A 57,671-nucleotide genomic window follows, 5' to 3' on the forward strand; every position below is an offset into this window, starting at 1 on the left:
GACTTCTCCCGCAAAGCTGTTCAACTGGTCGACCATGATGTTGATCGTGTCCTTGAGCTGCAGCACCTCGCCCTTCACATCGACCGTGATCTTGCGCGAAAGGTCGCCTCTGGCCACGGCCGTGGTGACTTCAGCGATGTTGCGCACCTGGTTGGTCAGGTTGCTGCCCATGGCGTTGACGCTGTCGGTCAAGTCCTTCCACACGCCCGCCGCGCCCGGCACCACCGCTTGGCCGCCCAGCTTGCCGTCGGTGCCGACTTCGCGCGCAACCCGCGTGACCTCGCCGGCGAAGCTGTTGAGCTGGTCGACCATGATGTTGATCGTGTTCTTCAGCTGCAGGATCTCGCCCTTCACGTCGACCGTGATCTTGCGCGACAAGTCGCCCCTAGCCACCGCCGTGGTGACATCGGCGATGTTGCGCACCTGTCCGGTTAGGTTGCTCGCCATCAGATTGACATTGTCGGTCAGGTCCTTCCACACGCCCGATACGCCCTTGACCTGCGCCTGCCCGCCAAGCTTGCCCTCGGTGCCGACTTCGCGCGCCACCCGCGTGACTTCTCCCGCAAAGCTGTTCAACTGGTCGACCATGATGTTGATCGTGTCCTTCAGCTGCAGGATTTCCCCCTTCACATCGACCGTGATCTTGCGCGACAAGTCGCCCTTGGCGACCGCCGTGGTGACTTCGGCGATGTTGCGTACCTGCCCCGTGAGATTGATCGCCATCAGGTTGACGTTGTCGGTCAGGTCCTTCCATACCCCGGAGGTGCCGGTCACCTGCGCCTGTCCGCCCAGCTTGCCCTCGGTGCCGACTTCGCGCGCCACGCGCGTCACCTCGCTGGAAAAACTGTTCAGCTGGTCGAGCATGGTGTTGATGGTCTTGGCGTTCTTGAGGAATTCGCCTTTCAACGGCCGGCCTTCGACTTCCAGTTCCATGTCCTGGTCGAGCGCGCCGCGCGCCACCGCGCCGATCACCCGGCCGGAGTCGCGGATCGGCTGCACCAGGTTGTCGATCAGGGTGTTAATGGAGCGGACTTCCACGCCCCATGCGCCGCCTGCCTTTTCCGAGGAGATGCGCTGGCCGAGCTGGCCTTCCATGCCGACGACCTTGGAAACCTGTTCGATGTCCTTGGCGAGCTGTTCATTGGTGGCCACGATCTCGTTGAACGCGTCGGCGATCTTGCCGTCCATGCCCTCCCAGTGCAGCGGCAGGCGCACGCTGAAGTCGCCGTCGCGCACGGCGTTCAGCGCCTTGAGCAGCGCGCCGCGGTCCAGCGCCTCGGAGTCGAGATCATGTTCAAGAATGGCGCGGTCATGCGCGCGCCTCGCGTAGTTGCGCCGTTCATGCGTTACGGATTCCTGCGCCACGTCGTCCTCCTTCTGAATGAGTGATGGACTAGTCAGTGAAGATTGAATCGTCCGCGCTTGAGCATTTCCAGCGCTTCCTCGCTCGGCACCGGCTTGCTGAAATAATGGCCTTGCATCTCGTCGCAGCCATGCTCGATGAGAAATGCCATCTGGTCGGCCGTCTCCACGCCTTCCGCGATCACCGTCAGGTTCAGGCTGTGGGCGAGCGTGATGATGGCCGACACGATGGCAGCGTCGTCCGGGTCGGTCGCGATGTCGCGCACAAAGGCGGCATCGACCTTGAGTTTGTCGAGCGGGAAGCGCTTCAGATAGGCGAGCGATGAATAGCCGGTGCCGAAGTCGTCGACCGAAATCGACACCCCCAGGTCGCGAATCTGGTGCAGCGCCTGGATCGTCTTGGCCGGATCGGCCATCACCGCCGACTCGGTCAGCTCCGCTTCCAGCAGGCCTGGCGGGATGCCCGTTCTTTGCAACGCCGTTTGAATGTCGCGCATCAGGCTCGCCTGGTGAAACTGGCGCGCCGATACATTGACTGCGATCGGGCAGCACGTGGCGCCAGCCTCGATCCACTGTTTGATCTGTCTTGCCGCTTCATGCAGCGCCCACTTGCCGATCGGCTCGATGCGCCCGGTCTCCTCGGCGATCGGAATGAAGGTGCCGGGCGACATCCACTCTCCGTCCGGCTGCGGCCAGCGGATCAGCGCTTCGAAGCCACGCAGTTCCCCGTCGACCGCACTGATCTTGGGCTGGTAATACAGGACAAACTCGCCTTCCTGGATCGCGCGCTGCAGGGCGCTTCCGACGGCCAGCCGCTGGTCGGCGGCTTCATTCATCCTGGCCGCGAAAAAGGAATAGCGGCCGCGTCCTTCCTGCTTGGCGTGGTACATGGCGGTATCGGCATTGCGCAACAGTTCTTCCATGTTCTGCCCATCGTCGGGAAAGATCGCAATGCCGATGCTGGGCGACACCCGCAGCTCCCTGCCGCCGATCAGGCAGGGTTCGGCCACCGTGCGCACGATCTTGTTCGCCACCAGCGCCGCGTCCTGCACGTCATGCAGACCGGCCAGCAGCACCACGAACTCGTCGCCCGACAGGCGCGCCACGGTATCGCCTTCGCGCACGCAGCGGCCGAGGCGCTCCGCGACTTCCTGCAGCAGGCGGTCGCCGGACGCATGGCCGAGCGTGTCGTTGATGTCCTTGAAGCGGTCGAGATCAATGAACAGCACCGCGACCGGCGCATGCTGGCGGCCCAGGTTCGCCGTAGCCTGGCGCATGCGGTCTTCCAGCAGCAGGCGGTTGGGCAAGCCGGTGAGCGTATCGTGGAACGACTGGTGCAGGATGTACGCTTCCATTTCCTTGCGGTCGGTGATATCGCGCGACACCATCACCACCTGCGCCACCTTGCCGGCCGCATCGGGGATCACGCTGGCCTCCGATTCCAGGTGGCGCTCGCCGCGCTCGGGTACGAGCACCCGGTAGTGCAGGCGTGCATTCGTGCCGTCCCTGACCAATTGACGGAAGGCGTCGCGCAGCGGCTCCCGGTCGTCGGCATGCACGATGTCGAAATAGCTGCCTTCCCGTATCGCCTTGCCGAACGCCGCATGGTAGGACGGGCTGGCATACACCCAGGCGCCGGCGGCGTCGAGCAGCGACACAAAGTCGCCCGCATGCTGCGCGATCAGCCGCTCGATTTCGCGGCCCTGGGCGCCTTCTTCCACCGGCGCTGCCCCGTTGGCGACAGGCATTAGCTTCCGGCCGCCCGGGAAATACTCTCCGGCCTGCTTGCACGCGACAATCTCGGCACGCAGCGTTTCGTTCAGGCGCATCACTTGTTCCAGCTGCTGCTGCAGCTGGCGGTTCGTGGTTTCCAGGTCGGCATCGCTGCGTTCGCGCCGCTGGTTGGTTCTGGCAAGGTCGATGAACACTTGCACTTTGGACTTCAGCACCTCGGGCGCGACCGGCATGAACAGGTAATCGACCGCGCCCAGTTCATAGCCGGTAGCACGGTCGAGATCGGTGGCGCGGTGCGAGGTCAGGAAGATGATGGGGGTATATTTCGTGCGCGGGCGCTGCCGGATCAGGCGCGCCGTCTCGAAGCCGTCGAGGCCGGTCATCTTCACGTCGAGGATGATGACCGCGAACTCCTTCTTCAGCAGCAACATCAACGCCTCTTCGCCGGAAGCCGCCGTCTCGATCGCGGCATCGAGGTCGGTCAGGATGGTATGCAACGCAAAACGCGATCCCGGGTCGTCGTTGACAAGCAAGACTCGGATCTCATCAGTTTGAACCATGAATTGGTCTAGTCTAGAGGTGATTTGATCCACAGCCGGCCGCAGACGAATGACCAGGACGTGGAGGGTATAATACGGCATGTTCGGCACGACGCCGCCCCATGCACCGCGTCGCTCCCTGTCAAACCGATACCGCTCCCGCTTGGATGGGTAAAGGCAGGCGATGTTCCCAAAATGACACAACACACGTCCGCGGCTGCGCATTTCCGCCAGAAAAAACAAACCAGCCCCCTCCAGGTGCCCGCCTTTACGTACCCACCTTTCTTCCTGGCACCGACACTTCCTCGGCACCATAGGCTATGGTGCGATTGCGTGTATGTTTCGCTTGCATGAGCGCAATGTCAGCCGCGTGCAGGACTGCCTCCCAAGTGTCGCCATGCTCGGGGAAACAGGCGACGCCGAGCGAAATCGTGATTTGGCCGAGCGCCTGCCCATCCATCGTCACCCGCAGGTGGCGCGCGCTGTCGCGCAGCTTTTCCGCCAGATCCGCCGCATTGTGCAACGACGTCGCCGGAAGGATGATCGTGAATTCTTCGCCGCCGTAGCGGCATGCCAGGTCGCCGCCGCGCATTTGCCGCTGCAGCATCTTGCCGACTTCGCGCAGCAGGGTGTCGCCCGCGGCATGGCCGAAGGTATCGTTGAAGCGCTTGAAATGATCGATGTCGATCATGACGATCGCCACCGGCGACTTGGTGCGCCGCGCATTGCGCATCTCGCGGCTGAGCGACTCTTCCATGAAGCGTCGGTTGAACAGGCCGGTCAGACCGTCGCGCATGGCCTGCGCATGCAGCGTGTCGCGCAGGCGCAGGTTAGCCAGCGTCAGCGCCGTATGTTCGGCGGCCGCCTGCACCATCGGCTGCTCCCGCGAGCGGTTGCCGATCTTGTCGTTTTCGAGATGCAGCAAGCCGAGCATCTCCCCCTGCACCATCAATGGCACGCACACGTAATTGCCGGGCGGCGGATCCTGCACGTGGTGGCAGCGCGGCTGGTCGCCGCCGGCTTCGACCCGGTACATCTTCCCGCGCCGCACCGCCCAGCAATCCTGCGGCAGGAATTCGTTCATCGCGGCCGGATCGCCCCAGCGGGTCTTGGCTTCCAGGTGATCGCCGCTCGGATGCATCAGGTAAAGCATGCCCGGCTGGTCGGGAAACAGGCGCAGCGCGAACTGGCGCACGATCGCCAGCACCTCGTCCTGCGTCATGCACGCCTGCAGCGCGTCGTTCATTTCCTTCAGTTCGCGCAGCTCGTCGCCATGGCGCTGCAATTCGGCGACCCGGCTCTGGATGGACTGCGCCATGCTGTCGATGGCCGACGCCAGCAGGCCGACTTCGTCGCGGGTGCGCGCCACGCCGCTGCGCGCGCCGAAGTCGCCGTTGCGGATGCGGTCGCTGACACGGATCAGCGACTGCATTTTCCTGACCACGAGGCGATGGCTGCCGACCCATGCGATCCACAGCACCAGCAGCGACACCAACCCGAGATTGAGCATATTGGACCGAAACGCATTGCTCGCATCGGCATACGCCAGTGCGGCAGGAATGCCGATGGCCAGATACACGGTTTGTTTCGTCGTCCGGTGAATCTTCGCGAAGGCGAACAGGCGCGGCACGTCATCGGCGCCCTGCAGGTCGATCACGCCTTCCTCCTCGAGGCTGCCGCGCACGGTGCGCACGATCGGCGAATCGGCGATGCGCCTGGTGCCGCGCCAGCCCTGCGGGTCGGGATAGCGCGCCAGGACCAGGCCCGTGTCGTCGAACACGACGATGATCGAGTCGTGCGACAGCTGGACCGCCGGCGGCAGGGTCTCGAACTGCGACAGGCTGAGGGACGCGAACAGCACGGCGTCGACCCGCATCGCGTCCCCGGTGATCGGAACACCGAGGAACACCTGCGGCAGCAGGCTCGCCTCGTCGATTTGGTAGGGGCCGGCGCCGATATCATGCCGGGCCATGGTGTCGCTGAAAAAAGGCTGGCTCGCCACGTTGCTCTTGGCCCTGGAAGGGCCGGTCAGGCAGATCACGTCGCCGTTGGGACTGGCTAGACCGATCTCGGCGAATCTGGGAAACGTCGGCGCAAGCTCGCTGCGCAGCAGGTCGCAACGATGCGGCCCCGTTTTACGCAGGGACGACAGCTGGGCCATCGCCTTCAGTACGCCCTTCGCCTCCTCGATGGTCTGCGTATGACTGGCCTTCATCACGCGCACCAGCCGCAGCGCGGCCTCACGGACATTGCCCTTCTGCGCGACCGTCTGCTGATAGGAATTGAACACATACAACGCGAATGCCGGCGCCATGGCAAGCAGGATCAGCACGACGAGGCGCATCTTTAAATTGCCTCGAAAAAAGATTTCCACGGCGTCTAGCTCCCCTGTTGGCAAAAAATTATTGCCCGTCGGAGTTCGACCCGCTTGCAATTTCAAGCGTTCCGAAAAGATTGCTTTTTAATGAAATTATTTCCTCGTTGTATTGCGAGGCGACGCGGCGGGAATGCGTGCAAAAGGCGGGGGATAAAAGCGGGAAAACGGATGCGGCGGCGTTGAATACGCAGCCGCACCCGCGAGACGGATCGACGAATCAGGCGCCGAGGACCGATTTGATTTGCTGCAGTGAAGCCGGATCTTCGATCGTGGTCAGGTCGCCCGGATCGCGCCCTTCGCACAATGCCTGGATCGAGCGGCGCAACAGCTTGCCGGAACGCGTCTTCGGCAACAGCGACACGAAATGCACGCGCGCCGGGCGTGCCACCGCGCCGAGCTGCTTGTCGACCACGGCCATCACTTCCGCTTCCAGCGCCTTGCGGCCTTCCGGGGTGGATGCCGGCTCCGGGTTCTTCAGGATCGCGAACGCGACCGCCACCTGGCCCTTGAGCTTGTCTTCCACGCCGACCACGGCGACTTCCGATACGTTCGGATGGCTGGAGATGCTTTCCTCGATTTCGCGCGTGCCGAGTCTGTGGCCTGCCACATTGATCACGTCATCGGTGCGGCCGAGGATGAAGTAATAGCCGTCGGCGTCGCGGATGCCCCAGTCGAAGGTCGAATAGGCCGGCTCCTTGAAATTGGCCCAGTAGGTCTTGACGAAGCGCTCGTCGTCGCCATATACGGTTTGCATGCAGCCTGGGGGCAGCGGGCCGTCGATCACCACCACACCCTTTTCGTTCGGCTCGCATTCCGCGCCGGTCGATTCGTTCAGGACTTTCACCTTGTAGCCGAACATCGGCACGCCCGGGCTGCCGAGGCGCGTCGGCTTGTCTTCCACGCCCTTGGCGATCGACAGGATCGGCCAGCCGGTTTCGGTCTGCCAGTAATTGTCGATGATCGGCACGCCCAGCTCCGACGCAATCCATTGCGACGTCGGCTCGTCCAGCGGTTCGCCCGCGAGATACAGTGCCTTCAGTGACGACAGGTCGTACTTCTTCATGAATTCCGGCGGCTGCTTCTTGAGCACGCGCACCGCGGTCGGCGCCGAGAACATGCGCGTGACCTTGTATTTTTCGACAATGCTCCACCAGATACCGGCGTCGGGACGAATCGGCAGTCCTTCGTACATGATGGTCGCCATGCCGGCGATCAGCGGGCCGTACACGATGTACGAGTGCCCTACAACCCAGCCGATATCGGAGGTCGAGAAATAGGTTTCACCCGGATTGCCGCAGTAGATGTACTTCATCGACGCCGCCAGCGCGACGGCGTAGCCGCCGACATCGCGTTGCACGCCCTTGGGCTTGCCAGTCGTGCCCGACGTGTAGAGGATGTAGGACGGCTCGTTCGACTCCAGCCAAGTCACCGGCACGTTCGCCTGCATGTGCTGCTCGCGCATCGATGCATAGTCGACGTCCCGCGTCGGCACCATCGGCATGTCCACCAGCCCCCGGTTCACCATCAGCACGTGCGCCGGCTTGTGCTGCGCCAAGTTGATCGCCTCGTCCAGCAGCGGCTTGTAGGGCACGCTCTTGCCGCCGCGCGAGCCGGCGTCCGCCGACACGATCAGTGTCGGTTTCGCGTCATCGATGCGCGTGGCCAGGCTGTTCGAAGCGAAGCCGCCGAACACCACCGAGTGGATCGCGCCGATGCGCGCGCAGGCCAGCATCGCGAACGCCGCTTCCGCAATCATCGGCATGTAGATCAGCACGCGGTCGCCACGGCCTACGCCCAGCGCCTGCATGATCGCTGCCATGCGCATCACTTCGGTCTGCAGTTCCGCAAACGAATACACCTTCTCGCTGTTGGTCTCGGTCGAGATCGCGATCAGCGCGGGCTTGTCGCCCTGCTTGGCGGCCCAGCGGTCGACTGCGTTGTGGCACAGGTTGGTCTTGCCGCCAACGAACCATTTGGTGAATGGCGGCTTGGAATAATCGAGGACCTGGGAATACGGCTGTTGCCAGTCGATGGCCTTGGCCTCGTTGCCCCAGAAGGTCTGGGGATCGTTGACGGATTGCTGGTAAAAGTCTGCGTATTTCATGGCGTCTCCGACGTATGGATTATCTGTTCTGGGTGCACCGCGATGCGCACCGCTCTTGTCTATAGTGTCAAGTTTGGATAGAGCGACTTACAAACGACTTACTGGGTTTAAAAAAAAAGCGCATCGAGAAATATCGGTGCGCTTTTTCTTATTCATCATCAATTCATTGCTCTTAGAAAGCATCGCCAGGCACGCGTACCCAGCCTTCCATCAGCACCCGCGCGCTGCGGCTCATGATGGCCTTGGTCACGCTCCATTCGCCATTGACGCGGGTAGCTTCCGCGCCCACGCGCAAGGTGCCCGACGGATGGCCAAAGCGCACGGCATTACGTTCGCCGCCGCCTGCCGCCAGGTTGACCAGCGTGCCGGGAATCGCCGCGGCAGTACCGATGGCAACGGCAGCCGTGCCCATCATGGCGTGATGCAGCTTGCCCATCGAGAGCGCACGCACCAACAGGTCGATGTCCCCTGCCTTGACCTGCTTGCCGCTGGAGGAAACGTAGTCGGTTGGCTCAGCGACGAATGCCACCTTCGGCGTGTGCTGGCGCTTGGCGGCTTCATCGACGTTCTTGATGAGTCCCATGCGCAGCGCACCGTAGGCGCGGATCGTTTCGAACATCGCCAGCGCCTTGGCGTCGCCGTTGATATCGTCCTGCAGCTCGGTGCCCTTGTAGCCGATGGCGTCCGCATTCACGAAGATGGTCGGGATGCCGGCGTTGATCATCGTGGCTTTCAGCGTGCCGATGCCCGGCACGTCGAGATCATCGACCAGATTCCCGGTCGGGAACATCGCGCCGCCCGCGCCTTCTTCCTCGGCCGCCGGGTCCATGAATTCCAGCTGCACTTCGGCGGCGGGAAACGTGACGCCGTCGAGTTCGAAGTCGCCGGTTTCCTGCACCTGCCCGTTCGTCATCGGCACGTGGGCGATGATGGTCTTGCCGATGTTGGCTTGCCAGATGCGCACGGTCGCCGTCCCGTTTTGCGGGAGCCGGCCAGCATCGACCAGTCCGCTGCTGATGGCGAAAGAGCCAACGGCGGCGGACAGATTGCCGCAGTTTCCGCTCCAGTCGACGAACGGCTTGTCGATCGAGACCTGGCCAAACAGGTAATCGACGTCGTGATCAGCACGGCTGGACTTGGACAGGATGACCGTCTTGCTGGTGCTGGAAGTCGCGCCGCCCATGCCGTCGATCTGCTTGCCGTAAGGGTCGGGGCTGCCGATCACGCGCAAGAGCAGCTTGTCGCGCACTGCGCCCGGCACCTGTGCGGCCTCAGGCAAATCCTGCAGGCGGAAGAATACGCCTTTGCTGGTGCCGCCACGGATGTAGGTGGCGGGAATTTTGATTTGGGGTACGTGGGCCATGAGAATGGTTTCCTAGTAAAGCTTGGCAGCGCATCGCTGCGCCGCTGTTCAAACGGTTCCTGCAACGGGTTCAGAAGGCGCGTCGCCCCCATCGCCTGAAATAGCGGGGGACAACCGGGAGCGGGATGGGTGCAATGCGTGTTACAACACCCATCCCCTCGCTAACCCCTCCCCTTGTGGGGGAGACGAAAAAGAGCCTTGCGTTTAAGCTGCCTTCGCCGACGACGACGCGAGGAAGTCCTGCGCAAAGCGCTGCAGCACGCCGCCCGCTTCATAGATCGACACTTCTTCCGCGGTATCGAGACGGCAGGTCACCGGCACTTCCACGCGCTCGCCGTTCCTGCGGTTGATCACAAGAGTCAGGTCGCAACGCGGCTTGCGCTCGCCGACGACGTCGAAGGACTCGGTGCCGTCGATCTGCAGCGTCATGCGGTTAGTGCCCGGCTTGAATTCAAGCGGCAGCACGCCCATGCCGATCAGGTTGGTGCGGTGGATGCGCTCGAAGCCTTCGGCCACGATTGCTTCCACGCCTGCAAGACGCACGCCCTTGGCCGCCCAGTCGCGCGACGAACCCTGGCCGTAGTCGGCACCGGCGATGATGCACAGCGGCTGCTTGCGATCCATGTAGGTTTCGATCGCTTCCCACATGCGCATGACCTTGCCTTCGGGTTCCACGCGCGCCAGCGAGCCCGGCTTCACCTTGCCGTCGGCGTCGCGCACCATCTCGTTCTTCAAGGTCGGGTTGGCGAACGTCGCGCGTTGTGCGGTCAGGTGGTCGCCGCGGTGGGTCGCGTAGGAGTTGAAGTCTTCCTCTGGCAAGCCCATCTTCGCCAGGTATTCGCCGGCAGCGGAATTGGGCAGGATCGCATTGGACGGCGACAGGTGGTCGGTCGTGATGTTATCCGGCAGCACCGCCAGCGGACGCATGCCCGTCAAGGTGCGTTCGCCGGCCAGCGCGCCTTCCCAGTACGGCGGACGACGGATGTAGGTGGACATCGGGCGCCAGTTGTACAGGGGGCTGACCGATTCCGTGGACGCGACCCGCTGGTCGAACATCGGGATGTAGACCTTGTTGAACATCTCCGGCTTCACGCTGGCCTTGACGATCGCGTCGATCTCTTCATCCGACGGCCACAGGTCCTTCAACGTGATCGGCTTGCCGTTCGCGTCGGTGCCGAAGGAATCGCGCTCGATGTCGAAGCGCACCGTGCCGGCGATCGCGTAAGCCACGACCAGCGGCGGCGAGGCCAGGAAAGCCTGCTTCGCATACGGGTGGATGCGGCCGTCGAAGTTGCGGTTACCGGACAAAACAGCCGTCGCGTACAGGTCGCGGTCGATGATTTCCTGCTGAATCTTCGGATCGAGCGCGCCCGACATGCCGTTGCAAGTGGTGCAGGCAAAGGCGACGATGCCGAAGCCGAGCTTTTCCAGGTCCTCTGTCAGGCCGGCTTCGTCCAGGTACAGCTCAACGGCCTTGGAGCCGGGCGCCAGCGAGGTCTTGACCCAAGGCTTGCGGGTCAGGCCCATGCGGTTGGCGTTGCGCGCCAGCAGAGCAGCGGCAATCACGTTGCGCGGGTTCGAGGTATTGGTGCAGCTGGTGATGGCGGCAATGATGACCGCGCCATCCGGCATCTGGCCGGGGACTTCCTGCCACTTGCCGGCGATGCCCTTGGCTGCAAGGTCGGTCGTCGCCACGCGCGCATGCGGGTTGGACGGGCCGGCCATGTTGCGCACGACGGAGGACAGGTCGAACTTCAGCACGCGCTCATACTTCGCATTCTTCAGCGTGTCGGACCACAGGCCGGCTTCCTTGGCATAGGTCTCGACCAGCCTCACCTGTTCGGCCGAGCGGCCGGTAAGCGTCAGGTAGTCGAGCGTCTGCTGGTCGATCGAGAACAGCGCGGCAGTCGCGCCGTACTCCGGCGCCATGTTGGAAATGGTCGCGCGGTCGCCCAGCGTCAGCGAGGAAGCGCCTTCGCCGTAGAACTCGAGGTAGGCGCCGACCACCTTCGACTTGCGCAGGAATTCGGTGAGTGCGAGCACGATGTCGGTGGCGGTGATGCCCGGCTGGCGCTTGCCCGACAGCTCCACGCCGACGATTTCCGGCAGGCGCATCCAGGATGCGCGGCCCAGCATCACGTTCTCGGCTTCGAGGCCGCCCACGCCCACCGCGATCACTCCCAGCGCATCGACATGCGGCGTATGGCTGTCAGTGCCGACGCAGGTATCCGGATAGGCTACGCCGTCGATCGCGTGAATCACAGGCGACATCTTTTCCAGGTTGATCTGGTGCATGATGCCATTACCCGCCGGGATCACGTCCACGTTCTTGAACGCGTCCTTGGTCCATTCGATGAAGTGGAAGCGGTCTTCGTTGCGGCGATCCTCGATGGCGCGGTTCTTCGCAAAGGCATCCGGATCGAAGCCGCCGCATTCGACTGCGAGCGAATGGTCGACGATCAGCTGCACCGGCACCACCGGATTGACCTTGGCCGGGTCGCCGCCCTGGTCGGCAATCGCGTCGCGCAGGCCGGCGAGATCTACCAGCGCGGTCTGGCCGAGGATGTCGTGGCACACCACGCGCGCCGGGAACCAGGGGAAGTCGCGCTCGCGCTTGACCTCGATGAGCTGCTTCAGGCATTCAGCAAGGATCGCCGGGTCACAGCGGCGCACCAGGTTTTCGGCATGCACGCGGGAGGTATAAGGGAGCTTTTCCCAGGCGCCCTGCTGGATGGCCTCGACGGCGGCACGCGCATCGAAGTAATCCAGTTTGGTGCCCGGCAGGGGTTTGCGGTAGGCGGTGTTCATGGCTCAGTCAAGAAAGTGATATGCGTCAAGGAGAAGAGCCTGCGATGCAATCATCACAGGCTCCATGGCGTTACTTGCGCTTATTGATCGGAACAAACTTCAGATCTTCCGGGCCGACGTAGTTTGCGCTCGGGCGGATGATCTTGTTGTCGATGCGCTGCTCGATGATGTGCGCCGACCAGCCGGAGGTACGCGCGATCACGAACAGCGGCGTAAACATCGCGGTCGGCACGCCCATCATGTGGTATGAGACCGCGGAGAACCAGTCGAGGTTCGGGAACATCTTCTTGATTTCCCACATCACCGATTCCAGACGCTCGGCGATGTCGAACATCTTCATCGAGCCGGCTTCCTTGGACAGCTTGCGTGCGACTTCCTTGATCACCTTGTTGCGCGGGTCGGACACGGTATAGACCGGATGGCCGAAGCCGATCACCACTTCCTTGTTCTCGACGCGCTTGCGGATATCGGCTTCCGCCTCGTCCGGATTGTCGTAGCGCTTCTGGATCTCGAACGCGACTTCATTGGCGCCGCCATGCTTCGGGCCGCGCAGCGCGCCGATGGCGCCGGTGATGGCGGAATACATGTCGGAGCCGGTGCCGGCGATCACGCGGCCGGTGAAGGTCGACGCATTGAACTCGTGCTCGGCGTACAGGATCAGCGAAGTATGCATTGCGCGAACCCACAGTTCGGACGGCTTTTCGCCATGCAGCAGGTGCAGGAAATGGCCGCCGATCGAATCGTCGTCGGTTTCCACTTCGATGCGGTTGCCGTTATGGCTGTAGTGATACCAGTACAGCAGCATCGATCCGAACGACGCCATCAGGCGGTCGGCGATATCGCGCGCACCCGGCGTGTTGTGGTCGTCCTTCTCCGGCAGCACGCAGCCCAGCGCCGATGCGCCGGTGCGCATCACGTCCATCGGGTGCGACGAAGCCGGCAGCCACTCCAGCGCGGCCTTCACGTTGGCAGGCAGGCCGCGCAGCGCTTTCAGCTTGGCCTTGTAGGCGCGCAGTTCGGCAGGCGTCGGCAGCTTGCCGTGCACCAGCAGGTGCGCCACTTCCTCGAATTCGCATTCGTCGGCGATGTCGAGAATGTCATAGCCGCGGTAATGCAGATCGTTGCCGGTGCGGCCGACCGTGCACAGTGCGGTATTCCCTGCGGTTACGCCGGACAGCGCAACGGATTTCTTCGGCTTGAAGCCAGCTTGTTGTTCGCTCATCAATATCTCCTGACAGATTTATTTCGATTTTTGTTGCGCAAACAGCGCATCCAGTTTTTGCTCGAACTCATGGTAGTTGATGCGATCGTACAGTTCCATGCGCGTCTGCATGGTATCGACCACATTCTTTTGCGTGCCGTCACGGCGGATGGCGTTATAGACGTTCTCGGCCGCCTTGTTCATGGCGCGGAAGGCCGACAGCGGATACAGCACCAAGCCCACATTCACGCTCTTGAGTTCCTCGACGGTGTACAGCGGTGTTGCGCCGAACTCGGTAATGTTGGCCAACACCGGCACCTTCACTGCGTCTGCGAAGGTTTTGTACATGTCGAGCTGGGTAATCGCTTCCGGGAAAATCATGTCCGCGCCGGCTTCCACGCAGGCTTGCGCGCGCTCCAGCGCCGCTTCCAGCCCTTCGACGGCGAGCGCATCGGTGCGCGCCATGATCACGAAATTCTCGTCGGTACGTGCATCGACCGCCGCCTTGATGCGGTCGACCATTTCCTGCTTGCTCACGATTTCCTTGTTCGGACGATGACCGCAGCGCTTGGCGCCAACCTGGTCTTCGATATGGATCGCGGCCGCGCCGAACTTGATCATCGACTTCACGGTGCGCGCCACGTTGAACGCGGACGAGCCGAAGCCGGTATCGACGTCCACCAGCAGCGGCACGTCGCACACATCGGTAATGCGGCGCACGTCAGTGAGCACGTCATCGAGATTGGAAATGCCAAGGTCGGGCAAGCCGAGCGAGCCGGCTGCAACGCCGCCGCCGGACAGGTAAATCGCGCGGTAGCCGGCGCGCTTGGCCAAGAGAGCGTGATTGGCGTTGATCGCGCCGACCACCTGCAGCGGCGATTCTTCTTTGACGGCCTTGCGGAAAGCGGCGCCTGCGGAATAAAGACTCATGTCGTCACCTTGTGTGGACTGTTTCATTGAGAGAAGCTGTCCCTGTTATTGCAATCGCCGTGCCATTCGGTAACGGCATAGCTTGCTTCCTCGCCCTCACAAAATAATTCCTTCATTTTCAGTGTGTTACGCGATCCATTTCAAATGACGAAAACACACCAACCTGTTCAAAACGTTTCAACCTGCGTTACACTTGAAACATTGAAACGAGACGTGAAACATGCGCGAACCAACCCTTCCCCTTCCTCCAAGCGAAACCAAGCCGGTTATCTGGACGGTAGCCATCTCGCGCCTGCGCAACCTGTTTCGCGACATTACGCCGGAGTACGACGGCCGCGCGACGATCGAATCGATCAACCTCGGCTTCGACGACGCGGTCCATCATATCCGCGAGCGCATGGCGACCGAACGCTGCGATGCCGTCATTGCCGCCGGGTCGAACGCCGCCTATCTGAAGAGCCGCCTGTCGCTGCCGGTGGTGACTGCCAAGGCCAGCGGCTTCGACGTGATGCAGGCGCTGGCGCGCGCGCGCAAGATCACGCCCGACATCGGGTTGATCACCTACCAGCAGACCATGCCGGAACTGGCCGACTTCCAGGCCACCTTCGGCCTGCAGATCGCGCAGCGCACCTATGTCACGGCGGAAGACGCCCGGGCCCAGATCAACGAACTGAAGGCCAGCGGCATCAAGGCCATCGTCGGCGCCGGCCTGATCACCGATCTGGTCGAGGAAGCCGGGCTGGCCGGCGTGTTCGTCTACTCCGCCGCATCGATCCGGCAGGCATTCGACGATGCGCTGGAAATTGCGCGTTTCACCCAGCTTGAATCCGGCCCCAGCCGCGCAACCTCGGATACCCTGCGCGCCAAGCATGGGTTGAACGACTTGCGCGGCGAGTCGCCGGCGATGCAGGCGGCGCGGCACTCGATCGAGCTGTTTGCGAAGTCGCCGGCAACCGTATTGATCCAGGGCGAAACAGGCACCGGCAAGGAGTTGGCTGCACAATCGATCCACCGCGAAAGCCAGCGCGCGCGCCACCCCTTCGTCGCGATCAATTGCGGCGCGGTCGCTGAATCGCTGCTGGAATCCGAACTGTTTGGCTACGAAGAAGGCGCATTCACCGGATCGCGCCGCGGCGGGCGCGCCGGCCTGTTCGAAGCCGCGCATCGCGGCACGCTGTTCCTCGACGAAATCGGCGAAATGCCGCTGCAGCTGCAGACGCGCCTGCTGCGCGTACTGGAAGAGCGTGAAGTGGTGCGCGTCGGCGGTACGCGCCCCATTGCGGTGAATGTCCGCGTCATCAGCGCCACCCATTGCGACCTCGATCAGCGCGTCAAGGACGGGCGCTTTCGCGCCGATCTGTTTTACCGGCTGTGCGTGCTGCGCCTGACCTTGCCGCCGCTGCGCCAGCGCGCCGACGACTTGGTGGCGCTGGCGGAATGGTGCCTCAAAAACGCGCTCGCCTCGCTCGGAGTGCGCCCGCATGCGAACCTGCATGCGGAAATCGTCGCCTGCGCGCCGCTCCTGTCATCGTATGCCTGGCCGGGCAATGTGCGCGAATTGCGCAACATGATGGAACGGGTCGCGCTGTTCCTTGCCGCCGAACCGCTGCAGGCACTGTCTCCCGGCTTTGTCATGGCGATCGCGCCGGAGCTGGAGACGTCAGCGCCACTGCCGGCAAGTTCACCTGTCCCGCAAGCCGCGCCGGAATCGATCGAGCAGGTGCTGGCACGTTTCAACGGCAACCGCGAAGCAGCGGCGAAACACCTCGGTATCAGCCGCACCACCTTGTGGCGCAAGCTCGCGCGCCAACAATAACCTGCGCCGTGGCGTGCCGCCATCGTTCTGCTTGCTCAACAAATACTCTAGGGCAATAATGATCCGGCGCGCTGCAGAAGCGCGCCGAACGCCGTATTCCCCTCGGACCAAGGATAAGCTCGATGCTACTGCTGCTGCGCCTGCTGCGAAAACTCGTCGGCTGGATTGATTTCCTCTTGTTTACCGTGCTGATGGTCGCGCTGTCCTGGCTGCCCTGGCGCGGCAGGCATCCGGTGGCGCGCCTGTTCCATGCCTGGTGCCGCGCCTTCGTGCGCGCCATCGACATCGACCTGCGGCTGCACCAGAAAAACCGGCGGCGCCTGCCCGAGCGCTTCATCCTGATCGCCAACCACCCGGCCGCCTTCGAGGATATCGGCATTCCGGCGCTGTTCGACGTGGTGTCGCTCGCCAAGGTGCAGGTACAGGACTGGTTTGTCGTCGGTCGGATCACCAGGGCCGCCGGCACGCTGTATGTCGACCGCGACAACCCTGCCTCGCGCCAGCAGGCGATCCAGGCGATGGTCGACGCGGTCAACGCCGGCCACAACATCGCGCTCTATCCGGAAGGCGGCTGCAAGGGACGGCGCCTGTTCGACGAGTTCAAGTCCGGCGCGTTCGAGGTATCGATGCGCACCGGCGTGCCGATCCTGCCGGTCTTCCTGCATTACGAAGCGCAGGACGACTTCGAGTGGCAGCCGCCCTACTCGCTGCCGGACAAGATCTGGCACATGATGAAGACCCGCAATAACCGCGCCAACTACTATGTGTACGATCCGCTGGAGCCGAAAGCCTACCCGGACAAGTACGCGATGAAGCAGGCCGCTTACGCGCTGTACCAGCGCTGGAATGCGCAATACCTGGAATAGCCGCCCGCCGGAATTCGCGCCGGAACAACGCCGCATGGCGGCCATCCGGCATTTGGCCTATCATGGCACACCATGCAGAAATCCCCGCCTTCCCGCCCCGATACGCCTTGCGTTGCCGTTTGCTCAACCACCTTCGACGACGTCTGTCGCGGCTGCGGACGCACCGTCGTCGAAGTCGCGAACTGGGTGTTCATGACGGAAGAGGAAAAGGAACAGGTCTGGACCCGGATCACCGCACAGGGCTACCCGCGCCGCAATTCCTGACTCTGGCAGGAGCACACACACCGACCGCCACGGTATGCGGTGGCCCGGCCCCGGGTTTCAGTCATCCTTGGCGCCGTCGATCCCCAATTCGTGAATCTTGCGCGTGATCGTGTTGCGGCCGATCCCGAGGCGGATCGCCGCGTCGTTCTTGCGTCCGTGGGTATGTTTCAATGCGGTCTTGATGAGCGCGGACTCGAACTGGCGCCCCAGCGCGTCCATCACTTCCGGCTGTCCGGCGGCGAGCATGTGAGCGGCTTCGGATTCGAGCAAGGCAATCCAGCCGGACTTTTCTGCGGCGCCGTTGCCCGATGCCCCCGGCAGCGCCGGCGACACGAGGCCGCTGCCGTTCGGCGTCACCATGCCACCTGTCTCCGGCGCCGCGACGAGCACTTGCGGCTGCGCCGGGACTGACACGGATGCGCCCGCCGTTGACTGCGGCGCGAATTCCTGGCCATGCGTCAGCTCCTGCGGCAAGTCCTTCACTTCCACCGTTTGCCCCGGCGCCATGACGGTAATCCAGTTGCACAGGTTTTCCAGCTGCCGCACGTTGCCTGGCAAGTCCAGGCCGGCCAGGAATTGCATCGCGCTGTCCGACATGCGCTTGGCTTCGACGCCCAATTGTTTGGCGCTCTGCGCCAAAAAGTGGCGCGTCAGCAGCGGAATATCCTCGCGCCGCTCCCTCAAACTGGGCAGGCGCAGGCGAATCACATTCAGGCGGTGATACAAGTCCTCGCGGAACAGGCCGTCCTTCACGCGCTGCTCCAGGTTCTGGTGGGTCGCCGCGATCACGCGCACATTCGCCTTCAACGGCTGGTGCCCACCGACGCGGTAGAAGTGCCCGTCCGACAGTACGCGCAGCAGGCGCGTCTGCAGATCGAACGGCATGTCGCCGATCTCGTCGAGGAACAGCGTGCCGTTTTCCGCCTGCTCGAAGCGGCCGCGCCGCATCGCCTGTGCGCCAGTGAAGGCGCCGCGCTCGTGGCCGAACAATTCCGATTCGAGCAGATCCTTCGGAATCGCCGCAGTATTGAGCGCGATATACGGCTGGCTCGCGCGCGGGCTGTGCTTGTGCAGCGCGCGCGCCACCAGCTCCTTGCCGGTGCCGGACTCGCCGGTGATGAGCACCGTGACGTTCGACTGCGACAGGCGGCCGATGGCGCGAAACACGTCCTGCATCGCTGGCGCCTGGCCGAGGATTTCCGGCGTGTCGGCGACGGCCTGCTCGACATCCGATTCGCGCAGGCTTTCTTCGAGCGCGCGGCGGATCAGCTCGACCGCCTTATCGATGTCGAACGGCTTGGCGAGATATTCGAAGGCGCCGCCCTGGAATGCCGCCACTGCCGAGTCGAGGTCGGAGAACGCGGTGATCACGATGACCGGCAGGCCCGGATGCCGCGCCTTAACCGCCTGCAGCAGTTCCAGCCCGGACTCGCCCGGCATGCGGATATCCGATACCAGGACCTGAGGAACGCTGGTCTGGAGCGCATCCATCGCATCGCGCGCATTGGCAAAACTCTTGGTGGCGAGGTTTTCGCGGGCCAGCGCCTTTTCCAGCACCCAGCGAATCGATTCGTCGTCGTCAACAATCCAGATTGGCTTCATATTTTATTGAGCGTCCCGCGTCGTATGCGTTGGTTAAAGCCGTGCTGTCAAGGCAGCGGTATCAAGATCCTGAAGTCGGTGCATCCCGGCCTGCTCTCGCATTCGATCACGCCCATGTGCTGCTGCACGAACGTCTGCGCAAGCGTCAGCCCCAGCCCGCTGCCACCATCCCGCCCGGAGACAAGAGGATAGAAAATGCGGTCGCGGATGTCAGGCGGGATGCCCGGTCCATTGTCGATGATATGCAAGTCTAATGCCAGCCTGTAGCGCACCTTCGCGAGCGTCACCTGGCGCGCGATGCGCGTCTGAATCGTGATTTGCGCATCGCCGTTTTTGATCCGTTCGGACAAGGCTTGCGCGGCGTTGTGCATGATGTTGAGCACCGCCTGGATCAACTGCTCCTTGTCGCCGCGGAATTCCGGCACGGACAAGTCGTAGTCACGCTTGATGGTCAGCCCTTGCGGAAACTCGGCGACCATCAGGCTGCGCACCCGCTCGCACACTTCGTGGATATTCACGTCGCCTACGATATGCGGCCGCTTGTGCGGTGCCAGCAGGCGCTCGACCAGCGTCTGTAGGCGGTCGGCTTCCTTGATGATTACCTGCGTGTACTCGCGCAGCTCCTTCAAGTGGCGCTCGGGCAGCTCGAACTCCAGCAGCTGCGCCGCGCCGCGGATGCCGCCCAGCGGGTTCTTGATCTCATGCGCGAGATTGCGGATCAGCTCCTTGTTGGCCTGGCTCTGATCGAGCAGACGCTCCTCGCGATCCTGCTTGAGCTGCTGCACGTTCTCGCGCAGCTCGATCAGCACCGGCATGTCGCGCAAGTCGAGCGCCGTCACGATCATGTGCACGTGCAGCGGCTCGCGCCCGACGCGCTCCAGCGCAAGATCCTGGCGCTTGTCGGCGAACTGGTGTTCGGCCGCCTGCTGCAGCACTGGATCGAGCGTGCTGCCGTTTACAAACAAGTCGTCCAGCTTTTGCTGCATCAGCGTCTTGATCGACGTCTCCAGCAGGTTTTCCGCGGCCGCATTCGCATACGCGATGCGATACTCCGCGTCGAGGATAAGTACCGCCGACGATAGCAGGTCGAGACCGTCGAGCGAGGTAACGGATGTCTTCAAGATGATCCCAAACAAAAAAATAAAGGCCGCATCACGCGGCCTTTCATGCAAGCGTCATACCCGCCTTATTTTAAGTTACCGATCTCGCGCTTGAGCGCTTCGATATTCTTTTCGGCACGGTCGATGTCTTCCTTCATCGCAGCCACGCGCTCTTGGTATTTCGCATAGTTGCGTTCGTCGCCGCGGCGCTCCGGCTCGCCGTTATTGAAATCCTTCTTCAGGTTCGCCAACTTCTGCTCTTCGCTTTTCATTTCGTCGAGCAGGATTTGCTTGCGGTCGTTGTCGCGCGCCTTTTGCGTGCCGCCATCCACCTTGGGGAAATCGGACGGCGAGCTCGCCGCCGCCTTGGCAGGTGAATTCTGTGCCGCCACTCGCTTCGGCGGCGCCGGAATCATCGTGATCCCGGGCAGATCGACCTTCTTGCATCCCTTGGTCAAGCCGGTGTTCTTGTATTCCTTCTTGCCATGCTCGTCCGTGCACAGGTAGACCTCGCTCTGCGCATGGGCGTAGCCGACAGCCGCGCCGAGCAGGAACAATCCGACTAATTGCTTTTTCATAATCTTTCTTTTTAGAAACACCAAGCGCCTATTAGTTTAGGATAAGAATCAAGGCTTTACAAACACATGCCGCCACAATGTTTCAACTCGTTACAAATAAAAAAGCGGGGAAAACCGCAGTTTCCCCCGCTTTCGGCACCAGCCGGCCAATACGTATTACAGCGAGTAGTACATGTCGAACTCGATCGGGTGCGTCGTCATGCGGAAGCGCTGCACTTCCTGCATCTTCAGCTCGATGTAGGCGTCGATCATGGTGTCGCTGAACACGCCGCCGCGGGTCAGGAACTCGCGGTCCTTGTCCAGGTACTCGAGCGCTTGGTCAAGCGAAGAGCACACGGTCGGGATCAGGCGATCTTCTTCCGGCGGCAGGTGGTACAGGTCCTTGGTCGCTGCTTCGCCCGGATGAATCTTGTTCTGCACGCCGTCCAGGCCTGCCATCAGCAGGGCGGCGAAGCCGAGATACGGATTCATCAAAGGATCCGGGAAGCGTGCTTCGACGCGACGGCCCTTCGGATTGGCGACGTGCGGAATGCGGATCGACGCGGAACGGTTCTTGGCGGAGTAAGCCAGCTTCACCGGCGCTTCGAAGCCCGGCACCAGACGCTTGTACGAGTTGGTGCCCGGATTGGTGATCGCGTTCAGTGCGCGTGCATGCTTGATGATGCCGCCGATGTAGTACAGCGCGAATTCGGACAAGCCGGCATAACCGTCGCCAGCGAACAGGTTCTTGCCATCCTTCCAGACGGACTGGTGCACGTGCATACCAGAACCGTTATCGCCAACCAGCGGCTTCGGCATGAAGGTTGCGGTCTTGCCGTAAGTGTGCGCGACGTTCCAGATCACGTACTTCATGTTCTGGGTCCAGTCGGCGCGCTGCACCAGCGTGGAGAACTTGGTGCCGAGCTCGTTCTGGCCGGCGCCAGCCACTTCGTGGTGATGCACTTCAACCGGGATGCCCATCGATTCGAGGATCAGCGCCATTTCCGAACGCATGTCCTGGAAGCTGTCGACCGGCGGGACCGGGAAGTAGCCGCCCTTGACGGTCGGACGGTGGCCGGTGTTGCCGCCTTCGAGCTCCTTGCCGGTAGCCCAGGAAGCTTCCTCGGAACCGATCTTCACGAAGCAGCCGGACATGTCGATCTTCCAGCGCACGTTATCGAAAATGAAGAATTCGGGTTCCGGGCCAAAGTAGGCGGTATCGCCCAGGCCGGAGGACTTCAGGTAGGCTTCAGCGCGCTTGGCAATCGAGCGCGGGTCACGGTCGTAGCCCTTGCCGTCGGACGGCTCGATCACGTCGCATTGCATGAACAGCGTGGTCTCTTCCATGAACGGATCGATGTTGGCGGTATTCGGGTCCGGCATCAGGATCATGTCGGAAGCCTCGATACCCTTCCATCCAGCGATTGACGAACCGTCAAATGCATGGCCGGACTCAAACTTGTCCATATCGAAGTGAGAAACCGGAACAGTCACGTGCTGTTCCTTGCCTCGGGTGTCTGCAAAACGGAAATCAACGAATTTGACTTCGTTTTCTTTCGTCATCTTCAAGACGTCTGCGGCCGTCATTGCCATGCGAATCTCCTAAATGAGCAAAGTGGTGTGGGTTTTTTTGGATCGGTTGTGAGTCCGCTCGGTATCCCGTCAGCGACTGTAGCGCCAACGGCTGAAGTGCGGCCAAAACTCAGCCGGAGATGATAGCAGATTCCATGCCACCATCTTCTAAAAAAACAAGTCTTGTGCACCGTCAGAAAGCGCGCAATTTAGAGGAAATAATGAACAAATGAAATACTTTCGAGCGAAAAGCAGCTCATCTAGCAATCACCAAATCAGTGCAATAATTTAGCTTTGCACCTTGTTGGTGCATTTTTTATGCGAGGTCGGTTTTTTGCACCAGTTTGGCGACACTCATCAATCTGACCAAATCACTATAATCTAAAAGATAAAATACAGAAGACTTCATTTAATGCAGGCTGCCATGACTAACCCGATTCTTTCAACGGCCCGGCAACGCGGGCAAGAGCACCAGTTGCCCTATGCAGGAGCAGTCACGCCACAGGAAGCCTACGCGCTCCTGCAGCAAAACCCGTCCGCGAAGCTGGTGGACGTACGCACCAATGCCGAACGCGACTGGGTGGGGCGAGTTGCCCTCGCCGATTCCCAACACGCCGCCGTGCAGTGGAACCTCTACCCCGGCGGGACGCCCAATCCCGATTTCATGCGCCAGCTGGAGCAAGTCGCGGGCAAGGACGATGTGCTGCTGTTCCTGTGCCGTTCGGGCGTCCGTTCGCGGCATGCAGCGAAGCTGGCCACCGAACATGGCTACGCCAACTGCTTCGACATTCTCGAAGGATTTGAAGGCGACAAAGACGGCGAAGGCCATCGCAAAACCGTCGGAGGCTGGTGCAAGGCCGGGCTCCCGTGGCTGGGCGCCTGAGCCTCACGGCTCGGCGCGCATCAGTCCGGTCACGCGCCGCCGAACGAAATTGATGTGGCTGCGCAGCCCGTACAACTCGTCCGCAAACGACAGTGGGATCGAAATCCGGTTGACCCTGTCCTCGATGTCGTTCAAGCGCTTCAGCTGCGCCGGATAGACATCCGCCTGCAAGTCGTGCGGCACGTCCTCGATCGCTTGCTCGACCGCGCGCAACTGGCCGTACCAGCGGTAGACGCGCGACCGCACTTTCCAGACATAGAGCGGCGGGATGATGCGCGACAACGGCAAAATCAAGGCGCCAAGCGCGACCACGACTACCCACATGCGTTCGAAGAAATTGGCCAGCCAGAACGGCAGATACCGTCGCAGCAGCGGCGGCCCTTCCTTATAAAACCGCTGCGCCGCGCGCGATACCGGGATTTCGGTGTAGCTTGCGGTGGGAAAATCGCCTTTCCTATGAAACCAGCCGGCGCCGCCGTGAATGTCGGTCGCCGCCTGCACGAACAGATCGACCACCGCCGGATGCAGGTCGGCGCGCGCCACCAGAGTGGCCGTCGGCGCAATCAAGTGATAATCCTTGCGCGGCAGATCGCGGCCAAGGTCGACGATTCCGCGCGGGAGCACCACATGCGACAGGAACGGGAAGCGCCGGGTATAGGCTTCTGCCAGCGCAAAATCGAACAGCTTGATGCCGGGCGTTTGCAGCAGCATCTGGATCAGCGGCGCGTCGGGCGCCGAGCTGAACACCAAGCCATCGATGCGCCCTGCCAACAGTTCCACTGTCGCTGGCGTATTCTCCAGCGAACTCAGCTTCAGCTGCTTCGGCTCGACGCCATTCACTGACAGCAGCTTGCGAAACAGCGCCGGAACGCCGCTCCCTTCCGGGCCGACATTGATCTTCATGCCCCGCAGCTGGGATAGCTGAGTGATGTTTCTTGTATCGCGCATGAACAACCAGACCGGTTCGGTAAACAAGCTGCCCAGCGAGACCAGTCCTTTTTGCTCGGCGGCCTCCAGCTCGGACGAGCCGCTCTGGACGAAGGCGATATCGACACCCGATTCCGGGTCTTGCAGGCGCGCCAGGTTTTCCTGCGATCCCTGCGATGGCTTCAAGGCGACATGGACATTGAAGCGCGCGAGCGCGGCAGCATATTTTTTCCCGAATGCCTCGTAGGCACTATTTTCCTGACCCGTCGAGAGCGTTACCTGCGACGGCGGCGACGGGTCCACCAGCCAGTACGCCAGCAGGCAGGTAACGACGATGGCGAGCGCCGCCGGGCCGGCGGCGACAAGGAAATCGCGGAGCGAGAATTGGGTGAACTTCAGAATTTTCGGCATGCGTGACCTGATTGGAATCATCGGCACACCATGCCAAGAAACATGCAACTATGCAATAGGCGTCCTGTTAACGCCGACCTGCCCTTCCGGCAAGATTTCTTGCGTTACGGACAACTCATCCGCCTAGCTTGCCGTCAGGGTTGACCTGGGCGCCGACGCCGGAAGGCGGAATTGCGGCAGCGGATAGCGCTTGCGCCCATCGGTATCGGCATCGTCCGAAAGGAATTGCGCAGCGATCCCGAACCATTCCTCGACCGATAACAGACGGCGCAGCATCGGGAACAACTCGTCCTCTTCCCTCGTCAGCCTCGTATGCAAGCGATCGCAATACGATTCCATTGCCAGACAGATACCGTGCAGCTGGTCGCTTTTACCTTCGACTAATGCACTCAGGCGCTCGCATGCGGTATGCAAGATGCTTCGAGCGCTGTCACTTAATGCATCGAGTTCGGCTAACAATGCATCCGCTTCGCGTTTCGCATTGCGCACGACTGGAATTACGTACATTTCAAGCTTGCGCTTGCGGCAATACTCGTCAAACTCGCCAAGTTTCGCCAAGGCTGATTCAAGGAAAGAAAAATCAATATTCTGAAAGCCATACCACATATTCTGAATAGAGTGACGTAATTTCCGCAAAGCGCGATGCGCAGCATCTTGCTCTGCGGCAATTGCAACAAGGGAATAAGTGGCAGTTAACATGTTGACTCCTTAATTCTGTAACTGCAAACAGACGCTCCAGAATTCAATGAATCCGGACGTTGCAATATGAAAATCCAGGGGGAATTGGAGGTTAAAAAGACGTGCGCTAAGTATAGATGGCCGCAGACTTACCTATTTGACATTCCGCAAATTGACTCGGGAAGCCAAACAATTAACGCGAACTTGATGCCATTACGTCACGTTTTAGTAACAGATGCGTAAAGAGCGCTAGACGCGGCGCTGAAATCCAGAATTGGCCAGCGGTGCCGGGAAAGATGGGAAAGTGTACGAAGGGAAATGTGGATCGATAATACTACTTGGCAAATATCGATCCACAAGGCAAGAAATTATCAGCCCAGCTTCACTGCATGTTCCCGTGTGGAATGGAAAGTCAGTTGCGGCCAACGTTCCTGCGTGAGCTTGAGGTTGACGCCGGACGTGGCGAGATAAGCCATATTCCCTGCGGCATCAAATGCGATATTGGCACCGGCCGACGATTTTTCGAAGTCCGCGAGCGCCTTCTTGTCGTCGGACGTCACCCAGCGCGCGCTGCTGATGCTGGTCCCTTCGAAGACTGCGTCGACACCGTATTCATTGAGCAGGCGGCTGGCCACCACCTCGAACTGCAGCACGCCAACCGCGCCCAGCACCAAGTCGCCGCCGTGCACCGGCTTGAACACTTGCACTGCCCCTTCTTCGCCGAGCTGTTGCAAGCCCTTGTGCAATTGCTTGATCTTCAGCGGATTGCGGATCCGGACTGAACGGAAGAAATCCGGCGCAAAATACGGAATGCCTGTGAACTGCAGCAATTCGCCTTCGGAAAAGCTGTCGCCGATCTGCATATTGCCGTGATTTGGCAAGCCGATGATATCGCCAGCGTATGCCTCTTCCACCTGCTCGCGGCTCGATGCCATGAAAGTCACGACCGACGAAACCTTGATTTCGCGGTTCAGGCGCAGGTGCTTGATCTTCATGCCGCGCTCGAATCGGCCGGAACACACGCGCAGGAAGGCGATACGATCGCGGTGCGCCGGGTCCATGTTGGCTTGGATCTTGAACACGAAGCCCGAAAACGGCGCCTCGGTGGGCTCCACCGATCGCACGGTTGCATCGCGCTCGCGCGGTGCCGGTGCCCAGTCGAGCAGCGCATTGAGAATTTCGCGCACGCCGAAATTGTTGATCGCGGAGCCGAAAAATACAGGCGTTTGCTTGCCTGCAAGAAATTCTTCAAGGTCGAACGGGTGCGATGCTCCATGCACCAGCTCGACCTCCATCTTGAGCTGTTCGATTTCGAGCGGGAACATTTCCGCCAGGCGCGGATTGTCGATGCCCTTGACCACTTCGAATTCCTGGTCGGCGCGCTCCTCGCCCGCCTTGAACAGCAGGATCTCGTCGCGCAGCAGGTGATAGACGCCGCGGAAGTTCTTGCCCATGCCGATCGGCCAAGTCACCGGCGCACACTGGATCTTCAGCACCGACTCGACTTCGTCGAGCAGTTCCAGCGGATCGCGGCACTCGCGGTCCAGCTTGTTCATGAAAGTCAAAATCGGCGTATCGCGCATGCGGCAAACGTTGAGCAGCTTGATGGTCTGCTCTTCCACGCCCTTGGCGGCATCGATCACCATTAGCGCCGAGTCGACCGCCGTCAGCACGCGATAGGTGTCTTCCGAAAAGTCCTGGTGGCCCGGCGTATCGAGCAGGTTGACCACGTGGTCGCGGTATTCGAACTGCATGACTGAGCTGGCGACCGAAATGCCGCGCTGCTTTTCGATTTCCATCCAGTCGGAGGTCGCATGGCGGCCGCTCTTGCGCGCCTTGACCGTGCCGGCGAGCTGAATCGCGCCGGAAAACAGCAGCAGCTTTTCGGTCAGCGTGGTTTTACCCGCGTCCGGGTGGGAAATGATGCCGAAGGTGCGGCGCCGCGCAACTTCGCGCGCGATCAGTTCGGCCGGGGCCTTGCGGGATTCGGATGCGACCTCGACGGTATCGGCGGTCGGAAGATCTGGGGCGGAGGACATGATGCTTTTGGTGATGTTTAAAGCGGAATCTTAATGTGAGGCCGCAAACCGGCCTCACAAGAATGGAATTACTCCTTAACGGAATTACTCCTTGATGAAGTGCTCGCGGTAATAGCGCAGCTCTTCGATCGACTCAATGATATCGGCCAGCGCCGTGTGCTTCTGGTGTTTCTTGAAACCGCTTGCCACGGCCGGTTTCCAGCGCTTGCACAATTCTTTCAGAGTCGACACATCGAGGTTGCGATAGTGGAAAAATGCCTCCAGCTTCGGCATGCCGCGCGCCATGAAGCGGCGGTCCTGGCAGATCGAATTGCCGCACATCGGGGATTTACCGGCCGGCACGAAATGCTTGAGAAAATCGATCAATGCCTTTTCGGCATCCGCTTCCGTCACGGTCGACGCCTTCACCCGGTCGATCAGACCGGAACGGCCATGCGTGCCCTTGTTCCATGCATCCATGCGGTCCAGCACTTCATCCGGCTGGTGGATCGCGAACACCGGCCCTTCGGCCAGCACGTTCAACTCGGAGTCGGTCACCACGACCGCCACTTCGATAATGCGGTCATTGTCCGGGTCCAGCCCAGTCATTTCCATGTCGACCCAGATCAGGTTGAACTCATTGGGGCGGGCGGGTGCATTGGCGGGCACGTTGGAATTGGAAGCTTGTGACATAATTTATTTTCCTCAGTAAGGATTGGTGCGCGATAATCTGCACGCTTTCGCAGATGTCTTGCCTGGCATCGGCCCGTGCCGGCCCATTGCGCAAGAGATCCCGCACCTAAAACCAGCCATTTTCTCACAGGCACAGAATGTCTTCACTTGCGTTTTCGGTATTATTTGTCGGTTTTCTCGCTATTACGCTGCTGGTGCGCTTCTGGCTGGGCTCGCGCCAAATCCGCCACGTGCTGGCACACCGCAATGCAGTCCCTGCGGAATTCGCTGAAAAAATCCCATTGTATGCGCATCAAAAGGCCGCGGATTATACCGTTGCCAAGACCAAGCTGGGATTGGTGATGATGCTGGTGAATGCGGCGGTGCTGATCGGCTTCACCCTGCTGGGCGGACTGCAGGCGCTGTCCGGATACTTGTTCAAGCTGGCCGGCCCCGGCATGGCGTACCAGCTGCTGCTCATTGCCTCGTTCGCATTTATTTCGGCGGCTGTCGACCTGCCGTTCGACTACTACAAGCAATTCATACTGGAAGCCCGCTTCGGCTTCAACAAGATGAACCTGCGCCTGTTTGTGACCGATCTGATCAAGAACATTATCATCGGCACTATCATCGGCCTGCCGCTGCTGTGGGTGATCCTGACGCTGATGGCCAAGTCCGGCAACCTGTGGTGGCTGTATGCCTGGTTCGTCTGGAGCGGCTTCCAGCTGCTGATGCTGGTGCTGTATCCGACGGTGATCGCCCCTCTATTCAACAAGTTCACGCCGCTGCAGGATGAAAGCCTGCGCGCGCGCATCGAAAGCCTGATGCAGCGCGTCGGCTTTGCATCGAAAGGCTTGTTCGTGATGGACGGCTCCAAGCGCAGCGCCCACGGCAACGCCTATTTTTCGGGCTTCGGCGCGGCCAAGCGCATCGTGTTTTTCGATACCCTGCTGGCACGCCTGGCGCCGCAGGAAATCGAAGCGGTGCTGGCGCACGAACTCGGCCACTTCAAGCTCAAGCATGTGGTCAAGCGGATTGCTGTCATGTTCGCGCTCTCGCTCGGCTTTCTCGCGCTGCTGGGCTACCTGAAGACGCAAATCTGGTTCTTCACCGGCCTGGGCGTCAACCCGATGTTATTGGGCAATAACGATGCGATGGCACTGATCCTGTTCATGCTGGTGCTGCCGGTGTTCACCTTCCTGTTCTCGCCACTGACGTCGATTACTTCGCGCAAGCATGAATTCGAAGCCGATGCATTCGCTGCCCGGCACACAGAAGCATCCGACCTCGTCTCTGCACTAGTGAAACTGTACGAAGACAATGCTTCGACCCTGACGCCGGACCCGATCCATTCGTCGTTCTACGATTCCCATCCGCCGGCGAGTGTGCGGATCCACCATCTGCTTGCCAGCCGATAAAAGGAAACACCATGGTTAACGCCAACGAGCTGCTGAAAAAGAAGTGCCGGCATCTGGACACTGGCCTGAACGATGCAGAGGTCAAGGAATATCTTGCCGCCGTTGAGGGATGGACGCTGCAGGAAGGCAAAGTCGCCAAGACCTTCAGCTTCGGGAACTACTACGAAACGCTGGCCTTCGTGAATGCGATTGCCTACGTCATCCATGCCGAAGACCACCATCCGGAGCTGGCCATCACCTACAACCGCTGCATCGTGAAGTTCGACACGCATTCCGTCAACGGCGGACGCGGGGGAATTTCCGAGAACGATTTCATTTGCGCGGCCAAGGTCGACGCTGTGTTTCACCAGTCAGCAGCCTGAACGATGACAGGCAAGATTGGTACCGTTATCGCAGCGCATGGCCGGCATTATCTGGTCCAGGTCGACGACATCCGGCTGCAATGCGTCACGCGAGGCAAAAAAAGCGATGTCGCCGTCGGCGATATCGTCCGGATCAAAGAGACTTCTCCTAACCAGGGCGTGATCGAATCGATCGGCGAGCGCAAGACGCTGCTGTACCGGTCGGACCAGTACAAGTCCAAGCTGCTCGCGGCGAACGTCACGCAACTGTTCATCGTCGTCGCCACCGAGCCGGGGTTTTCCGACGATCTGGTGTCGCGCGCGCTGATCGCTGCAGAAGCCGCGGGAATTGCCGCCCACATCGTGCTCAACAAGACCGACGTGGCCGAACTGCTGCCCAAGGCGCGCGAGCGCGTTGCGCTCTACGCCTCGCTTGGCTATCCGGTCCACGAAGTATCGGCGCGCAGCGCTCCCGATGCCGCGTGCGACACACTGCTGCCGCTGATGCGCAGCCAGTCGTCGATCCTGATCGGCCAGTCCGGCATGGGCAAGTCGTCGCTGATCAATTTGCTGGTGCCGGACGCCGATATCGCCACGCGCGAGATTTCCGCCGCGCTCGACTCCGGCAAGCACACCACCACCTTCACCCGCCTGTACGCGATCGGACGCGACACCGCGATCATCGATTCGCCCGGCTTCCAGGAATTCGGCCTATATCACTTGAGCGAAGGCATGCTGGAACGGGCGTTCCGCGAGTTCGGCCAGCATCTCGGCCACTGCCGTTTCTATAACTGCCACCACTTGACCGAACCCGGCTGCGCGGTTCTGGCCGCGGTCGACGCAAACGCGATCGCACCGATGCGGCATGCGCTGTACCAGCAACTGCTGCACGAGTCGTCGCAGAAAATCGGCTACTGATTTGATTGTCTGCGCAAGGAAATTCAGGTTGGAGAAAAGCGCAGCCGTACGTGAGGTACGGCGAGCCTCGCAGGCCCAAGACGGCCCCGTTGCACAGACAGGCGAATCACCCTAGAGCACGGGCTTGTTCACCATCAGGAAGTACACCGCCACCATCGAGATGAAGGCCGGATATCCCAGCCCTTCCCACCAGCGCGCATAGGTCCAGTAGCGTGGCGGCAGCGCCGTGCCGCATTTGAGCGCGTCGTCGGCCATGCGCTTCATGCGGATCTGCAGCCACAGCACCGGCAGCCAGCAGGCGCCTGCCAGCAGATACAGCGCGATCGACCACCTGACCCACGGCGTGCTTGCCGGCCAGCCGGCAAGCGAAAGCATCGCCAAGCCCGTCACCGGCTGCACGATGACGGCCGGCGTGGTGAAGATCCAGTCGGCCAGCACCACGAAACGTGCCACCACGGCTTGCGCCTCCAGGCTCTTGCTGCGGTTGGCGCAGAATAAATAGAACGCCGACCCGAGGCCGGTGCCAACCAGGATGACGGACGAAATGATATGAAGCGTCTTGAAAATCAGGTAGGTAGACATGAGCGTCGAAGATCAGCGGGTTTCGGAGGCATCCAGCACGACCAGCAGCGCGAGGATGGGAAGATTCTTCAGGACCGGGCCGAACGGATGGAGCCAGTAATACGGCAGGAACAGCGTGATGATGGCGGTGTAACCGAGTATCAGCGCGATCTGCAGCCGCCACAACGCGCGACCTGGAATGGCCAGCGTTGCGACGCCGAATGCACAATCGAGCAGCGCGGCGCCGTACAGCGCCACATGCGCCACCGTTCCGTGCAAGCCGACCTGTCCTAGCATCGCCAGGCTGTCCGCGACCGGATACAAGCCGAGCGACAGCAGCCCTGTCACCATCCAGACGATGGTCAGCACGATGCGAAACAGCGGCGCCATCCAGCCGGCGATGGCCTGCCAGCGCAACAGGTCGGCGGGAATTGCGGTAAACCAGCGCGCCGGCTGCAGCGGCGGCCTGCCCAGTATCTCGCGCAGCGGTATCGCATCGCCAACATTGCCATCTTCCAGCATGTGCAGGGTATCGGGCGTCAGCACGCGCTGCGGTAGTTTCGCTGCCCATCGCGCCGCCAGCCGCATGGCCTCCGGAGGGATCGGCAGCCATATCGGCCGAGGCAGCTTCATCGCTTCGCGATAGGTTGCCAGCATGGCGCGATAAGTCATCGGCTGCGGCCCGGCCACGTCGATGACGCGACGCGCGTATTTGTCCGATTCCAGAATCCGTACCGCCGCCTGGCACAGGTCGTCAATATGGACCGGCTGCAGAAGCTGCTCCCCGCGCCCCGGCAGCCCGACCAGCGGAAGGCTTGCCAACGTACGGAACAAGCGGCTGCTTTCGCCATCCACGCCAACCACGAGCGACGGGCGCAGGATCGTCCAGCCCAGCGGCGACGACATCAAATGTGCATCGGCTTCGCGCTTGGTCCGCATGTAGGGCGTCCACGGCCGATCCTCCATGCCGCCCAGCGCGGATATCTGGATCACGCGCGCCACGCCGGCCTGTTCGCACGCCCGGAACAGGGCGACCGGGGCATCGCGATGGATGGCGTCGAAGCGCGCACCGCCCGCTTCGCCCAAGATGCCGACGGCATTGATGACCACATCAATACCCTTGAGACGCGGCAGCCAGACATCGGACTGCACGTCGCGCGCGTAATCGATTGCCACCTCGTCGGTTGCGCCCGCGCGGCGCACACCGCGCACGACCTGATGACCTGCGCAAGCAAGCGCTGCGCAAAGATGGCGGCCGATAAAGCCATTGGCACCGCAAACAAGTATTTTCATTTCTGTAATTTCAGTCAAAACAGAAAGCGATAGGTAAAAAATTTTGCCTAGCCTTACAGCAACGGCAGCAGCGGTTGTTCGTCGTCGCCGCCATCCGGCTGCGTGGATGATGCCTTCCCATCGCCGCGCACGAACTTTTGCACCGACGCCCCCATTTTCAGCAATTTCATCAATGTCGCCGGTTCTAGCCTCAGCATTTCATCCGCCCATGTCGTCAGGATTTCCATCAGTGCAAGCGTCTGGGCAATGCGTTCCTGCGCCGCCTGCTCTTCCTGTGATAAATCGGGGCTGGCAAGGCATTCGCGCAGCGTCGTGATGGTCGGATCGAATTCGCGCTCCTTGCGCTCCCGTACCACGGTACGGAACAACTCCCACACGTCCAGCGATGTCTCGAAATGATCGCGCCGCTCTCCCATAAGGTGCGCGATTTTTACCAGCTTCCAGCCTTGTAGCTCTTTCAGACTGGTCGATACGTTGGAACGTGCCACGCCCAGCGTTTCGGCAATTTCCTCGGCGTGCATTGGCCTGCCTGCGATATAGAGCAGCGCGTGAATCTGACTGACGGTACGATTCACCCCCCATCGGGTGCCCATTTCGCCCCAATGAAGAATGAATTTTTGTGCAACGGGTTTCAGTTCCATGCAAACAGTCTATTTCCATCAGAAATTTCAGTCAATACTGAAATCTTTGAATTTCCAATTTGCAATCAAGGCATACAGGCAACGCAGACTGTCTTTCCAAGTACAAAACCCATATAATTGAACGAGTTACAAAAAACTACGGCGGCAGGCGCCACCCCCGGCACCCGTCGCCGTTTCCTTTTATGGCTATCAAACACTTCCTCCAGTTTTCTGACTTTACGCTTGACGAATTCGAGTACCTGATCGAACGTACCCGAATCATCAAACGCAAGTTCAAGAATTACGAGCCCCATCACACGCTGCTCGACCGCACGCTGGTGATGGTGTTCGAAAAAAATTCCACCCGCACCCGCCTGTCCTTCGAGGCCGGCATGCATCAGTTGGGCGGCGCAGCGATCTACCTGAACACCCGCGACAGCCAACTTGGCCGCGGCGAACCGGTGGAAGATGCGGCGCAAGTGATTTCGCGCATGTGCGACATCATCATGATCCGCACCTTCGGGCAAGACATCATCGACCGCTTTGCCAAGCATTCGCGCGTACCGGTGATCAATGGCCTGACCAATGAGCACCATCCCTGCCAAGTGCTGGCCGACGTCTTCACCTACATCGAACATCGCGGCTCGATCGCCGGCAAGACCGTAGCATGGGTGGGCGACGCCAACAACATGCTGTACTCGTGGCTGCAGGCCGCGCAGGTGTTTGGATTTCACGTCAACGTATCGACCCCCAAGCGCTACGAGATCGACCCGGCGCTGGTATCGCAGGACAACGTCAACTACACCGTGTTTGCCAATCCGTCCGACGCCTGCGCCGGCGCCGACCTGGTCACGACCGATGTCTGGACCAGCATGGGCTACGAAGAAGAAAACGCGGCGCGCCTGAAAGCCTTCGCCGGCTGGATCGTGGATGGCGAAAAGATGAAGCGCGCCCATCCGGATGCCCTGTTCATGCACTGCCTGCCGGCGCATCGCGGCGAGGAAGTCGCCGCCGAAGTCATTGACGGCCCGCAGTCCGTGGTGTGGGACGAGGCGGAAAACCGCTTGCACGTCCAGAAGGCGCTGCTCGAATACCTGCTTCGCGGCAGGCTCGATTAATCAACGCTCAGTTCCACATCGTCTTACCCACAATTTCATTTCAAGCACGCGAAGCAGAAATCATGTCGACCATACTCCAGTCCGTTCCCGTCAATCAAAAAGTGGGCATCGCCTTTTCCGGCGGCCTCGACACCAGCGCAGCGCTGCACTGGATGCGCCAGAAAGGCGCGATTCCGTACGCGTACACCGCCAATCTCGGCCAGCCCGACGAACCCGACTACGAAGCGATCCCGAAGAAGGCGAAACTGTACGGTGCCGAGCAGGCACGCCTGATCGACTGCCGCGAACAACTGGTTGCGGAAGGTATCGCCGCGCTGCAAAGCGGCGCGTTCCACATCTCGACCGCCGGCATCACCTATTTCAACACCACGCCGCTGGGCCGCGCCGTGACCGGCACGATGCTGGTCGCCGCGATGCAGGAAGACCAGGTCGACATCTGGGGCGACGGCAGCACGTTCAAGGGCAACGACATCGAGCGCTTCTACCGCTACGGTCTGCTGGTGAATCCGGCACTGCGCATCTACAAGCCCTGGCTGGACAACACCTTCATTCAGGAACTCGGCGGACGCAAGGAAATGTCGGAATTCCTGATCAAGTCCGGCTTCGACTACAAGATGTCGGTCGAGAAGGCGTATTCGACCGACTCCAACATGCTGGGCGCAACGCATGAAGCGAAAGACCTCGAGCATTTGAACAGCGGCATGAAGATCGTCGAGCCGATCATGGGCGTGGCGTTCTGGCGCGACGACGTCGAAGTCAAGCGCGAGGAAGTCACCGTGCGTTTCGAGGAAGGCCGCCCGGTGGCGCTCAACGGCATGACCTTCGCCAATGCAGTCGACCTGATGATGGAAGCCAACCGCATCGGCGGCCGCCACGGTCTGGGCATGAGCGACCAGATCGAAAACCGCATCATCGAAGCCAAGAGCCGCGGCATCTACGAAGCCCCCGGCCTGGCGCTGCTGTTCATCGCCTACGAGCGCCTCGTCACCGGCATCCATAACGAGGACACGATCGAGCAATACCGCGACAACGGCCGCAAGCTCGGCCGCCTGCTCTATCAGGGCCGCTGGTTCGATCCGCAGGCGATCATGCTGCGTGAAGCGTCGCAGCGCTGGGTGGCACGCGCGATCACCGGCGAAGTCACGCTGGAACTGCGCCGCGGCAACGACTACTCGATCCTGAATACCGAATCGCCGAACCTGACCTACCAGCCGGAACGCCTGACGATGGAAAAAGGCGAAGGCGCATTCACGCCGCAAGACCGTATCGGGCAGCTCACGATGCGCAACCTGGACATCACCGATACGCGCGACAAGCTCGGCATCTACGGCAAGGCCGGCCTGCTGGGCACGAGCTCGTCGGTTGCGTTGCCGCGCCTTGGCAAGAACGGCGAAAAATAACAGTTCAACATTGATCACGACACCATGACCACACAATTCGACAACGTTTCCGTCGTCAAGAAAGCGAACCTCTACTTCGACGGCAAGTGCGTCTCGCACACCGTCCTGTTCGCCGACGGCACCAAAAAAACCATTGGCGTGATTTTCCCGTCCTCGCTGACTTTCAATACCGGCGCACCAGAAATCATGGAACTCAATGCCGGCAAGTGCCGGATTCGCCTGCAGGGTGAAGAGAACTGGACCACCTATGAAGGCGGTCAGAGCTTCAACGTTCCCGGCAATTCCAGCTTCGATATCGAAACCCTGGAAACCCTCGACTACGTCTGCCACTTCGTCGCAGCGTGACAAAAAAGGGCGATCAAATGATCTCCCTTTTTCTTTTGTTCAAATGAATACCGGCTCCGGTTCGAGCATCACGCCAAACTTCGCCAGCACGTCGGCTTGAATCGCTGCAGCGAGCTCTGCGATGTCGCGCCCGCTCGCGCCGCCACGATTGACCAATACCAGAGCCTGTTTCTCATACACGCCCGCCGCGCCAATGCTCCTGCCCTTCCACCCGCTCTGGTCGATCAGCCATCCCGCAGCCAGTTTGAACGTGCCGTCGGCTTGCGCATAGCTCACCAGCTTCGGATAGCGCGCCAATAGCGCATCACGCTGCTCCGCTGTCACGATCGGGTTCTTGAAGAAGCTGCCGGCATTGCCGATCTGCGCCGGGTCCGGCAGCTTGCGGGTCCGGATCGCGATCACCGCATCGCTGATCTGCCTTGGCGTCGGCGCAGCGATCCCACATGCCGCCAGTTCCTGCGCCACATCTGCATACTGCACGTTCGGCTGCCACTGCTTCGGCAGGGCAAACGTCACATCGAGAATCACGGCCTGGTCGCGAAATGCATGCTTGAACACGCTGTCCCGATAGCCGAAATGGCAAGCGGCCTTGTCGAGCACGAACGTCTCGCCGGTGTCCGTGTTGAACGCTGTCAGGGCGTGAAAAGTGTCCTTTAACTCGACACCATAAGCGCCGATGTTCTGGATCGGCGACGCACCCACACTGCCCGGAATCAGCGACAGGTTTTCCAGTCCGCCCAGCCCCGCGCCTAGCGTCCATTGCACGAATTGATGCCAGTTTTCGCCGGCTGCGGCTTTCACGTGTGTGGCATTGGCGTCTTCGCCGACGATGTCGATGCCAGTGGTTGCCATGTGCAGCACCAGTCCCGGGAAATCGCGCGTCAGCAGCAGGTTGCTGCCGCCGCCGAGCACCAGTCGCGGCAATGCGTTGAGCGCGGCGTCTTCTTTAACTGCCCGTAACTGATCGTTCGATGTTACGCGCAGATAGGCATGGGCCTTTGCCTCGATACCGAAGGTATTGAATGGCCGGAGGGAAAATTGGTACTGGACAGGGAGACTCATAGGGCTGCGATTATAGTCGGTAGGTAGTCTAGCCACCCGGTTTTTTGTCCGCTAGAATGGCCCGTTAATCGAATCGCAACTCGGCCCGGTCGCAGGATACCGGGTCGTTCCAGCAAACCAATGAAGCAAAGAGGAAGTCGCCATGCCATCGTTTGATGTCGTATCCGAAGCCAATCTCGTCGAAGTCAAGAACGCGATTGATCAATCCAACAAGGAAATATCCACCCGCTTCGACTTCAAGGGCAGCGATGCCCGCGTCGAACAAAAGGAACGCGAACTGACCGCCTATGCCGACAGCGAGTTCCAGTTGAACCAGGTGCGCGACGTCCTGACCGGCAAGATGGTCAAGCGTAATGTCGATGTGCGCTTCATGGACCTCGGCAAGATCGAAAAAATCGGCGGCGACAAGGTCAAGCAAGTCATCAAGATCAAGAACGGCATCGAATCCGACGCCGCCAAGAAGATTGTCCGCATCATCAAGGATAGCAAGATGAAGGTGCAGGCCAGCATCCAGGGCGACGCCGTGCGCATCACCGGCGCCAAGCGCGACGACCTGCAAGCGGCGATTGCGCTGCTGCGCAAGGAAGTCAGCGACCTGCCGCTCGAGTTCAATAACTTCCGCGACTAGCATTGTGCGCACGCCCGCCCTCTTCTGCGCTGCCACATTATTTGCCGGCACAGCACAGGCGTCCGACATCAGTGTAGTCGGCCTGTTTCCCAACAAGGCCGTTCTGGTGATCGACGGCGGTGCGCCGAAGACCTATGCGGTCGGCAGCACGATTTCGGCGGGCGTCAAGTTGGTATCGGCTGACAATTCGGGCGCCACACTCGAGGTAAACGGCAAGCGCCAAACGATTGCCATAGGCGACCATGCGGGCCGCAGTGCATCAAACGGCCGCGCCAGCGTGACACTGCTGCCCGATAGCCAGGGCCACTACATGGCGCAAGGGCAGATCAATGGCGGGACGGTGCGCATGCTGCTCGACACCGGTGCGACCCTGATCGCGCTGCCGGCAACGGAAGCGACGCGACTGGGGGTCAGCTACAAGGATGGCCAGATGGGCTACGTGAAAACCGCCAACGGCACGGCACCCGCGTACCGCGTCACACTCAACTCCGTCAAGCTTGGCGACATCGAAATCAGCCAGGTGGACGCCGTGGTGCAGGAACAGGGCCTGCCTTTCATCCTGCTCGGGATGTCCTTCCTTAATCGCATGGAAATGCGGCGCGAAGGTGAACAAATGGTGTTGACCAAGCGGTATTAACCATGCCGAAGGCAAGGGCGCGGGGTGCGCCCTTGCCTTTACCCGTTATGCGTCCGGGTCCTGCTGCAGGCGGCGCTGTTTTACCGCTTCCGCCAGGCCTTCCAGAACCTTCACGCTGTTTTCCCAATCGATGCAGCCATCGGTGACGGACTGGCCGTAGGTCAGTTCCCTTCCCTGCACCAGATCCTGCCGCCCCCCCACCAGGTGCGACTCGACCATCACACCGACAATGCGGCTGTCACCCGCAGCGATCTGCTTGCCAATGTCAGCACATACCGGCACCTGGTTCTCCGGCTTCTTCGAGCTGTTGGCATGCGATGCGTCGATCATCAGGCGCGACGCCAGGCCATTGCTGGCGATATCCTTGCATGCCGCATCGACGCTGGCTGCGTCGTAGTTCGGAGCCTTGCCACCACGCAGAATGATGTGGCAATCCTCGTTGCCGCTGGTGGACACAATCGCCGAATGGCCGCCCTTGGTCACCGACAAGAAGTGGTGCGGCTGCGACGCGGCTTTGATCGCATCGACTGCGATCTTGACGTTGCCGTCGGTGCCGTTCTTGAAGCCGACCGGGCAGGACAGGCCGGATGCCAGTTCGCGGTGCACCTGCGATTCCGTGGTGCGCGCCCCGATTGCGCCCCAGCTGATCAAGTCGGCCACGTATTGCGGGCTGATCACGTCGAGGAATTCGGTGCCGGACGGCAGGCCCAGCTCGTTGATGTTCAACAGCAGTTCGCGCGCCATGCGCAGGCCATCGTTGATGCGGAAGCTGTTGTCCATGTACGGATCGTTGATCAAACCCTTCCAACCGACGGTGGTACGCGGTTTTTCGAAGTACACGCGCATCACGATTTCCAGCTCGCCGGAAAAACGCTCACGCTCCTTGACCAGGCGGTTCGCATATTCCATCGCCGCCTTCGGATCGTGAATCGAGCACGGGCCGATCACCACCATCACGCGGTCGTCCTGGCCGTGCAGGATACGGTGCAGCGCGGTGCGCGCATTGGCCACGGTGGAAGATACCTTGTCAGTGCAGGGAAACTCGCGAATCAGATGCGATGGCGGCGTCAGCTCTTTCATTTCACGGATGCGTAAATCGTCGGTGCGCGGCATGTTTTCTCTCCGATTAGTAGGGTTCAAAGCTGTACAAAAGAAAAAACCGCCATCACTGGCGGTTTTTCAAGGAATTCGGTCTGGGCTTTTATTCGTGCGCTTACCGCTTTTCCACCGCCATGGGGCTGGAATAGCTAAAGTAAAAATAAAAGTAAAAGTGCGCGAACGTCATGTTTTACGGATTGTGCAACTGGTATCGGTCAATAGTGCAGTAAAACAAGGGTTTTGGCAAGCCATCGACCAAAAAAATGGCTTTTCAAAGCAAGCATGGCATTCCGATGCAGGCCGGAATGCCTTTACCCGTCATGGTCAGGCCGTGCCGCCAACGGTCACGCCATCGATACGCAAGGTCGGCTGGCCCACGCCCACCGGCACGCTTTGCCCTTCCTTGCCGCAAACGCCGATACCGCTGTCCAGGCTCATGTCATTGCCGATCATCGATACCCGGTTGAGCACGTCGGGACCGTTACCGATCAAAGTTGCGCCCTTGACCGGATAGGTGACCTTGCCATCCTCGATCATGTAGGCTTCGCTGGCCGAGAACACGAACTTTCCATTGGTGATGTCGACCTGGCCGCCGCCGAAATTCACTGCATACAAGCCATTCTTGACCGATGCAATGATTTCTTGCGGGTCCTTGTCGCCGCCGAGCATATAAGTATTTGTCATGCGCGGCATCGGCAGATGGGCATACGATTCGCGGCGCGCATTGCCGGTCAGCGGCATTTTCATGAGGCGCGCATTCAGCGTATCCTGAATATAGCCCTTCAGGATGCCATCCTCGATGAGGGTCGTGCACTGCGTCGGGTTGCCTTCGTCATCCATGTTGAGCGAGCCGCGACGGTCGGCAATGGTGCCGTCGTCCACCACCGTCACGCCCCTGGCCGCAACGCGCTCGCCGATACGGCCGGAGAACGTGCTCGATCCCTTGCGGTTGAAGTCGCCCTCCAAGCCGTGGCCGATCGCTTCGTGCAGCAGCACGCCCGGCCAGCCAGGTCCGAGCACCACGGTCATCGTACCGGCCGGCGCCGGACGCGCGTCAAGATTGACGATGGCCGACTCGACCGCTTCCGTCGCATACTGTTCCAGCAATTCGTCGGTGAAATAGCCGTAGTTGTAGCGGCCGCCACCGCCGCTCGAACCGACTTCACGGCGCCCGTTCTGCTCGGCGATCACGGTGACGGACACGCGCACCAGCGGGCGGATGTCCGCCGCCAGCACGCCGTCGCTACGCACCACCAGCACGACATCGTATTCACCGGCCAGGCCTGCCATCACCTGCACCACGCGCGGGTCCTTGGCGCGCGCAATGCGCTCGATCTTTTCGAGCAGCTTGACCTTTTCAGTCGCATCGAGCGATGTCAGCGGATCGTTCGGCAGATACAGCGAGCGGCCGCCTGCGGCCTGGATGGCCGACGCCACCTTGATCTTGCCTGCGCCGTTGCGCGCAATGGTGCGCGTGGCGGCGGCCGCCTCCAGCAGGGCGCGCTCGGAAATGTCGTCGGAATAGGCAAATGCGGTCCGGTCACCGGACACTGCGCGCACGCCGACCCCCTGGTCGATCGAAAAGCTGCCGGTCTTGACGATGCCTTCTTCCAGGCTCCATCCTTCGTTCTTAGTGAACTGGAAATACAGATCCGCATAATCGACGCGATGCGTGAAGATCTCGCCCAGCGCCTTGATCAGTTTGGATTCATCCAGGCCGAACGGCGTGAGCAGCACGTCGCGTGCCTGCGCCAGGGTCTGGAGATTCGGTTCGAAGAGATTCATGAATTCTGCCTTTCGCGCAACTTGGCTGCGAAGTGATTGGTTTGGATGGATAAATTGTAGAACATCTGACCGAGGGATGTTCATCCCTGCCGCAGCGATGGGTAATGCAGCGGGGAAGTTTTTTCCGTCATAACTTCCGATGCTTTAACGCCGGCAAACTTTCTCGCACGCCGTGCAAATGACGCGGCTCGATATCGCCCATGACCAGGCCCTCCCCTTCGGGTAGCACATCCCTTACTTCGCCCCACGGATCGACCAGCATGCTGTGGCCCCAGGTACGGCGGCCGTTTTGATGCTTGCCGCCCTGGGCTGCCGCAAGCACATAGCATTGGTTCTCGATTGCGCGCGCGCGCAGCAGGATTTCCCAATGCGCCTTGCCCGTCGTGTAAGTGAATGCCGCCGGCATGACGATCAGGGCGCACTCGCCCATGGCGCGATACAGTTCCGGGAAGCGCAGGTCGTAGCAGACGGACAGGCCGACCCTGCCGAACGGCGCTTCGAAGGTAGATACTTCCGCGCCGTGCACGATGGTGCGCGCCTCGTCATACGACTCGTCGCCCTTGGCGAAGCTGAACAGGTGAATTTTGTCGTAGCGCGACACGCGCTGGCCGGCCGGATCGTACACCAGCGTGGTATTCAAGACCTTGCCGGGTTCGGCCGAGGCCAGAGGCAAAGTGCCGCCGATGAGCCAGATGCGCTCCTGGCGCGCGATATCGGCCATGAATTGCTGGATCGGCCCGGCGCCCGGCTGCTCCGCATGCGCCACCTTGTCGGCCTCGCTCATGCCCATGATCGGCCAGTATTCCGGCAACAAGACGAGCTGCGCGCCCTGCCGCGCCGCTTGCATGATCAGGCGGCGCGCCGCGGCAAAATTCTCCTCGACCTTGGGAGTCGACACCATCTGCACCGCAGCGACTTTCACAGGTTCCGTCACCATATCATCCACTTCTTTCCGAATTGTTCAATGCTTCGCTGGCGGGTGCCGCAGGCTTGCGCAACAACTTGGTTACGACCGGATCCTTCCACGGCCCGGTGATCTGATATTCGAAAGTGAATGCCTTCATCAGCGGATCGCGCAGGAATAGCTGGGCGAGGAAACTGCCGACGCCGATCACCGGATTCACCGCCAGCCCATACACGACCGATGCCGTGCCTACATTAATTTCGGGAATCACTACAACATGCAGATTCTGCGCCTCTTTCGCAATGTCGGCACTACCATCAATCAAGACAGTGGCAGCGACGCCGCGCATCTTGAAGTTATCGGTCCTCGCCACGCCATGCATGATGGATGCCGTCGCAGTGATGCCGTCGAATGCGAAGCCTTGCGAAAACACGTCGCGGAAATCCAGCGCAAGGCGGCGCGGCAGCGATTGCAGGCTGAGTACACCCAGCAGTTTCGCCGCAGCCGGATCGACCTTGAGGAACTGGCCGGACGCCATGTTCAGGGTAAGCTTTCCCATCAGACTCGGAATGTCGAGCGAAAACGGCAAGCCTTTCCAGCTGACATCCCCTTCCATCTTGCCCCTGCCTCCGCGCAGCACGTTGGCAAAGCCAAAGCGATCAAGCAAGCGGCCAGCGTCGCCGATATTAAGCGTATAGACCAGATTGGAAATATTTTCTCCGCCGCGCAGAATCCATTTTCCGGTAGCCTTGAATTCGGCGTCGGCATTGACGAGGGAAAGCTTGTTGACGCGCCACTCGCGCCCGGCAGGGCCGCCGGCATCGCTCGCCGCCAGTTCGAGGTGGCCGAATTTCTTGCCGAACAACTCGAAATTCTCCGCAACGATATCGACAGCCGGGATTTGCGTCGAGGTGTTTTTCCCCTCCAACAAGTCAGTCACATCCGATGCCGCCGCCTCGGGAATAATGAGCGACGCCAGGCGTGCCGTCACCTTTCCCAGCCCCTGTCCGGGCTGCGCTTCGTTCCAGGTCAGATAGCCGGATGCCTGGTCGGAGTCGATGTTGGCTTGCCAGACTCCCTTCTGGTGCGACGCGCCGACCACCACGTTATCGAGCTTCTTGTTCATCACGACCAGCTCGCCGGCCCGTGCGGCCAAGACTTCGGGCTCGATATATGGGGCAATGGATGGGCCGTCCTGCTGCTCCTTGCTCTTGTCGCTTGCCACCACCGAAGCCATTGCGCGGCGCCATGCATCAACATCGAGCGACTTCAGGCTGACATTGGCGACCACTCCGGCGTCCGGTTGCGGCGCCGGCACGTTCACGCCGATGCCACCGCGTACCACGCGCCAATTCGCATCCTTGTCGGCCGTTTTCTGGCGCTCATAGCGGGCGACGATCGCGCTGCCTAGCGACAGCTTCATTTCGTCGCGTGCGACGCTGGAGTTACTCGAAGGCAAGCCAGTCAGCTCGAAGCGCAGCGGCATGCTTTCGCCGGCCGTCTTGCGCAAGGGCGCAGGAAAATCGAGCGCGACGCCGACCATATTCGATTCGACTGTAATGTCAGGCTGTTTGTTGCGCACGCGGATCAGCGTACTGTAACGCGTGCTGCCGGAGATGCGCTCGGACGAGCGCTGCACGCCGTAATTCTTGCGAACGCCTTCCGCCGACAGCATGCCGTCGGCCTTGACCACGATGTTGCCGTCACGCTGGGTACCACCGGTAATCGTTACCGGACCGCCCAGGAAATTGGCCTTGATGCCATTCAGGTTGAAGCCCTTTTCATGAAATTCCAGCTTGCCGTTCGCGGACAGTAACGGCGGAATTATGTTTCGCAGCGTGACGTTATTGCCGGCGAATTGCAGCGTGCCCTTCACCTTCGTATCCGGCATATGCTCCAGCGGCATCTGCAGCTTCAGGTCGAGCCGTGCATTGCCGTTCGCCTTGGTTTCCTCGGTGAACTGGCCGATCCAGTCGGCCACCGGGCTGTCCTTGGTAAACTGCACGAAATTCTGTAGCGCTCCTTCGGCATTGCCGTCAATGGCCAGTTGCATGTCATGCGTCGCCAAGTCGGGGATCACGGCCTTGACGTTCGACAAGTTCACTCCCGCCGTCTTCGCGCTATGTGCATTGATTTCCATGCGCGTGCGGTCGAATGCGATCGTTCCCCGGATGTCTTCCAGCAGCGGCCAAAATGGCGCCTTGCCATCCTTGCCGAAGTGCCCCGGCGTGTAATTGAGCTTGCCACCCTCGATGCGGCCGACCACGCTGAAATCCCCCCTGGCCCGGTCGCCGGCCGCCTGGTGCTGGAACGGGAATTGTGCGAGGTCTCCCTTGAGCCTGAACTTCAGGTCATGCACGGTGCCGCCCGCCAACGCGCCGCTTAGCCAGTCGCGCAATCCTTCCGGCGTTTGCAGCGGCAGATAGCGGCCGACATTCTGCAGTTCCAGCCCATTAAGCTTGCCCGACACGTCAATCGTGCCATTCGGTTTGCCGGATTTGCCGTTCAGCGACATCATGTGCTTGCCGGAAAATGATCCAGACAAAGATTCCTGCACGAAATCCATTTTCTGTACGTCAAGCAGGAGCTGGTCCTTGCCCTGGAAAGCCCAGGTTGCCTGCATCAGCAGCCGGTCGAACGGCATCACGGGATCGGCGAAATAGGCGGGCAACTGCAGTTTCACGCCGCTGGAGGCGAGGCTGAAACTGCCACCGCGGTCGTTGGCATCGATCTGCCCGGTCAGGTTGTCAAAACCGGGAATGGCCGGCACGGCGGCCTGCGCCGGCATCTTGCCGCTCTTCGCTCGAGCCGGGCGCGCCGCCTGCGCATTGAGCGACAGGCCGGCGAACTGGCCCTTGACGCTGTACGAGGAAATATCGGGATAAGTGCCCTGCCACTGTGCCGAAAAATCCTTGAGAATGCCGCGCGGCGCGAAATCGGCCAGCATCTGGCGCTGCTCGACCGGCAACGGCAGCCGCTCGACGAAACTGGCCAGCGTCTGCAGATCGAGCAGCCTGGCCTTGATTTCAGTCTTTTCGGGCTTGCCGCGCCGTGCCGGGGTGAAACTTTCGCTGATGGTGGTTCTGGGCAGGAACAGGCCGTCATCCGTGCGCAGCGAGAAATCGGTCAGCGAAATGGCATGGCCATTCATCCCCAGCGTCGGCTTGCCATCCGCGCGGCTCGGGTTGATTTCCTCACGTACCGATACCCGGCCCGATACGTCGGCCAGGATCATCATCGGCAAATCGGGGCGCAGCCTGGTCGACACATTCGTCAGGCTCAGGTCGGACGTGAAATTGGCGACCCGCGCATGATCGAAGTCCAGCCATGCGCGCACCGAGCCTTTCCCCTGCTGCATTTCGACCGGGTAGTCGAGGTACGTTTTCCAGACCGTGAGGTCGGTGTCGCGCAAATCTGCATACAGCTCGCCCTTCCACAGCGCAGGGTCGGAGATGCGGGGGGTGAAGCCCGGATGCTCGAACGCCGCACGCACGTCGAGCGGCGCGGCGAACGCTGCCGGCGGCGTCGCCTTCAATGCGAAGCGATGGGTGCGCCAGTGGTTGCGCAGGACGAGATCGACGTTTTCTAGCAATAGCTCGGGCGCGGCGCGCTTGTAGTCGTTCCAGTGCAGCCGGCCATCGCGGATGACGATTTCGTTTTGCGACAGCACCCAGTCTGCGCCCTTGCCGTTGCCGCTCTTGCCGGTGTCGATATAGATGCCCGCCACATACAGCTTGCCGTCGGCATCGCGCCGTACATCCATGTCGGGCCGCACGATTTCCAGATGATGCAGGCGCAAATCGCCGGCGGGAACCGTCCACCAGGACAGGGTCGCCGACACGTCCGGCAGGTGCAGGGCCGCATTGCCGAACTTGTCATGGATGACGACATCGTGCAGCGCCAAGCGCGGCCGCAGTCCATCCCACGACGCCTCGATGTCCGCGATCGTGACCTTGTTGCCAAGCGCGCGTGTGGCCATCTGCTCCACGTCGGGCTTGTAGCTGTCGATATTGGGAAGAACCAGGTAGCGCAGCGCCAGCACCAGCATGCAAAAAATGAAGTAGGCGGCAATACTCAGCTTGAGGAGCGCGCCCAGTGCATGGTGGGTGACGGTGTTAGCAGTTCGATAACCTTCCCGAAGTGCATGCCAGCATGTGGTTAACCGATCAGTCGTCTTGTTCGGAGTGATTTGGTCGGTGGACATCAATCAGAAAGGCACCAGCGTAAAATAGTATCAAATAGTCTCAAATTGCGAACAGCCTGTTCGCATGTGTATCATCGGCGTGTCGATATTTTCCTTGTAATGGGAAAGCCGGTAACGAAGCCCCCAAGCGCAGACAGCATCCTCTTAATTTTTATCCCTGATACTGTGACCCCGTCCTATTTGACCAGTAACGTTGCCTCCCGGTTCTATTCACGATGGCTCAATGCCGACCCAGCCCGTGCAGGAATGGTAACTTCTCTTGCAGAATTATCTATTACCCCTGCGATTTTTGCTCGTCTTTTACAAAATGAAACTGCGGCCGGCATGCCGTTGCCGCGTGCCATGCGGCGGGTGCGCAATCTGGTGCTGGCGGGGCTGATCGAGCGCGACCTTTCCGGCCGCGCGGAGCTGGATGAAGTGATGGCGGCCATCAGCGGATTTGCCGATTTCGCCATCCGTACCCACCTGGCGGCGTTGATGGCGGAAATGACGCAGGCGCACGGCACGCCGATCGGCGCCGAATCGGGCAAGCCGCAGGAAATGATCGTGCTCGGCATGGGCAAGTTGGGCGGCGGCGAACTGAACGTGTCGTCGGATATCGACCTCATCTTTGTTTACCCGGAAGATGGAGAAACCCGCACCACCACGCCGGAACAGCGCCAGTTGTCCAATCACGAATTCTTCGTGCGGCTCGGCCGCAAGCTGATCGGCGCCTTGTCCGAGATTACCGAGGATGGATTCACGTTCCGCGTCGACATGGCGCTGCGTCCCAACGGCGCATCCGGCCCGCTGGTGGCGAGCATGGCAATGGTGGAGGAATACCTGATCGTGCAGGGGCGCGAATGGGAGCGCTATGCCTGGGTCAAGGCCCGTGCGGTCACAGGACAGCCGGAAGATATCGCGGCGCTTGACCAGATCGTGCGGCCATTCGTCTACCGGCGTTACCTGGACTTTGGCGCGATCGAGGCGTTGCGCAACATGCATGCGCAGATCCGCGCCGAGGTGGCGCGCCAGGAAGCGCGCCACCCGGAGCGCAGCAACAACGTCAAGCTCGGGCGCGGCGGCATCCGCGAGATCGAGTTCCTGGCGCAGGTGTTCCAGCTCATCCGCGGCGGACGCGACGCGACGCTGCGCGACCGCTCCACCCGCGCCACCCTGCATACTCTGGCAGAAAAGAACCTGCTGAGCACCGCCGAGGTGGAGCAGCTGCTGCATGCCTATACCTTCCTGCGCAACCTGGAACACCGCCTGCAGTACCTGGACGACGCCCAGACCCACACCTTCCCGGTCAATCCGGAAGACCGGCTGACGGTCGCGAAGATGATGGGCTGTCAGGACATCGAGTCGCTGCTGGCGGAACTCGACATTCAGCGCAAGATCGTCGCTGCGCAATTTGATGCGATCTTCAGCGACAAGAAAAGCGCGCAGGCCGAGGGCAATGCGGGCGAAGCCGCCGCGCCCCCGATTCTGTCCGATGCGGAAAGCAGTGAGGCGATTGCTGCACGCCTGTCCGCGATCGGTTTTAACGACGCGGCAGCGGTGGCGCAACGCCTGCTGCTGACCCTGCAGTCCCCCAAGCTGCAGTCGCTGCCGGAAGCCAGCCGCGGCAAGCTGACAGCCTTGATCAATTCGGCGCTACCGCTCATCGCGGCCAGCACCACGGACCATGCGGCTACGCTCGCGCGCCTGCTCGACTTCTTCGAGGCGATCGCACGTCGCGCCGCCTACCTGGCGCTGCTGACCGAATATCCGCACACGCTCGAACGCGTGATCCGGATGATGAGCGCCAGCGACTGGGCAGCGAAATACCTGACGCGCCACCCGATCCTGCTGGACGAATTGCTGGAAGACCGCACGCTCAAGGCAGCACCAGACTGGGCCGCGTTCGCCGCCGAAGTACAGCGCCAGCTGGCGGCCCATGCGGGCGACACCGAGCATCAGATGAACGTGCTGCGCGACCTGCACCACGCCCAGCTGTTCCGCCTGCTGGCACAGGATCTGGAAGGCGATCTGACGGTCGAGCGGCTGGCCGACCACCTGTCCGCGCTGGCCGACATTCTGGTCGATGCAACCGTTAAGGCGGTCTGGCAGACGATCCACAACCGCCATGTCGAGGTGCCGAAGTTCGCGGTGATTGCATACGGCAAGCTGGGCGGCAAGGAACTCGGCTATGCATCCGACCTGGACGTAATTTTCCTGTTCGACGACGACCATCCTGAGGCGCCTGGCCTGTATGCGAAGCTGGCGCAGCGCTTCATCACCTGGATGACCAGCCATACGCCGGCCGGCATCCTGTTCGATGTCGACATCGCATTGCGTCCGGACGGCGCCAGCGGCCTTCTGGTGTCGCGCCTGTCCGCATTCGAAAAGTATCAGGCCGAATCGGCCTGGGTGTGGGAGCATCAGGCGCTCACGCGCGCGCGCTTCTGCGCGGGCGATGCGGCCATTGGCGAGCGCTTCGAGGCTATCCGCGAAGCCGTCCTGCGCCAGCCGCGCGACCCCGAAAAGCTGAAGAGCGAAGTGCTGGCGATGCGCCGGAAAATGCGCGACGCGCATCCGAACCGCTCGCAGCAGTTCGACCTGAAGCACGATGCGGGCGGCATGATCGATATTGAATTCATCGTGCAGTTCCTGGTGCTGCGCCACGCCGCCCAATATCCGCAACTGACCGCCGACATCGGCAATATCGCCCTGCTGCGGCTCTGCGGAGAGCTTGGCTTGATCGACGCGGTGCTGGCTAACGAGGTGGCGGCGGCCTACCGCGCCTTCCGCAAGCTGCAGCACCAGATCCGTCTGCAGGGCCACGACCGCGCGCGCGTCGAATTCGGACGGGTGGAAAACGAGGCGGCGCGGGTCAAGCGGCTGTGGTCGGCTGTCCTGGCATGATCGCAACCGCATGCGGCGGTCGTTGCCCTGGTAACGAAACCGAACGGAGTACGGAATGAACAAGCAAAATGCGAAGGGCCAGCGCCTGGCAGCACTTTTTTTACTTGGAAACTTGCTGTTCAACTATCCATTGCTGACCCTGTTTAATCGTGCCGATATGGTAGCGGGCATCCCGCTGCTGTACCTGTACGTCTTCGGCGCCTGGGCATTGCTGATCGTCCTGCTGGCCTGCGTGGTCGAGAGGCGGTAACGCCATGCGCAAGCCGGAACGCCAACCGGAGCAGGCGTAAATGTTGCCTGGCTGGCTCATCGCGCTGGTCGCCTTCGCCTACCTCGGCGCCTTGTTCGCGATCGCCTATTGCGGCGACAAGGCTGCTGCCGGCGGGCGCAGCATCATTGCCAATCCGTACGTCTATTCGCTGTCGATGGCAGTGTATGCCTCGGCCTGGACGTTTTACGGCAGTGTCGGGCGCGCGGCCGGCAGCGGCATCGGATTTTTGCCGGTATATCTCGGCCCGACGGTGATGATCACGCTGTGGTGGATCGTGCTGCGCAAGATCATCCGCATCGCCAAGGACAACCACATTACCTCGCTCGCCGATTTTGTTTCCTCGCGCTACGGCAAGAGCGCGGCACTGGCCGGACTCGTCACCACCATCGCGACGCTGGGCATCGTCCCCTACATCTCGCTGCAGCTAAAGGCGATTTCCACCAGCTTCAACGTCCTGCTCGGATATCCGAGCATCCGCACACCGCCGCCCCAGTCCGGACCGATCATCGCCGATACCGCCTTTTATGCGGCGCTCATCCTCGGGGCGTTCACGATCCTGTTCGGAACGCGGCACCTGGATGCCTCGGAACGGCACGAGGGCATGGTAGCGGCGGTGGCTTTCGAGTCGCTGGTCAAGCTGGTTGCCTTCCTGTGCGTGGGCATCTTCGTCACCTACGGGCTGTACGACGGCTTCGGCGATCTCTTCACCAAGGCCGCGGCATTGCCCCAGGTGCTCGACGCCTTCACCATCGGCGGCCCGCGGCTCGACGTGTACCACAACTGGGCTTCGCTGTTTACGGTGGCGTTCATTTCGATGCTGGCGATCATGTTCCTGCCACGTCAGTTTCAGGTCGCCGTGGTAGAAAATGTGGACGAGCAGCACTTGAACAAGGCGATTTGGCTGTTTCCGCTGTACCTGCTGCTGTTCAACGTTTTCGTCCTGCCAATCGCCTTCGGCGGCCTGCTGCATTTTTCGGGGCAGAGTGCCGATCCGGACACCTTCATCCTGACCCTGCCGATGAGCGCTCAGCAACCGGCGCTCGCGCTGCTGGTGTTCATCGGCGGATTTTCAGCCGCCACCGGCATGGTGATCGTTGAATGCATTGCCCTGTCGACTATGGTGTGCAACGACCTGGTGATGCCGGTGCTGCTGCGCTTCAGGCGGCTGCGCCTGTCGGAAAGCGAGGACTTGTCCGGGCTGCTGCTTGGCATCCGGCGCATGACGATCGTGCTCATCCTGCTGTTCGGCTATGCCTATTTCCGCCTTGCCGGCGAGGCGTATGCGCTGGTGGCGACCGGGCTGATTTCCTTTGCCGCAGTCGCCCAGTTCGCCCCGGCCGTCCTGGGCGGCATCTACTGGCGAGGCGCAACGCGTGCCGGCGCATTGGCCGGCCTGGGCGCAGGCTTCCTGGTCTGGACCTATACCCTGCTGCTGCCGGCATTCGCGCATTCCGGCTGGCTGCCGATGAGTTTCCTGGACGCAGGACCGTTCGGCATCGCGCTCCTGAAACCGCAAGAACTGTTTGGCCTGCAGGGCCTCGATGAAATCACGCATGCGATGCTGTGGAGCATGTTGGCCAACATCGGCGCTTATATCGGCGTATCCGTGACGACCGGCCAAAGCGCGCTGGAACAGACGCAGGCGGCGCTGTTCGTCGATGTGTTCAAGCACGGTCGAAATCCTGGGAACCTCAACCGGCGTACGCATGGATCGTTGCCTGAGCTGCATGCGCTGCTGTCCCGCTTCCTGGGACCGGAGCGCGCGATCGCCACCTTTACCGGTTACGCACGGCAGCGCGGTCTGGACTGGCCGCGCGAAGCCGATGCGGAACTGGTCAATACGTCCGAAGCGCAGCTGGCTGGCGTGATCGGTGCGGCTTCCGCCCGGGCAATGATCGCATCCGTGATCGAGGAAGAGCCTTTGCACGATAGCCTGACCGGTTTGCCGAACCGCATGCTGTTGCTGGATCGCCTCAATGACACGCTGGAGCAAGCAAAGCTCAAGGGCGATTACAACTGCGCCGTCCTGTTCCTGACGCTGGACCGCTTTCGCGTCATTACCGACAGCCTGGGGCGCGCTGCCGGCGACCAATTGCTAATCAATGTCGCACGGCGGCTGAAGGCCAGCCTACGCCTGGGCGAAACCGCAGCCCATTTGGGCGGCGACGAGTTCGCCCTCTTGCTCAACGGGATCAAGGATGCCAGCGAAGCGACCCGCTTCGCCGAGCAGCTGCAAACCGCGTTGAGTGCAGCCTATACGCTGGATGACAGCGAGGTCTATACGACGGCCAGCATCGGCATCGCCTTGAGCAACGCCGCCTATACCGTGCCGGACCACATCCTGCGCGACGCGGAAACCGCCAACCACCAGGCAGTCCTGCTTGGCGGCGCCTGCTGCGAGGTGTTCGGCGCCAACCTGCGCAAACGCGTGGTTGCGCTGCTCGACATGGAGACAAAGCTGCGCCAGGCGGCGGTCAAAGGCCGGGAATTCGAAGTGTATTACCAGCCGATCGTGGCATTCGCCAGCGGCAGGATATGCGGCTTTGAAGCGCTGGTGCGCATGCGCCGCGCCGATGGCAGCCTGATCCCGCCGAACGAGTTCATTCCACTCACGGAAGAAACCGGCCTGATCGTGCAAATCGGTCGCCACGTGCTGATGGAAGCATGCCGCCGGATGCGCGAGTGGCAACTCAAATTTCCCGACCTGCCGCCGCTGCAGATCAGCGTCAACATCGCCGACCGGCAATTCGTGCACCCGAACCTGATGCAGCAGATCGATGAAGTGCTGGACATAACCGGCCTCGGCACCGACAGCCTGAAGTTGGAAGTAACGGAAACCGTCCTCATGGAACACGCGGAAGAAGCCTCCGCCGTACTAGCCAAACTGCAAAGCAAGGGCATCAGGCTGCTGATGGACGATTTCGGCACGGGCTATTCATCGCTGTCCTACCTGCACCATTTCCCCGTTAATTCCCTGAAGATCGATGCATCCTTTGTAAGGCGCATGGATCACAGCGACAAGGACATGCAAATCATCCAGGCCATCGTCACTCTGGCGCACACCCTTGGCATGGACACGATCGCCGAAGGCGTGGAAACGGCCAGCCAGATGGCGCGCTTAAAGTCAATGAACGTCGAATACGGCCAGGGGTTTTACTTTTCCAAGCCCTTGCCCGCAGCCGAAGCCGAGGCGCTGCTTGCGACCTGGCCGCAGTTTCAGGGCTGAGCGCTACTGCAAGGCTGCGCCGATGCGGTCCATGCGCGGCAGATAGTAGCGACTGGTATCGAAAGAAAAGGCGACACGCTTGACCTGGCCACTGATTAACTCCCGGCTGACGAAGCCGATATAGCGCGAGTCCTTGCTGTTGTCGCGATTATCCCCCAGCATCAGGTATTGCCCGGGCGGTACCGTTACCGGACCGAAGCTGCGCAGGGCTTTTCGCTCAGGCATCACAATAATCGGCCGCTGGCTGCCAAGTATCTGCTCGCTCAATACCAGTTGCGGTCCCGCATAATCGGGGGAAAGGCGGCTGATCACATCGGGGCCGGCCTGTCCATAAGACGCTTGCACGCCATTGATGATCAATTGCTCGCCGCGCATTTCGACCACATCGCCAGGCAGCGCAACCAGGCGCTTGACGAGCCGGTTTCCGTCTTCCGGCGAAGTAAAGGTCACGATGTCCCCGCGCCTTGGATCGGCAATATGATGAATGATGACATCCGTGAACGGCAGTTTCACGTCATAGGCCAGCCGGTCCGTCACGATGCGGTCGCCAATCATCAGGGTCGGGTACATGGAACCGGAAGGCACGCCATACCAGTCGGCGACGGCGCTGCGCACCATGATCATGCCGAACATGAAGAACAGGAACCCCTTGTTTTCAGCAATCCTATTCCTGAGTGCTAGCATGGGCATGACCTCGTCGGCGATGTTAATGGATCATCAATATAGCAAAACGCCCCGGCAAGCGGGGCGTTTTGACTGAGGAGCAAGGAGCCGATTATTTAGCGGACATCAATGCAACCGTGGTATCCAGCATGCGGTTGGAGAAGCCCCATTCGTTGTCGTACCAGGACGATACTTTTACCAGGCGGCCCGACACCTTCGTCAGCGTGGCGTCGAAGTTGCTCGAAGCCGGGTTGTGGTTGAAGTCGACCGACACCAGCGGCTCGGTGTTGTAGGTCAGGATACCCTTCAGCGCACCGTTGGCGGCATCCTTCATGATCTGGTTGATTTCATCGACGGTTGTGTCGCGGGCCGCGATGAAGGACAGGTCAACGATCGACACATTGATCGTCGGAACGCGGATCGCGTAGCCATCCAGCTTGCCGTTCAGCTCGGGCAGCACCAGGCCGACCGCGGCGGCAGCGCCGGTCTTGGTCGGGATCATCGACTGGGTGGCGGAACGGGCGCGACGCAGGTCTTCATGCATCACGTCGGTCAGCACCTGGTCGTTGGTGTAAGCATGCACGGTCGTCATCAGGCCGTTCAAGAGGCCGATCTTGTCGTGCAGCGGCTTGACCAGCGGTGCCAGGCAGTTGGTGGTGCAGGAAGCGTTGGAGATGACCGTATCGGATGCCTTCAGCACGTTCTGGTTCACACCAAACACGATGGTAGCGTCAACGTCCTTGCCGCCCGGAGCGGAGATGATGACCTTCTTTGCGCCGCCTTTCAGGTGGGCAGAAGCCTTTTCCTTGGTGGTGAAGAAGCCGGTGCACTCCAGCACGACGTCCACGTTCAGCTCACCCCACGGAATTTCAGCCGGATTGCGCTGCGCGAAAACCTTGATCTTGTCGCCGTTGACAATCATGAACTCGCCGTCGACTTCGACGGTGCCCGGGAATTTGCCATGGGCCGTGTCGTAACGGGTCAGGTGCGCGTTGGATTGCGCATTGCCGAGGTCGTTGATCGCAACGATCTGGATGTCATTCTTCTTGCCGCCTTCGTAGTGAGCACGAAGGATATTGCGGCCGATACGGCCGTAGCCGTTGATTGCGACGCGAATAGTCATGGTTTTCTCCTGAAGTGTAGTTAAGCCGAATTTTTAACCGATCACCGATTTCACCTTGGCCACGACGTTGTCCGTCGTGAAGCCGAAGTGCTTGAACAGCACGTCGGCCGGCGCCGATTCGCCGAAGGTGTCGATACCAACCACGCCGCCCTCGAGGCCGACGTACTTGTACCAGAAGTCTGTCACGCCCGCTTCGATCGCCACGCGCGGCAAACCCTTCGGCAAAACGCTTGCCTTGTAGGCCGCATCCTGGCGGTCGAACAGGTCGGTACACGGCATGGAAACCACGCGTACCGCAATGCCTTGCTTGGCCAGCTCGTCGGCCGACTTGACCGCGAGCTCCACCTCGGAGCCGGTGGCGATCAGCACTGCCTTGGCATTGTCCGCATCGCGCAGCACATAGCCGCCACGATTGATGTGCTGGATTTGTTCCGCGCTGCGTTCCATGAACGGCAGGTTCTGGCGCGAGAAGATCAGCGTGGTCGGGCCATGGCGACGCGCTACCGCGTGCTTCCAGGCGATCGCGGACTCGACCGTGTCGCACGGACGCCAGTTGTCCAGGTTCGGGATCAAGCGCAGGCTCGATACGTGCTCGACCGACTGGTGGGTCGGGCCGTCTTCGCCCAGGCCGATCGAATCGTGGGTGAACACGAAAATCGAACGCAGCTTCATCAGGGCCGCCATGCGCAGCGCATTGCGGCTGTAGTCGGAGAAGGTCAGGAAGGTCGCACCAAACGGGATGTAGCCGCCGTGCAGGGCGATGCCGTTCATGATCGCGCTCATGCCAAATTCGCGCACGCCGTAGTTGATGTGATTGCCCGCCTGCTCGGCGCGCACCGCCACGCATTCCTTCCAGTTAGTCAGGTTGGAGCCGGTCAGGTCGGCCGAACCGCCGAGGAATTCCGGCAGCACCGGCGCCAGTGCCTGGATCGCGTTCTGGCTGGCCTTGCGGGTGGCGATGGTTTCCTTCTTCTCGACGCAGGCGCCGACATAGGCATCGATTGCATCGGTGAAGTTGCCCGGCAATTCGCCCTTCATGCGGCGCGCGAGTTCGCCGGCTTCTTGCGGATAGCGCTCGTCGTACGCCTTGAACAGCGCATTCCACTCTTCTTCCAGCGCGGCGCCCTGCTTCTTCGCATCCCATGCGGCATAGACATCGGCCGGGATTTCGAATGGAGCATGGGTCCAGCCGATCGCTTCGCGGGTGGCGGCGATTTCCTTGTCGCCGAGCGCGGCACCGTGCACCTTGTCGGTGCCCTGCATGTTCGGCGAGCCCTTGCCGATCATGGTCTTGCAGCAGATCAGAGTCGGCTTGTCGGATTTCTTTGCTGCCGCAATCGCGGCTTCGACGGCTGCCACGTCATGGCCGTCGACATTGCGGATCACGTTCCAGTTATATGCTTCGAAACGCTTTGGCGTGTCGTCGAGGAACCAGCCTTCGACCTTGCCATCGATCGAGATGCCGTTGTCGTCGTACAGCACGACCAGCTTGGACAGGCGCAACGCGCCAGCCAGCGAACAAACCTCGTGCGAGATGCCTTCCATCAGGCAGCCATCGCCGACGAAGGCATAGGTGTGGTGGTCGACGACGTTAAAGCCCGGTTTGTTGAATTCGGCAGCCAAGAGACGCTCCGCCAGTGCCATGCCGACGGCATTGGACAGCCCCTGACCAAGGGGGCCGGTGGTGGTTTCCACGCCCGGCGTCACATGCACTTCCGGGTGACCGGCAGTCTTGGAATGCAGTTGGCGGAAATTCTTGATCTCGTCCATCGACAGGTCGTAACCAGTCAGGTGCAGCAATGCATATTGCAGCATCGAACCATGACCATTAGACAAAATAAAGCGGTCGCGATTCATCCACTGCGGATTGGCCGGATTATGGCGATAGTGCTTGGACCACAATGCAACGGCAATTTCTGCCATGCCCATCGGCATGCCGGGGTGTCCGGAATTTGCCTTTTGTACTGCGTCCATCGCCAAGGCGCGGATCGCGTTGGCCATCTTGTCGGTCGGGAGAGAAGAAGTCATGTCAAATCTGGTTAAGGCGGGTATTGAAGCGGGACACTGCAAAGCGCGATATTTTACCAGACACATGGTTGCGCCATTAAAATCGGGGATTGACTTTTACCAAGAGGTTCGCGCTGCCCGCCTGCCGTTTGCCGCTGCCTCCCTCTCTGACAGCGCGGGGCACAGCAAAATTCGTTGTATTTCATGAAATATTTTGCAGTGCAATCGCCTACACATTCAACAACAAGTAAGCCACCACCATGCCGCGTTTTTATTACCCGTCACCTCTTGCCATCGGGGCCAGCATTACACTGCCAGAACAGGTTGCACACCACGTCCGGGTGTTGCGCCTTGAAGCCGATGCCACCATCACGCTGTTCAATGGCGAGGGCGGCGAATATACGGCGAGCTTGAGCGCAATCGAAAAAAAACGCGTGCAAGCCGAGGTCAAGGCATTTTCTCCGCACGAGACGGAACTCCCCTACTCGGTCACGCTGGCGCAAGCCTTGCCGGAAGGATCAAAGATGGACTGGATCATTGAGAAGGCAGTCGAACTCGGCGCCGCCGCGATTCAGCCGCTCGCTGCCCAACGCTGCGTGGTGCGCCTGTCTGCCGAACGGGCAGCAAAAAAAATGGAGCACTGGAACGGCATCATCGTGGCCGCAGCTGAGCAAAGCGGCCGCAACCGGCTTGCCCACCTGGCGGATCCGGCCGATTTCAATGGCTGGGTCGGACAGCAGAACCTGCATCGGCGCGTCCTGCTGTCGCCGCGCGCCGGGCAATCCCTGTCCGATTGGGCCCGCCACCATCCGCCGCAAGCGGTATCGCTGGTGATCGGCCCGGAAGGCGGCTTTTCCGAGCAGGAGGAAAGCTTGGCGCTGGCGCATGGCGCACTTGCGCTTTCCATGGGACCGCGGGTCTTGCGCACGGAAACTGCAGGCCTGGCCGCACTTGCCGCACTGAATGCCATTTGGGGCGGAATCTAATCCCTCTAATCAAGATCAAACTGTGGTTGAATTTGCCGCCGCAGCCCGCCTCTTTTCTCTATGGTGAAAGTTTTACGCAATGGACCAGGAGGATACGCGATGGGAATTCTCGACAGTGCTACCGATATGTTCGGTGGCAACAACCAAGCGCCGATACATGACACCAGGTCGCGGCTGATACAGGCAACGCTCTCGCTGCTTGCCGATAATGGCCAGAATGGCGGCTTGCATGGGTTGATGGAACGATTCCAGGAAGTTGGCCTGGGCAACGTCCTCAGCTCGTGGATTGGCACTGGCGAAAACGTGCCGATCACGCCGCAACAGGTGCAGGAAGCGCTCGGCGAAGGCAATCTGCAACAGATTTCGGAGGAGGCTGGGCTGGCGGAAGATGAA

Annotated in this window: 45 protein-coding genes (1 of these 45 cut by a window edge); 18 read left to right on the forward strand and 27 right to left on the reverse strand. The window is 60.9% G+C overall.

The genetic code is table 11. The features are described from left to right. The 8 genes from TSA66_RS26065 to prpB form a co-directional block, all read right to left on the reverse strand. A partial coding sequence (locus TSA66_RS26065; protein WP_040042309.1) for a HAMP domain-containing protein occupies positions 1-1,302 on the reverse strand: 1,302 nt, incomplete at its 3' end. 95 nt (positions 1,303-1,397) lie between these two features. After that, positions 1,398-3,656 (reverse strand): two-component system response regulator, encoded by a 2,259-nt coding sequence (locus TSA66_RS07125; protein ID WP_040039528.1) that lies wholly within the window; start codon positions 3,654-3,656, stop codon positions 1,398-1,400. Positions 3,657-3,903: 247 nt separating this feature from the next. Beyond that, positions 3,904-5,979, reverse strand: coding sequence for a sensor domain-containing diguanylate cyclase (locus tag TSA66_RS25435; protein ID WP_052452169.1), 2,076 nt, complete (start codon positions 5,977-5,979; stop codon positions 3,904-3,906). Positions 5,980-6,229: 250 nt separating this feature from the next. Next, positions 6,230-8,116, reverse strand: coding sequence for a propionate--CoA ligase (locus tag TSA66_RS07135; RefSeq protein WP_040039529.1), 1,887 nt, complete (start codon positions 8,114-8,116; stop codon positions 6,230-6,232). A gap of 172 nt (positions 8,117-8,288) precedes the next feature. Next, the gene (gene prpF, locus TSA66_RS07140; RefSeq protein WP_040039530.1) at positions 8,289-9,479 is read right to left on the reverse strand and encodes a 2-methylaconitate cis-trans isomerase PrpF; all 1,191 of its coding nucleotides are present in this window, start codon (positions 9,477-9,479) and stop codon (positions 8,289-8,291) included. Between the two features lie 204 nt (positions 9,480-9,683). Then, complete coding sequence (gene acnD, locus TSA66_RS07145) at positions 9,684-12,287, reverse strand: Fe/S-dependent 2-methylisocitrate dehydratase AcnD (RefSeq protein ID WP_040039531.1); 2,604 nt, start codon at positions 12,285-12,287, stop codon at positions 9,684-9,686. Positions 12,288-12,357: 70 nt separating this feature from the next. After that, positions 12,358-13,509, reverse strand: a complete 1,152-nt coding sequence (prpC, locus tag TSA66_RS07150; protein WP_040039532.1) for a bifunctional 2-methylcitrate synthase/citrate synthase — start codon at positions 13,507-13,509, stop codon at positions 12,358-12,360. 18 nt (positions 13,510-13,527) lie between these two features. After that, positions 13,528-14,418, reverse strand: coding sequence for a methylisocitrate lyase (gene prpB / locus TSA66_RS07155; RefSeq protein WP_040039533.1), 891 nt, complete (start codon positions 14,416-14,418; stop codon positions 13,528-13,530). 220 nt (positions 14,419-14,638) lie between these two features. Between prpB and prpR the strand changes: the two genes are divergently transcribed. The 3 genes from prpR (at position 14,639) to TSA66_RS07170 (ending at position 17,364) form a co-directional block, all read left to right on the forward strand. Beyond that, the gene (gene prpR, locus TSA66_RS07160; protein WP_040039534.1) at positions 14,639-16,234 is read left to right on the forward strand and encodes a propionate catabolism operon regulatory protein PrpR; all 1,596 of its coding nucleotides are present in this window, start codon (positions 14,639-14,641) and stop codon (positions 16,232-16,234) included. A gap of 122 nt (positions 16,235-16,356) precedes the next feature. After that, on the forward strand, positions 16,357-17,100 hold the full coding sequence (locus TSA66_RS07165; RefSeq protein WP_040039535.1) for a lysophospholipid acyltransferase family protein: 744 nt from the start codon (positions 16,357-16,359) through the stop codon (positions 17,098-17,100). A gap of 72 nt (positions 17,101-17,172) precedes the next feature. Then, positions 17,173-17,364, forward strand: a complete 192-nt coding sequence (locus TSA66_RS07170) for a DUF1289 domain-containing protein (RefSeq protein ID WP_040039536.1) — start codon at positions 17,173-17,175, stop codon at positions 17,362-17,364. 57 nt (positions 17,365-17,421) lie between these two features. Here the strand turns inward: TSA66_RS07170 and ntrC are convergent, their stop codons facing one another. The 4 genes from ntrC to glnA form a co-directional block, all read right to left on the reverse strand. Next, complete coding sequence (gene ntrC / locus TSA66_RS07175; protein ID WP_040039537.1) at positions 17,422-18,966, reverse strand: nitrogen regulation protein NR(I); 1,545 nt, start codon at positions 18,964-18,966, stop codon at positions 17,422-17,424. 47 nt (positions 18,967-19,013) lie between these two features. Continuing rightward, entirely contained in the window at positions 19,014-20,087 is a 1,074-nt protein-coding gene (gene glnL / locus TSA66_RS07180; protein WP_040042311.1) for a nitrogen regulation protein NR(II), read from the reverse strand. 65 nt (positions 20,088-20,152) lie between these two features. Further along, on the reverse strand, positions 20,153-20,644 hold the full coding sequence (locus tag TSA66_RS07185; RefSeq protein ID WP_040039538.1) for a hypothetical protein: 492 nt from the start codon (positions 20,642-20,644) through the stop codon (positions 20,153-20,155). Between the two features lie 156 nt (positions 20,645-20,800). After that, the gene (glnA, locus tag TSA66_RS07190) at positions 20,801-22,216 is read right to left on the reverse strand and encodes a type I glutamate--ammonia ligase (RefSeq protein ID WP_040039539.1); all 1,416 of its coding nucleotides are present in this window, start codon (positions 22,214-22,216) and stop codon (positions 20,801-20,803) included. Positions 22,217-22,619: 403 nt separating this feature from the next. Here glnA and TSA66_RS07195 point away from each other — a divergent pair, with 403 nt between their 5' ends. Further along, complete coding sequence (locus TSA66_RS07195) at positions 22,620-23,078, forward strand: rhodanese-like domain-containing protein (RefSeq protein ID WP_040039540.1); 459 nt, start codon at positions 22,620-22,622, stop codon at positions 23,076-23,078. Between the two features lie 3 nt (positions 23,079-23,081). Here TSA66_RS07195 and TSA66_RS07200 read toward each other — a convergent pair whose 3' ends face one another. The 4 genes from TSA66_RS07200 to orn form a co-directional block, all read right to left on the reverse strand. Beyond that, positions 23,082-24,416, reverse strand: a complete 1,335-nt coding sequence (locus TSA66_RS07200) for a TAXI family TRAP transporter solute-binding subunit (RefSeq protein WP_040039541.1) — start codon at positions 24,414-24,416, stop codon at positions 23,082-23,084. Positions 24,417-24,539: 123 nt separating this feature from the next. Next, positions 24,540-25,115: a hypothetical protein gene (locus TSA66_RS07205; protein WP_157691630.1), complete on the reverse strand. Its 576-nt coding sequence runs from the start codon at positions 25,113-25,115 to the stop codon at positions 24,540-24,542. Between the two features lie 350 nt (positions 25,116-25,465). After that, a complete protein-coding gene (locus tag TSA66_RS07210) occupies positions 25,466-27,133 on the reverse strand; it encodes a peptide chain release factor 3 (protein ID WP_040039543.1) in 1,668 nt (555 codons plus the stop codon). A gap of 84 nt (positions 27,134-27,217) precedes the next feature. After that, complete coding sequence (gene orn / locus TSA66_RS07215; protein WP_040039544.1) at positions 27,218-27,805, reverse strand: oligoribonuclease; 588 nt, start codon at positions 27,803-27,805, stop codon at positions 27,218-27,220. 137 nt (positions 27,806-27,942) lie between these two features. Between orn and TSA66_RS07220 the strand changes: the two genes are divergently transcribed. The 3 genes from TSA66_RS07220 to rsgA are packed head-to-tail and all read left to right on the forward strand — an operon-like array spanning position 27,943 to position 30,461. Continuing rightward, complete coding sequence (locus tag TSA66_RS07220; RefSeq protein ID WP_040039545.1) at positions 27,943-29,202, forward strand: M48 family metallopeptidase; 1,260 nt, start codon at positions 27,943-27,945, stop codon at positions 29,200-29,202. A gap of 11 nt (positions 29,203-29,213) precedes the next feature. Next, positions 29,214-29,564 (forward strand): 4a-hydroxytetrahydrobiopterin dehydratase, encoded by a 351-nt coding sequence (locus TSA66_RS07225; RefSeq protein WP_040039546.1) that lies wholly within the window; start codon positions 29,214-29,216, stop codon positions 29,562-29,564. A 3-nt stretch (positions 29,565-29,567) separates the two neighbouring features. After that, positions 29,568-30,461, forward strand: a complete 894-nt coding sequence (gene rsgA / locus TSA66_RS07230; protein ID WP_040039547.1) for a ribosome small subunit-dependent GTPase A — start codon at positions 29,568-29,570, stop codon at positions 30,459-30,461. 111 nt (positions 30,462-30,572) lie between these two features. On the opposite strand, the gene TSA66_RS07235 is transcribed toward rsgA, so the two are convergent. The 3 genes from TSA66_RS07235 to TSA66_RS07245 are packed head-to-tail and all read right to left on the reverse strand — an operon-like array spanning position 30,573 to position 32,956. After that, positions 30,573-31,043: a DUF2269 family protein gene (locus TSA66_RS07235; protein ID WP_040039548.1), complete on the reverse strand. Its 471-nt coding sequence runs from the start codon at positions 31,041-31,043 to the stop codon at positions 30,573-30,575. Between the two features lie 12 nt (positions 31,044-31,055). Continuing rightward, complete coding sequence (locus TSA66_RS07240; RefSeq protein WP_040039549.1) at positions 31,056-32,315, reverse strand: SDR family oxidoreductase; 1,260 nt, start codon at positions 32,313-32,315, stop codon at positions 31,056-31,058. A gap of 53 nt (positions 32,316-32,368) precedes the next feature. Beyond that, entirely contained in the window at positions 32,369-32,956 is a 588-nt protein-coding gene (locus TSA66_RS07245) for a GbsR/MarR family transcriptional regulator (protein ID WP_040039550.1), read from the reverse strand. A gap of 182 nt (positions 32,957-33,138) precedes the next feature. On the opposite strand from TSA66_RS07245, the gene argF reads away from it, so the two are divergent. The 3 genes from argF (at position 33,139) to ppnP (ending at position 35,798) form a co-directional block, all read left to right on the forward strand. Next, on the forward strand, positions 33,139-34,053 hold the full coding sequence (gene argF / locus TSA66_RS07250; RefSeq protein ID WP_040039551.1) for an ornithine carbamoyltransferase: 915 nt from the start codon (positions 33,139-33,141) through the stop codon (positions 34,051-34,053). 62 nt (positions 34,054-34,115) lie between these two features. Beyond that, entirely contained in the window at positions 34,116-35,453 is a 1,338-nt protein-coding gene (argG, locus tag TSA66_RS07255; RefSeq protein WP_040039552.1) for an argininosuccinate synthase, read from the forward strand. A gap of 24 nt (positions 35,454-35,477) precedes the next feature. After that, on the forward strand, positions 35,478-35,798 hold the full coding sequence (gene ppnP, locus TSA66_RS07260) for a pyrimidine/purine nucleoside phosphorylase (protein WP_040039553.1): 321 nt from the start codon (positions 35,478-35,480) through the stop codon (positions 35,796-35,798). A gap of 39 nt (positions 35,799-35,837) precedes the next feature. On the opposite strand, the gene murB is transcribed toward ppnP, so the two are convergent. Then, the gene (gene murB / locus TSA66_RS07265; protein WP_040039554.1) at positions 35,838-36,860 is read right to left on the reverse strand and encodes a UDP-N-acetylmuramate dehydrogenase; all 1,023 of its coding nucleotides are present in this window, start codon (positions 36,858-36,860) and stop codon (positions 35,838-35,840) included. Positions 36,861-37,002: 142 nt separating this feature from the next. Between murB and TSA66_RS07270 the strand changes: the two genes are divergently transcribed. Together TSA66_RS07270 and TSA66_RS07275 are read left to right on the forward strand one after the other, a co-directional pair. Beyond that, positions 37,003-37,488 (forward strand): YajQ family cyclic di-GMP-binding protein, encoded by a 486-nt coding sequence (locus TSA66_RS07270; protein WP_040039555.1) that lies wholly within the window; start codon positions 37,003-37,005, stop codon positions 37,486-37,488. A 4-nt stretch (positions 37,489-37,492) separates the two neighbouring features. Beyond that, positions 37,493-38,125: a retropepsin-like aspartic protease family protein gene (locus tag TSA66_RS07275; RefSeq protein ID WP_040039556.1), complete on the forward strand. Its 633-nt coding sequence runs from the start codon at positions 37,493-37,495 to the stop codon at positions 38,123-38,125. Between the two features lie 45 nt (positions 38,126-38,170). Here TSA66_RS07275 and aroG read toward each other — a convergent pair whose 3' ends face one another. The 4 genes from aroG to TSA66_RS07295 form a co-directional block, all read right to left on the reverse strand. Beyond that, a complete protein-coding gene (gene aroG, locus TSA66_RS07280) occupies positions 38,171-39,238 on the reverse strand; it encodes a 3-deoxy-7-phosphoheptulonate synthase AroG (RefSeq protein WP_040039557.1) in 1,068 nt (355 codons plus the stop codon). Positions 39,239-39,547: 309 nt separating this feature from the next. Then, a complete protein-coding gene (tldD, locus tag TSA66_RS07285) occupies positions 39,548-41,008 on the reverse strand; it encodes a metalloprotease TldD (RefSeq protein ID WP_040039558.1) in 1,461 nt (486 codons plus the stop codon). Between the two features lie 127 nt (positions 41,009-41,135). After that, positions 41,136-41,945 carry a carbon-nitrogen hydrolase family protein gene (locus TSA66_RS07290; protein ID WP_408639475.1) on the reverse strand — a complete coding sequence of 270 codons (810 nt, stop codon included), beginning with the start codon at positions 41,943-41,945 and terminating at the stop codon, positions 41,136-41,138. Between the two features lies 1 nt (position 41,946). Continuing rightward, positions 41,947-46,116 (reverse strand): YhdP family protein, encoded by a 4,170-nt coding sequence (locus TSA66_RS07295; protein WP_040042313.1) that lies wholly within the window; start codon positions 46,114-46,116, stop codon positions 41,947-41,949. A gap of 165 nt (positions 46,117-46,281) precedes the next feature. Here TSA66_RS07295 and glnE point away from each other — a divergent pair, with 165 nt between their 5' ends. The 3 genes from glnE to TSA66_RS25440 are packed head-to-tail and all read left to right on the forward strand — an operon-like array spanning position 46,282 to position 52,499. After that, positions 46,282-49,002 carry a bifunctional [glutamate--ammonia ligase]-adenylyl-L-tyrosine phosphorylase/[glutamate--ammonia-ligase] adenylyltransferase gene (glnE, locus tag TSA66_RS07300; protein WP_040039559.1) on the forward strand — a complete coding sequence of 907 codons (2,721 nt, stop codon included), beginning with the start codon at positions 46,282-46,284 and terminating at the stop codon, positions 49,000-49,002. A gap of 55 nt (positions 49,003-49,057) precedes the next feature. Continuing rightward, positions 49,058-49,252, forward strand: coding sequence for a hypothetical protein (locus tag TSA66_RS07305; RefSeq protein ID WP_040039560.1), 195 nt, complete (start codon positions 49,058-49,060; stop codon positions 49,250-49,252). A 40-nt stretch (positions 49,253-49,292) separates the two neighbouring features. Next, positions 49,293-52,499, forward strand: coding sequence for an EAL domain-containing protein (locus TSA66_RS25440; RefSeq protein WP_084199405.1), 3,207 nt, complete (start codon positions 49,293-49,295; stop codon positions 52,497-52,499). Between the two features lie 3 nt (positions 52,500-52,502). On the opposite strand, the gene lepB is transcribed toward TSA66_RS25440, so the two are convergent. From lepB to tkt, 3 genes are all read right to left on the reverse strand, one after another. Further along, the gene (gene lepB, locus TSA66_RS07315) at positions 52,503-53,183 is read right to left on the reverse strand and encodes a signal peptidase I (RefSeq protein WP_040042315.1); all 681 of its coding nucleotides are present in this window, start codon (positions 53,181-53,183) and stop codon (positions 52,503-52,505) included. Positions 53,184-53,274: 91 nt separating this feature from the next. After that, positions 53,275-54,285 (reverse strand): type I glyceraldehyde-3-phosphate dehydrogenase, encoded by a 1,011-nt coding sequence (gene gap / locus TSA66_RS07320; RefSeq protein WP_040039561.1) that lies wholly within the window; start codon positions 54,283-54,285, stop codon positions 53,275-53,277. Between the two features lie 33 nt (positions 54,286-54,318). After that, positions 54,319-56,313, reverse strand: a complete 1,995-nt coding sequence (gene tkt, locus TSA66_RS07325) for a transketolase (RefSeq protein WP_040039562.1) — start codon at positions 56,311-56,313, stop codon at positions 54,319-54,321. Here tkt and TSA66_RS26800 point away from each other — a divergent pair. The 3 genes from TSA66_RS26800 to TSA66_RS07335 all read left to right on the forward strand — a co-directional run. After that, entirely contained in the window at positions 56,312-56,500 is a 189-nt protein-coding gene (locus tag TSA66_RS26800; protein ID WP_157691631.1) for a hypothetical protein, read from the forward strand. The genes tkt and TSA66_RS26800 overlap by 2 nt on opposite strands. Positions 56,501-56,552: 52 nt before the next feature. Beyond that, complete coding sequence (locus tag TSA66_RS07330) at positions 56,553-57,278, forward strand: 16S rRNA (uracil(1498)-N(3))-methyltransferase (RefSeq protein WP_040039563.1); 726 nt, start codon at positions 56,553-56,555, stop codon at positions 57,276-57,278. A gap of 99 nt (positions 57,279-57,377) precedes the next feature. Beyond that, a protein-coding gene (locus TSA66_RS07335) for a YidB family protein (protein ID WP_040039564.1) crosses the window boundary here: on the forward strand, positions 57,378-57,671 show its 5' portion. 132 nt of this gene lie beyond the right edge of the window; the window shows 294 of its 426 coding nt (coding positions 1-294); the start codon lies at positions 57,378-57,380; its stop codon lies off the right edge, out of view.

This window comes from Noviherbaspirillum autotrophicum (assembly GCF_000818395.1).
Classification (GTDB): Bacteria; Pseudomonadota; Gammaproteobacteria; order Burkholderiales; family Burkholderiaceae_D; genus Noviherbaspirillum; species Noviherbaspirillum autotrophicum.

What these genes read in the sequence shown, in the direction of transcription:
- TSA66_RS07270 (WP_040039555.1), top strand. Translation starts at nt 37,003, where the DNA reads ATGCCATCGTTTGATGTCGTATCCGAAGCCAATCTCGTCGAAGTCAAG.
- TSA66_RS07245 (WP_040039550.1), bottom strand. Translation starts at nt 32,956, where the DNA reads ATGGAACTGAAACCCGTTGCACAAAAATTCATTCTTCATTGGGGCGAA.
- TSA66_RS07305 (WP_040039560.1), top strand. Translation starts at nt 49,058, where the DNA reads ATGAACAAGCAAAATGCGAAGGGCCAGCGCCTGGCAGCACTTTTTTTA.
- acnD (WP_040039531.1), bottom strand. Translation starts at nt 12,287, where the DNA reads ATGAACACCGCCTACCGCAAACCCCTGCCGGGCACCAAACTGGATTAC.
- orn (WP_040039544.1), bottom strand. Translation starts at nt 27,805, where the DNA reads ATGTCACAAGCTTCCAATTCCAACGTGCCCGCCAATGCACCCGCCCGC.
- TSA66_RS25440 (WP_084199405.1), top strand. Translation starts at nt 49,293, where the DNA reads ATGTTGCCTGGCTGGCTCATCGCGCTGGTCGCCTTCGCCTACCTCGGC.
- ppnP (WP_040039553.1), top strand. Translation starts at nt 35,478, where the DNA reads ATGACCACACAATTCGACAACGTTTCCGTCGTCAAGAAAGCGAACCTC.
- argF (WP_040039551.1), top strand. Translation starts at nt 33,139, where the DNA reads ATGGCTATCAAACACTTCCTCCAGTTTTCTGACTTTACGCTTGACGAA.
- argG (WP_040039552.1), top strand. Translation starts at nt 34,116, where the DNA reads ATGTCGACCATACTCCAGTCCGTTCCCGTCAATCAAAAAGTGGGCATC.
- TSA66_RS07195 (WP_040039540.1), top strand. Translation starts at nt 22,620, where the DNA reads ATGACTAACCCGATTCTTTCAACGGCCCGGCAACGCGGGCAAGAGCAC.
- TSA66_RS07125 (WP_040039528.1), bottom strand. Translation starts at nt 3,656, where the DNA reads ATGGTTCAAACTGATGAGATCCGAGTCTTGCTTGTCAACGACGACCCG.
- prpB (WP_040039533.1), bottom strand. Translation starts at nt 14,418, where the DNA reads ATGAGTCTTTATTCCGCAGGCGCCGCTTTCCGCAAGGCCGTCAAAGAA.
- prpC (WP_040039532.1), bottom strand. Translation starts at nt 13,509, where the DNA reads ATGAGCGAACAACAAGCTGGCTTCAAGCCGAAGAAATCCGTTGCGCTG.
- TSA66_RS07200 (WP_040039541.1), bottom strand. Translation starts at nt 24,416, where the DNA reads ATGCCGAAAATTCTGAAGTTCACCCAATTCTCGCTCCGCGATTTCCTT.
- TSA66_RS25435 (WP_052452169.1), bottom strand. Translation starts at nt 5,979, where the DNA reads ATGCGCCTCGTCGTGCTGATCCTGCTTGCCATGGCGCCGGCATTCGCG.
- glnA (WP_040039539.1), bottom strand. Translation starts at nt 22,216, where the DNA reads ATGGCAATGACGGCCGCAGACGTCTTGAAGATGACGAAAGAAAACGAA.
- TSA66_RS07210 (WP_040039543.1), bottom strand. Translation starts at nt 27,133, where the DNA reads ATGTCCTCCGCCCCAGATCTTCCGACCGCCGATACCGTCGAGGTCGCA.
- TSA66_RS07205 (WP_157691630.1), bottom strand. Translation starts at nt 25,115, where the DNA reads ATGTTAACTGCCACTTATTCCCTTGTTGCAATTGCCGCAGAGCAAGAT.
- prpR (WP_040039534.1), top strand. Translation starts at nt 14,639, where the DNA reads ATGCGCGAACCAACCCTTCCCCTTCCTCCAAGCGAAACCAAGCCGGTT.
- tldD (WP_040039558.1), bottom strand. Translation starts at nt 41,008, where the DNA reads ATGAATCTCTTCGAACCGAATCTCCAGACCCTGGCGCAGGCACGCGAC.
- TSA66_RS07170 (WP_040039536.1), top strand. Translation starts at nt 17,173, where the DNA reads ATGCAGAAATCCCCGCCTTCCCGCCCCGATACGCCTTGCGTTGCCGTT.
- TSA66_RS07295 (WP_040042313.1), bottom strand. Translation starts at nt 46,116, where the DNA reads ATGTCCACCGACCAAATCACTCCGAACAAGACGACTGATCGGTTAACC.
- tkt (WP_040039562.1), bottom strand. Translation starts at nt 56,313, where the DNA reads ATGACTTCTTCTCTCCCGACCGACAAGATGGCCAACGCGATCCGCGCC.
- TSA66_RS07225 (WP_040039546.1), top strand. Translation starts at nt 29,214, where the DNA reads ATGGTTAACGCCAACGAGCTGCTGAAAAAGAAGTGCCGGCATCTGGAC.
- TSA66_RS07290 (WP_408639475.1), bottom strand. Translation starts at nt 41,945, where the DNA reads ATGGTGACGGAACCTGTGAAAGTCGCTGCGGTGCAGATGGTGTCGACT.
- TSA66_RS07185 (WP_040039538.1), bottom strand. Translation starts at nt 20,644, where the DNA reads ATGAAAAAGCAATTAGTCGGATTGTTCCTGCTCGGCGCGGCTGTCGGC.
- murB (WP_040039554.1), bottom strand. Translation starts at nt 36,860, where the DNA reads ATGAGTCTCCCTGTCCAGTACCAATTTTCCCTCCGGCCATTCAATACC.
- TSA66_RS07165 (WP_040039535.1), top strand. Translation starts at nt 16,357, where the DNA reads ATGCTACTGCTGCTGCGCCTGCTGCGAAAACTCGTCGGCTGGATTGAT.
- rsgA (WP_040039547.1), top strand. Translation starts at nt 29,568, where the DNA reads ATGACAGGCAAGATTGGTACCGTTATCGCAGCGCATGGCCGGCATTAT.
- TSA66_RS07135 (WP_040039529.1), bottom strand. Translation starts at nt 8,116, where the DNA reads ATGAAATACGCAGACTTTTACCAGCAATCCGTCAACGATCCCCAGACC.
- TSA66_RS07235 (WP_040039548.1), bottom strand. Translation starts at nt 31,043, where the DNA reads ATGTCTACCTACCTGATTTTCAAGACGCTTCATATCATTTCGTCCGTC.
- gap (WP_040039561.1), bottom strand. Translation starts at nt 54,285, where the DNA reads ATGACTATTCGCGTCGCAATCAACGGCTACGGCCGTATCGGCCGCAAT.
- TSA66_RS07240 (WP_040039549.1), bottom strand. Translation starts at nt 32,315, where the DNA reads ATGAAAATACTTGTTTGCGGTGCCAATGGCTTTATCGGCCGCCATCTT.
- TSA66_RS26800 (WP_157691631.1), top strand. Translation starts at nt 56,312, where the DNA reads ATGTCAAATCTGGTTAAGGCGGGTATTGAAGCGGGACACTGCAAAGCG.
- prpF (WP_040039530.1), bottom strand. Translation starts at nt 9,479, where the DNA reads ATGGCCCACGTACCCCAAATCAAAATTCCCGCCACCTACATCCGTGGC.
- aroG (WP_040039557.1), bottom strand. Translation starts at nt 39,238, where the DNA reads ATGCCGCGCACCGACGATTTACGCATCCGTGAAATGAAAGAGCTGACG.
- TSA66_RS07330 (WP_040039563.1), top strand. Translation starts at nt 56,553, where the DNA reads ATGCCGCGTTTTTATTACCCGTCACCTCTTGCCATCGGGGCCAGCATT.
- TSA66_RS07220 (WP_040039545.1), top strand. Translation starts at nt 27,943, where the DNA reads ATGTCTTCACTTGCGTTTTCGGTATTATTTGTCGGTTTTCTCGCTATT.
- ntrC (WP_040039537.1), bottom strand. Translation starts at nt 18,966, where the DNA reads ATGAAGCCAATCTGGATTGTTGACGACGACGAATCGATTCGCTGGGTG.
- lepB (WP_040042315.1), bottom strand. Translation starts at nt 53,183, where the DNA reads ATGCTAGCACTCAGGAATAGGATTGCTGAAAACAAGGGGTTCCTGTTC.